The organism is Variovorax paradoxus (assembly GCF_902712855.1).
In the GTDB taxonomy this organism is placed as follows: domain Bacteria; phylum Pseudomonadota; class Gammaproteobacteria; order Burkholderiales; family Burkholderiaceae_C; genus Variovorax; species Variovorax paradoxus_Q.
Genome location: NZ_LR743507.1, coordinates 5,375,969 through 5,430,855, shown reverse-complemented (window position 1 = coordinate 5,430,855; position 54,887 = coordinate 5,375,969). Strand labels below are relative to the sequence as shown.

54 protein-coding genes and 1 pseudogene (2 of these 55 running past the window's edge) are annotated in these 54,887 nt (G+C 68.3%); 36 read left to right on the top strand and 19 right to left on the bottom strand.

Annotated features, from left to right (window positions below):
- Positions 1-20, bottom strand: the beginning of a protein-coding gene (hppD, locus tag AACL56_RS25780; protein WP_339092633.1) for a 4-hydroxyphenylpyruvate dioxygenase. It extends 1,108 nt beyond the left edge of the window; 20 of the gene's 1,128 nt are visible here — the first part of the coding sequence; the start codon lies at positions 18-20; its stop codon lies beyond the left edge, outside the window.
- Between the two features lie 152 nt (positions 21-172).
- On the opposite strand from hppD, the gene AACL56_RS25775 reads away from it, so the two are divergent.
- From AACL56_RS25775 to lnt, 4 genes are all read left to right on the top strand, one after another.
- Positions 173-646: an Lrp/AsnC family transcriptional regulator gene (locus tag AACL56_RS25775; protein ID WP_339092632.1), complete on the top strand. Its 474-nt coding sequence runs from the start codon at positions 173-175 to the stop codon at positions 644-646.
- 108 nt (positions 647-754) lie between these two features.
- Positions 755-1,483, top strand: coding sequence for a GNAT family N-acetyltransferase (locus AACL56_RS25770; protein WP_339092631.1), 729 nt, complete (start codon positions 755-757; stop codon positions 1,481-1,483).
- Positions 1,484-1,595: 112 nt separating this feature from the next.
- The gene (locus tag AACL56_RS25765) at positions 1,596-2,474 is read left to right on the top strand and encodes an HlyC/CorC family transporter (protein ID WP_339092630.1); all 879 of its coding nucleotides are present in this window, start codon (positions 1,596-1,598) and stop codon (positions 2,472-2,474) included.
- Positions 2,474-4,048 (top strand): apolipoprotein N-acyltransferase, encoded by a 1,575-nt coding sequence (gene lnt / locus AACL56_RS25760; RefSeq protein WP_339092629.1) that lies wholly within the window; start codon positions 2,474-2,476, stop codon positions 4,046-4,048. The genes AACL56_RS25765 and lnt overlap by 1 nt, the downstream gene beginning before the upstream one ends.
- A gap of 3 nt (positions 4,049-4,051) precedes the next feature.
- On the opposite strand, the gene AACL56_RS25755 is transcribed toward lnt, so the two are convergent.
- The 7 genes from AACL56_RS25755 to AACL56_RS25725 all read right to left on the bottom strand — a co-directional run bounded on the left by AACL56_RS25755 (position 4,052) and on the right by AACL56_RS25725 (position 10,968).
- The gene (locus AACL56_RS25755) at positions 4,052-5,428 is read right to left on the bottom strand and encodes an FAD-binding oxidoreductase (protein WP_339092628.1); all 1,377 of its coding nucleotides are present in this window, start codon (positions 5,426-5,428) and stop codon (positions 4,052-4,054) included.
- Between the two features lie 8 nt (positions 5,429-5,436).
- On the bottom strand, positions 5,437-6,258 hold the full coding sequence (locus tag AACL56_RS25750) for an ABC transporter permease (protein WP_339092627.1): 822 nt from the start codon (positions 6,256-6,258) through the stop codon (positions 5,437-5,439).
- Complete coding sequence (locus AACL56_RS25745; protein ID WP_339092626.1) at positions 6,255-7,091, bottom strand: ABC transporter ATP-binding protein; 837 nt, start codon at positions 7,089-7,091, stop codon at positions 6,255-6,257. The genes AACL56_RS25750 and AACL56_RS25745 overlap by 4 nt, the downstream gene beginning before the upstream one ends.
- 77 nt (positions 7,092-7,168) lie before the next feature.
- Positions 7,169-8,152, bottom strand: coding sequence for an ABC transporter substrate-binding protein (locus tag AACL56_RS25740; RefSeq protein ID WP_339092625.1), 984 nt, complete (start codon positions 8,150-8,152; stop codon positions 7,169-7,171).
- A 71-nt stretch (positions 8,153-8,223) separates the two neighbouring features.
- Entirely contained in the window at positions 8,224-9,087 is an 864-nt protein-coding gene (locus AACL56_RS25735) for a creatininase family protein (RefSeq protein ID WP_339092623.1), read from the bottom strand.
- A 19-nt stretch (positions 9,088-9,106) separates the two neighbouring features.
- Entirely contained in the window at positions 9,107-10,384 is a 1,278-nt protein-coding gene (locus AACL56_RS25730; protein WP_339092622.1) for an amidohydrolase family protein, read from the bottom strand.
- Entirely contained in the window at positions 10,381-10,968 is a 588-nt protein-coding gene (locus AACL56_RS25725) for an NAD(P)H-dependent oxidoreductase (RefSeq protein WP_339092621.1), read from the bottom strand. The genes AACL56_RS25730 and AACL56_RS25725 overlap by 4 nt, the downstream gene beginning before the upstream one ends.
- A 171-nt stretch (positions 10,969-11,139) precedes the next feature.
- Between AACL56_RS25725 and AACL56_RS25720 the strand changes: the two genes are divergently transcribed.
- Positions 11,140-11,472 (top strand): hypothetical protein, encoded by a 333-nt coding sequence (locus tag AACL56_RS25720; protein WP_339092620.1) that lies wholly within the window; start codon positions 11,140-11,142, stop codon positions 11,470-11,472.
- A gap of 153 nt (positions 11,473-11,625) precedes the next feature.
- Here the strand turns inward: AACL56_RS25720 and AACL56_RS25715 are convergent.
- Positions 11,626-12,302, bottom strand: a pseudogene (locus AACL56_RS25715) (TetR/AcrR family transcriptional regulator).
- Positions 12,303-12,471: 169 nt separating this feature from the next.
- On the opposite strand from AACL56_RS25715, the gene AACL56_RS25710 reads away from it, so the two are divergent.
- Positions 12,472-13,542: an asparaginase gene (locus AACL56_RS25710; RefSeq protein ID WP_339092619.1), complete on the top strand. Its 1,071-nt coding sequence runs from the start codon at positions 12,472-12,474 to the stop codon at positions 13,540-13,542.
- Positions 13,543-13,810: 268 nt separating this feature from the next.
- On the opposite strand, the gene AACL56_RS25705 is transcribed toward AACL56_RS25710, so the two are convergent.
- From AACL56_RS25705 to AACL56_RS25695, 3 genes are read right to left on the bottom strand one after another with little or no spacing between them, the layout of a single operon-like run.
- The gene (locus AACL56_RS25705; protein ID WP_339092618.1) at positions 13,811-14,629 is read right to left on the bottom strand and encodes a phosphatase PAP2 family protein; all 819 of its coding nucleotides are present in this window, start codon (positions 14,627-14,629) and stop codon (positions 13,811-13,813) included.
- Between the two features lie 11 nt (positions 14,630-14,640).
- A complete protein-coding gene (locus AACL56_RS25700) occupies positions 14,641-15,471 on the bottom strand; it encodes a metallophosphoesterase family protein (RefSeq protein WP_339092617.1) in 831 nt (276 codons plus the stop codon).
- 18 nt (positions 15,472-15,489) lie between these two features.
- On the bottom strand, positions 15,490-16,458 hold the full coding sequence (locus tag AACL56_RS25695; protein ID WP_339092616.1) for a diacylglycerol/lipid kinase family protein: 969 nt from the start codon (positions 16,456-16,458) through the stop codon (positions 15,490-15,492).
- A gap of 246 nt (positions 16,459-16,704) precedes the next feature.
- On the opposite strand from AACL56_RS25695, the gene glyQ reads away from it, so the two are divergent.
- From glyQ to AACL56_RS25655, 8 genes are all read left to right on the top strand, one after another.
- Entirely contained in the window at positions 16,705-17,613 is a 909-nt protein-coding gene (glyQ, locus tag AACL56_RS25690) for a glycine--tRNA ligase subunit alpha (RefSeq protein ID WP_339092615.1), read from the top strand.
- A 27-nt stretch (positions 17,614-17,640) separates the two neighbouring features.
- Positions 17,641-18,192, top strand: a complete 552-nt coding sequence (locus AACL56_RS25685) for a metal-dependent hydrolase (RefSeq protein ID WP_339092614.1) — start codon at positions 17,641-17,643, stop codon at positions 18,190-18,192.
- A 104-nt stretch (positions 18,193-18,296) separates the two neighbouring features.
- Positions 18,297-20,429, top strand: a complete 2,133-nt coding sequence (glyS, locus tag AACL56_RS25680) for a glycine--tRNA ligase subunit beta (RefSeq protein ID WP_339092613.1) — start codon at positions 18,297-18,299, stop codon at positions 20,427-20,429.
- Positions 20,430-20,463: 34 nt separating this feature from the next.
- Positions 20,464-21,042 (top strand): D-glycero-beta-D-manno-heptose 1,7-bisphosphate 7-phosphatase, encoded by a 579-nt coding sequence (gene gmhB, locus AACL56_RS25675; protein WP_339092612.1) that lies wholly within the window; start codon positions 20,464-20,466, stop codon positions 21,040-21,042.
- Positions 21,042-21,812 carry a lysophospholipid acyltransferase family protein gene (locus tag AACL56_RS25670; RefSeq protein ID WP_339092611.1) on the top strand — a complete coding sequence of 257 codons (771 nt, stop codon included), beginning with the start codon at positions 21,042-21,044 and terminating at the stop codon, positions 21,810-21,812. The genes gmhB and AACL56_RS25670 overlap by 1 nt, the downstream gene beginning before the upstream one ends.
- A gap of 14 nt (positions 21,813-21,826) precedes the next feature.
- The gene (locus AACL56_RS25665; protein ID WP_339092610.1) at positions 21,827-22,789 is read left to right on the top strand and encodes a M48 family metallopeptidase; all 963 of its coding nucleotides are present in this window, start codon (positions 21,827-21,829) and stop codon (positions 22,787-22,789) included.
- A 934-nt stretch (positions 22,790-23,723) separates the two neighbouring features.
- The gene (locus AACL56_RS25660; RefSeq protein ID WP_339092609.1) at positions 23,724-24,416 is read left to right on the top strand and encodes an HAD family hydrolase; all 693 of its coding nucleotides are present in this window, start codon (positions 23,724-23,726) and stop codon (positions 24,414-24,416) included.
- 59 nt (positions 24,417-24,475) lie between these two features.
- A complete protein-coding gene (locus AACL56_RS25655; RefSeq protein WP_339092608.1) occupies positions 24,476-24,811 on the top strand; it encodes a thioredoxin family protein in 336 nt (111 codons plus the stop codon).
- A gap of 13 nt (positions 24,812-24,824) precedes the next feature.
- Here AACL56_RS25655 and AACL56_RS25650 read toward each other — a convergent pair whose 3' ends face one another.
- Positions 24,825-25,853: an AraC family transcriptional regulator gene (locus tag AACL56_RS25650; RefSeq protein ID WP_339092607.1), complete on the bottom strand. Its 1,029-nt coding sequence runs from the start codon at positions 25,851-25,853 to the stop codon at positions 24,825-24,827.
- A 141-nt stretch (positions 25,854-25,994) separates the two neighbouring features.
- Between AACL56_RS25650 and AACL56_RS25645 the strand changes: the two genes are divergently transcribed.
- From AACL56_RS25645 to AACL56_RS25605, 9 genes are all read left to right on the top strand, one after another.
- The gene (locus tag AACL56_RS25645; protein WP_339092606.1) at positions 25,995-27,167 is read left to right on the top strand and encodes an isovaleryl-CoA dehydrogenase; all 1,173 of its coding nucleotides are present in this window, start codon (positions 25,995-25,997) and stop codon (positions 27,165-27,167) included.
- Between the two features lie 166 nt (positions 27,168-27,333).
- Entirely contained in the window at positions 27,334-29,001 is a 1,668-nt protein-coding gene (locus AACL56_RS25640; RefSeq protein WP_339092605.1) for an AMP-binding protein, read from the top strand.
- Positions 28,998-30,623: a carboxyl transferase domain-containing protein gene (locus AACL56_RS25635; protein WP_339092604.1), complete on the top strand. Its 1,626-nt coding sequence runs from the start codon at positions 28,998-29,000 to the stop codon at positions 30,621-30,623. The genes AACL56_RS25640 and AACL56_RS25635 overlap by 4 nt, the downstream gene beginning before the upstream one ends.
- 10 nt (positions 30,624-30,633) lie before the next feature.
- A complete protein-coding gene (locus tag AACL56_RS25630; protein ID WP_339092603.1) occupies positions 30,634-31,434 on the top strand; it encodes an enoyl-CoA hydratase/isomerase family protein in 801 nt (266 codons plus the stop codon).
- Positions 31,435-31,439: 5 nt separating this feature from the next.
- A complete protein-coding gene (locus AACL56_RS25625) occupies positions 31,440-31,943 on the top strand; it encodes an SMI1/KNR4 family protein (RefSeq protein ID WP_339092602.1) in 504 nt (167 codons plus the stop codon).
- Between the two features lie 10 nt (positions 31,944-31,953).
- A complete protein-coding gene (locus tag AACL56_RS25620) occupies positions 31,954-32,655 on the top strand; it encodes a DUF4126 domain-containing protein (RefSeq protein ID WP_339092601.1) in 702 nt (233 codons plus the stop codon).
- 83 nt (positions 32,656-32,738) lie between these two features.
- Positions 32,739-34,745 (top strand): acetyl-CoA carboxylase biotin carboxylase subunit, encoded by a 2,007-nt coding sequence (locus AACL56_RS25615; RefSeq protein ID WP_339092600.1) that lies wholly within the window; start codon positions 32,739-32,741, stop codon positions 34,743-34,745.
- Positions 34,746-34,814: 69 nt separating this feature from the next.
- The gene (locus tag AACL56_RS25610; RefSeq protein WP_339092598.1) at positions 34,815-35,780 is read left to right on the top strand and encodes a DUF4349 domain-containing protein; all 966 of its coding nucleotides are present in this window, start codon (positions 34,815-34,817) and stop codon (positions 35,778-35,780) included.
- Positions 35,781-35,947: 167 nt separating this feature from the next.
- Positions 35,948-36,763: a hypothetical protein gene (locus tag AACL56_RS25605; protein ID WP_339092597.1), complete on the top strand. Its 816-nt coding sequence runs from the start codon at positions 35,948-35,950 to the stop codon at positions 36,761-36,763.
- A 17-nt stretch (positions 36,764-36,780) separates the two neighbouring features.
- On the opposite strand, the gene AACL56_RS25600 is transcribed toward AACL56_RS25605, so the two are convergent.
- The gene (locus AACL56_RS25600) at positions 36,781-37,095 is read right to left on the bottom strand and encodes an EthD family reductase (RefSeq protein ID WP_042582029.1); all 315 of its coding nucleotides are present in this window, start codon (positions 37,093-37,095) and stop codon (positions 36,781-36,783) included.
- A gap of 90 nt (positions 37,096-37,185) precedes the next feature.
- Here AACL56_RS25600 and AACL56_RS25595 point away from each other — a divergent pair, with 90 nt between their 5' ends.
- The 8 genes from AACL56_RS25595 (at position 37,186) to AACL56_RS25560 (ending at position 44,633) form a co-directional block, all read left to right on the top strand.
- Entirely contained in the window at positions 37,186-38,106 is a 921-nt protein-coding gene (locus tag AACL56_RS25595; RefSeq protein WP_339092596.1) for a 2-hydroxyacid dehydrogenase, read from the top strand.
- Between the two features lie 108 nt (positions 38,107-38,214).
- Entirely contained in the window at positions 38,215-38,964 is a 750-nt protein-coding gene (locus tag AACL56_RS25590; RefSeq protein ID WP_339092595.1) for an IclR family transcriptional regulator, read from the top strand.
- A complete protein-coding gene (locus tag AACL56_RS25585) occupies positions 38,961-39,356 on the top strand; it encodes a cupin domain-containing protein (RefSeq protein ID WP_339092594.1) in 396 nt (131 codons plus the stop codon). Before AACL56_RS25590 ends, AACL56_RS25585 begins: the two co-directional genes overlap by 4 nt.
- A gap of 69 nt (positions 39,357-39,425) precedes the next feature.
- A complete protein-coding gene (locus AACL56_RS25580; RefSeq protein WP_339092593.1) occupies positions 39,426-40,442 on the top strand; it encodes a Bug family tripartite tricarboxylate transporter substrate binding protein in 1,017 nt (338 codons plus the stop codon).
- A gap of 403 nt (positions 40,443-40,845) precedes the next feature.
- The gene (locus AACL56_RS25575) at positions 40,846-42,072 is read left to right on the top strand and encodes a CaiB/BaiF CoA transferase family protein (RefSeq protein WP_339092592.1); all 1,227 of its coding nucleotides are present in this window, start codon (positions 40,846-40,848) and stop codon (positions 42,070-42,072) included.
- Positions 42,069-43,238, top strand: coding sequence for an acyl-CoA dehydrogenase family protein (locus AACL56_RS25570; protein WP_339092591.1), 1,170 nt, complete (start codon positions 42,069-42,071; stop codon positions 43,236-43,238). Before AACL56_RS25575 ends, AACL56_RS25570 begins: the two co-directional genes overlap by 4 nt.
- Before the next feature lie 16 nt (positions 43,239-43,254).
- Positions 43,255-43,551: an acylphosphatase gene (locus AACL56_RS25565; RefSeq protein WP_339092590.1), complete on the top strand. Its 297-nt coding sequence runs from the start codon at positions 43,255-43,257 to the stop codon at positions 43,549-43,551.
- Between the two features lie 161 nt (positions 43,552-43,712).
- Entirely contained in the window at positions 43,713-44,633 is a 921-nt protein-coding gene (locus AACL56_RS25560) for a hydroxymethylglutaryl-CoA lyase (RefSeq protein ID WP_339092589.1), read from the top strand.
- A gap of 22 nt (positions 44,634-44,655) precedes the next feature.
- On the opposite strand, the gene AACL56_RS25555 is transcribed toward AACL56_RS25560, so the two are convergent.
- The 4 genes from AACL56_RS25555 to nirB form a co-directional block, all read right to left on the bottom strand.
- On the bottom strand, positions 44,656-46,407 hold the full coding sequence (locus AACL56_RS25555) for a bifunctional protein-serine/threonine kinase/phosphatase (protein WP_339092588.1): 1,752 nt from the start codon (positions 46,405-46,407) through the stop codon (positions 44,656-44,658).
- 11 nt (positions 46,408-46,418) lie between these two features.
- Positions 46,419-47,231, bottom strand: coding sequence for a formate/nitrite transporter family protein (locus tag AACL56_RS25550; protein ID WP_339092587.1), 813 nt, complete (start codon positions 47,229-47,231; stop codon positions 46,419-46,421).
- Between the two features lie 73 nt (positions 47,232-47,304).
- On the bottom strand, positions 47,305-47,646 hold the full coding sequence (nirD, locus tag AACL56_RS25545) for a nitrite reductase small subunit NirD (protein WP_339092586.1): 342 nt from the start codon (positions 47,644-47,646) through the stop codon (positions 47,305-47,307).
- A gap of 31 nt (positions 47,647-47,677) precedes the next feature.
- Entirely contained in the window at positions 47,678-50,212 is a 2,535-nt protein-coding gene (nirB, locus tag AACL56_RS25540; protein WP_339092585.1) for a nitrite reductase large subunit NirB, read from the bottom strand.
- Between the two features lie 420 nt (positions 50,213-50,632).
- On the opposite strand from nirB, the gene AACL56_RS25535 reads away from it, so the two are divergent.
- The 5 genes from AACL56_RS25535 to AACL56_RS25515 all read left to right on the top strand — a co-directional run bounded on the left by AACL56_RS25535 (position 50,633) and on the right by AACL56_RS25515 (position 54,260).
- The gene (locus tag AACL56_RS25535; protein WP_339092584.1) at positions 50,633-51,121 is read left to right on the top strand and encodes a YbaK/EbsC family protein; all 489 of its coding nucleotides are present in this window, start codon (positions 50,633-50,635) and stop codon (positions 51,119-51,121) included.
- Positions 51,118-51,375, top strand: coding sequence for a DUF1289 domain-containing protein (locus tag AACL56_RS25530; RefSeq protein WP_339092583.1), 258 nt, complete (start codon positions 51,118-51,120; stop codon positions 51,373-51,375). The genes AACL56_RS25535 and AACL56_RS25530 overlap by 4 nt, the downstream gene beginning before the upstream one ends.
- A complete protein-coding gene (locus AACL56_RS25525) occupies positions 51,372-52,013 on the top strand; it encodes a 2-hydroxychromene-2-carboxylate isomerase (protein ID WP_339092582.1) in 642 nt (213 codons plus the stop codon). Before AACL56_RS25530 ends, AACL56_RS25525 begins: the two co-directional genes overlap by 4 nt.
- A gap of 208 nt (positions 52,014-52,221) precedes the next feature.
- Positions 52,222-53,916 (top strand): MFS transporter, encoded by a 1,695-nt coding sequence (locus AACL56_RS25520; RefSeq protein WP_339092581.1) that lies wholly within the window; start codon positions 52,222-52,224, stop codon positions 53,914-53,916.
- Positions 53,917-54,110: 194 nt separating this feature from the next.
- Positions 54,111-54,260 carry a hypothetical protein gene (locus AACL56_RS25515; RefSeq protein ID WP_164546835.1) on the top strand — a complete coding sequence of 50 codons (150 nt, stop codon included), beginning with the start codon at positions 54,111-54,113 and terminating at the stop codon, positions 54,258-54,260.
- Between the two features lie 184 nt (positions 54,261-54,444).
- Here AACL56_RS25515 and AACL56_RS25510 read toward each other — a convergent pair whose 3' ends face one another.
- Positions 54,445-54,887 carry the 3' portion of an ABC transporter substrate-binding protein gene (locus AACL56_RS25510; protein ID WP_339092580.1) on the bottom strand. 670 nt of this gene lie beyond the right edge of the window, so the window shows 443 of its 1,113 coding nt (coding positions 671-1,113); its start codon lies beyond the right edge, outside the window — the gene reads right to left on this strand; the stop codon is at positions 54,445-54,447.

Genomic DNA, 54,887 nt, shown 5'->3' with positions numbered 1-54,887 from the left:
GGTGCGTCGGCGTGGCTCATGTGCGGTCTCCGGAGATGGAACGTGGGTGGGGTTCAAAAAACAAGCCGCGAGAGCGGCCGGTCATGCAATGTAGGCCGGAAGGCTTTCAGTTTTTCTGCGTATTCGGGCGCTCCGAATGGTGGCGGCGCAGTAAAACTGCAAGAATGCCGACATGGAAGCACTGGACAAGATTGATAGGCTCATTCTGCGCACATTGCAAGCAGACGGCCGCGCGACCTACGACCAGATCGCGGAACAGGTCAGCCTTTCGCCCAGCGCGGTGCTGCGTCGGGTCAAGCGTCTCGAAGAGCACAAAATCATCGACCGCTACGTGGCCCTGGTGAAGCCTGAAGCCGTCGGCCTGGGCCTGACCGCCTACCTGAACGTGAGGCTCGAGAAGCACACCGAGACCCACAAGCGCAACCCGATGGATCTGTTCCGGGCGAGCGTCCAGACCTGGCCGGAGGTGGTCGAATGCGCCGCGCTCACCGGCGACATGGACTACCTGCTGCGGGTCGTGGTGGCCGACATGGCCCACTATAGCCGCTTCATCATGGACACCCTGCTCAAGCACCCCAGCGTGGAAGACTGCAAGACCAGCTTCGTGCTCGATCGCGTCAAGGCGACCACCGCCGTGCCGGTTTAGCAACATCCGGTTGCGTCCATGCCACGCAAGCTGGGCATTCAGTCACGAATGTGTCCCGGATTGCCCCTGTCGCCTTGATGATTAAGGGAAAACCCTTACATTCGAGCCATGCTCACAGCCAAGACCCTTCTCAAAGCGTCGCTCGGCCTTGGCTCTTTCCTGAAAGCGCCGATGGTTGAGGCGCAGCCGCGTGCCACCAGCGCACCCCAGCCGGTCATGGTGCCGATCCGTTCGATCGGGCCTCGCGAACGCGAGCGCATCGCGCGCCACCTGCTCGACCTGACCCCGCACGACCGCTACCTGCGCTTCGGCTATGCAGCCGGCGACGAGCAGGTCCAGCGCTACGTCGACAGCCTCGACTTCGAGCGCGACGAGCTGTTCGGCATCTACAACCGCCGCCTCGACCTGATCGCGATGTCGCACCTCGCCTTTGCGCCGGGCGACCAGCACAGCGACTGCGCAGAGTTCGGCGTGTCCGTCTCGGCGCATGCCCGCGGTCGGGGCTACGGCGCCCGCTTGTTCGAACGCGCCGTGGTCGTGGCCCGCAACGAAGGCGTGGGCATGCTGTTCATCCACGCGCTGAGCGAGAACGCCGCCATGCTGAAGATCGCCCGCAACGCCGGCGCCACCGTGGTGCGCAGCGGTGCCGAGGCCGAGGCCCATCTCCAGTTGCCCAGCGCCACGTTCGACAGCCGCATGAGCGAGATCGCGCTGGAGCACTACGCCGCGGTCGATTTCGCTCTCAAGAGCCGCGCCAAGCAGTTCTGGTCGTTCCTGGGCAGCCTGCAGGAAGTGCGCAGCGGCATGCGGGACGCGCGCAAGAAATCCGCCTCCTGATCCGTCTTCCGGCAGGGGCGGATGGCCCCATTGCGGCCTACGCCGCCCGTCGGATGGAGCCTGTCACACGCAATCCGGTATCCTTGCCCTTCCTCAACTAAGCCCTCCCGCAGTGGCCGAACCTCACCCTGAACGCGCTCCCGTCGAACGGGAAGACAAGCGCGGCTTTCTCCAGAAGCTCGCCGAATTCATCCACCCCGGTCCCGACTCGCGCGACGAGCTGATCGAAACCCTGGCGGACGCCGAGGACAACGAGGTGATCGGCGCCGAGTCGCGCGTGATGCTCGAGGGCGTGCTGCGCATGGCCGACATGACCGCCGGCGACGTCATGGTCGCCGCGCCGCGCATGGACCTGGTGAACATCGACGCCCCCTACGAGGCGCTGCTGCACCTCGTGATCGACACCGCGCACTCGCGCTTTCCGGTGTACGAGGGCGAAAAGGAAAACATCATCGGCATCCTGCTCGCGAAGGACCTGCTCAAGCTGCAGCGCGCGCCGGGGCTGAACATCCGTGCCCTGCTGCGCCCGGCCACGTTCGTGCCCGAGAGCAAGGGCCTGAACGACCTGCTGCGCGAATTCCGCGGCAACCGCAACCACCTGGCCATCGTCATCGACGAGTTCGGCCGCGTGGCCGGCCTCATCACCATCGAGGACGTGCTCGAGCAGATCGTCGGCGAGATCGAGGACGAGTTCGACATTGCCGAGGACGAGGGCGACATCTTCGGCCTGGCCGACCACACCTACCGCGTCTCGGGGGACACGCCCATCGAGCGCGTGGCCGAGGCCTTCGGCATCGTGTTCGACGAGGAACAGCTCAGCGAAGACTTCGACACCATCGGCGGACTCATCGCCCACGAGATGGGCCATGTGCCCAAGCGCGGCGAGCACCACGCCATCGGCGGCTTCGACTTCGTGGTGCTGCACACCAAGGGCGGCGCGGTGCGCTGGTTCAAGGTGTCCCCGGCGCGCGGCGGCGACGCGGCCGACTGATGCGCGGCACGCCGGCGTCCACCTCCGCCTCCCTGTTCCGTCTGCTCGGCTTCGGTGCTGCCGGGCTCGCGCAGGCGCTTTCGATGGCCTCGCCTGCAGGAGGCAAGCCGCTCTGGTGGCTGCAGCTGCTGTCACTCGGCGCATTCGTGTGGCTGCTTGACGGCCTGCGCCTGCAGGGCGCCGGCTGGCGCCGCGCCGGCCTGCATGGCTGGCTCTTCTCCACGGCCTGGCTCACCGGCAGCTTCTGGTGGCTCTTCATCTCGATGCATACCTACGGCGGGCTGCCGGCGCCGCTGGCGGCCATCGCCGTGCTGGCACTGGCCGCGGCGCTCGGGCTCTACTACGCCGTGGCCGCAGCCTGCTTCGTGGTGCGCGGCCCGACGGGGCGAGTGACCGGCGCCATCGTCTTCGCCGCACTCTGGACGCTGGCCGAACTCGTCCGCGGCAGCTGGTTCACCGGCTTCCCGTGGGGCGCCGGCGGCTACGCGCATGTCGAAGGGCCGATGGCCGCACTCGCGCCCTGGGTGGGCGTCTACGGGATCGGTGCGGCGGCGGCGCTGGCGGTGGCGCTGGTCGCGCTGCGCCGGCCCCTGCGCGCCGCCGAAGCCGCGCTGGGCGTGGTCCTGTTCGCGCTCGTGTTCATCGCGCCGAACGTCGCCGAGCCGCTGCCGGGCGCGGTGCGGGGCGACAAGGGCGCCACGGGCACGCTGCAGGTCGCGCTGCTGCAGGGCAACATCCCGCAGGACGAGAAATTCATTCCGGGTGGCGGCATCGAGACTGCGCTGCGCTGGTACGGCGAACAGCTGCGCGACGCCAAGGCCCCGCTGGTGGTGACGCCCGAAACCGCCTTGCCGCTGCTGCCCCAGCAGCTGCCGCCCGGCTACCTCGAGGCCATCCAGGCACGCTACAGCCAGGGCACGCAGGCCGCCATCGTCGGCCTGCCGATGAACGGGCGCGGCGGCCGGGGCACCTACAGCAACTCGGTGCTCGGCTTCCAGCCCGGCGCCGCGCAACCGTACAGCTACAGCAAGCACCATCTCGTGCCGTTCGGTGAATTCATTCCGATGGGCTTCCGCTGGTTCATCCAGATGATGAACATCCCGCTCGGCGACTTCGAGCGCGGCGGCCTGGCGCAGGCGCCATTCCTCTGGCAGGGCCAGCGCATCGCGCCGAACATCTGCTACGAAGACCTGTTCGGCGACGAGATCGGTGCGAACTTCAAGGACGAGGCTTCCGCCCCCACCATCCTGCTCAACGTGAGCAACATCGCGTGGTTCGGCGACTCGGTGGCCATCGACGAGCACCTGTCCATCTCGCGCATGCGCGCGCTGGAGTTCGCGCGGCCGATGGTGCGCGCCACCAACACCGGCGCCACGGTCGTCATCGACGCCACTGGCCGTGTCACGCACGAACTGCCGCGCCTCACGCGCGGTGTGCTCGAAGCCGGCGTGGAAGGCCGTCGCGGCCTCACGCCCTACGCGCGCTGGGTGGCGCCCTTCGGGCTGTGGCCGCTGTGGATTCTTGCGATGGCCGTCGTGGCCGCGGCCTTCGCTATGGGCCGCCGCCGGCGCTGAAGATCAGGCCTGCGGCGCGGCGCCGCCCTTCACCGGCCAGTCGCGCAGCTTGCCGGGGTTCAGCAGGCCCAGTGGATCGAAGCGCCTCTTCACTTCGATGACCTCCGGCGGCAACGGCCCGCCGGCCTTGCCGTCTTCCACGATGTTGACGTGTGGGTTGTTGATGTGCACCTGGTGCGCGCGGTGGATGTCCATGATCTCGGCCAGCCGCTCCTCGGTGCTGAAGCGCACCAGCTGCAGCCCGCTGCAGGTCAGCAGGCCCGCCACGTTGCGCAGGAACTCGACGTGCATCATCACCTCGCCACCCAGTAGCTTCTCCATCTCGATGATCTGCTCGACGTGCCTGCCCGGAACGAAGCCGCTCTGCAGGTAGGTGAGCGTCGGGTCGACCTTCATCGCGTGCAGCGTGGTGTGGTTCCAGGTGAACTCCATCAGCGTGCGGTTGCTCTTCTGCACCTCGGCGGCCGTCTTGCGGTAGCCCACGGTGCCGCCTTGCGCCTCCACCAGCAGCATCATGGCCGGCTCGTTCGACTCGGCCACCAGCGACAGCACCGTGTGGCAGCCCTTGGGCAGGTGCGCCGCCAGCTGCGCCAGGTGCTCGCCGATGGGCGCGGCAAAGAAGGTCACGCCGCGCTTCACGATGCCCGGCGCGTTCGCGAGCCTGTCGGCGAAGTTCAGCGCGTTCTCGAAGCTGTCGAAGGTGACCAGTGTCTCGAGCCACGGATGTGCCGGCGCCAGCGCGATCTCCAGCTCCAGCACGAGGCCGTTGGTGCCCCACAGGTGGTGCATGCGCATCGCGTCGGGTCCGCGCAGCTCGACCACCTGCGGCTCGGCCTCGATGGTCATCGCGCGGATGCCGATCACGTTGCCCGGCGCGCTCAGCGGGCCGTAGTTGATCGAGCCCACGCCGCCGAAGCCTCCGCCGAACAGGCCGCCCAGCGTGGCGCTGCGGTAGGTCGACGGCACGCAGCGCAGCTCCTGCCCGGTGGGCTTCGTCTGCTTCTCGAGCTCGCCCAGGCGGATGCCGGCTTGCGCACGCGCCACGCCGGGCTGCACCCACAGGCAGGCGTTGTAGCCCGTCATGTCGAGCACCACGCCGCCGGCCAGCGGCGTGGTCTGGCCGTAGTTGCCGGTGCCGCTGCCGCGGATGGTGATGGGCACGCCGCGGCGCGCGCAGGCCCCGACCACCGCGCGGATCTCGTCTTCGGTGCGCGGGCGCACGACCACGTCGGCGCGCTTGTCCTTCAGCTGGCGCGTGAGCACCGGGCTGAACCATGAGAAGTCCTGCGAGAGCCGCGTGACACGGCCTTCGTCGGTGATCCAGTCGAGGTCGGGGAGTTCGAGCAGCAGTTGCTCGATGACGGAAGCGGGAGCGTTCATGGTCAAGTTCAATCCTGGGAAAGTTCGCTCGCGTGCCACGAGCCCAGCGCCACCTTGGTGAGCCAGGCCATCAGCACGAAGAGCGCGACACCGGTGAGGGAAATGAGCAGCAGGGCCGCGAACATGCGCGGAATGTTCAGCTGGAAGCCGGCCTGCAGGATCTGGTAGGCCAGCCCCGCGCCCGAGCCGCCCGTGCCGGCCACGAACTCGGCCACCACCGCGCCGATCAGCGCAAGGCCGCTGGAGATGCGCAGGCCGCCGAAGAAGTACGGCAGCGCGCTCGGGATGCGGAGACGCACCAGCTGCTGCCATCGCGTGGCGCGGTTCAGCTTGAAGTAGCTCTGCAGGTCGGGGTCGAGGCTGCGCAGCCCGAGCGTGGTGTTGCTGATGATGGGAAACAGCGCCACCAGCGCCGCGCACACGGTCATGGCCGCCACCGGGTTCTTCACCCAGATGATGATCAGCGGCGCCACCGCCACGATGGGCGTGACCTGCAGCAGCACCGCGTACGGAAAGAGCGCTGTCTCGATCCGCTTGCTCTGCACGAACAGGAACGAGATGAGCACGCCCGCCACTGTGGCCAGCGCGAACGACAGCACCGTGATCTTCAGCGTGACCAGCAGCGCGCCGCCCAGCGGCGCCCAGTCGGTCACCAGCGTCTGCATCATCAGCCAGGGCGAGGGCACCAGGTAGGCCGGCAGCTCCATCGCCACCACCATCCATTGCCACAGCGCGACCAGCACCACGCCGATCAGCACCGGATAGAGCACGCGCTGCACGCGCGGCTGGCTCAGCAGGGGCGCACCCTGTTTTCTTGCTGCGGCGGTCATCGGGCGGCCTCCTCGTCGTGGCTGCTGGCGCGCAGCAGGCTGTCCTGCAGCTGCTTCGCCTGGCGCGCGAAGGCGGGCGTGACCATGAAGTCGGCGCTGCGCGGATAGGGTTCGTCGATGTGGAACTGCTCCACCACGCGGCCCGGCCGCGCGGCCATCATCACCACGCGGCTCGACAGGAATACCGCCTCATGAATGGAGTGCGTCACGAAGATCACCGTGAGCTTCTTCTTGCGCCAGAGCTCGAGCAGGTCGGCGTCGAGCTTGTGGCGCGTGATCTCGTCGAGCGCGCCGAAGGGCTCGTCCATCAGCAGCAGGTCGGGCTGCGTGACGAGCCCGCGCGCGATCGACACGCGCATCTGCATGCCGCCCGAGAGCGCGCGCGGCAGCGCGTCGGCAAATTTCTCGAGGCCCACCAGCGCGAGCGATTCGGTCACGCGCGCATCGGCTTCCTTGCGCGGCACGCCGGCCAGGTCGAGCGGCAGGCGCACGTTGGTCTGCACGCTGGCCCACGGCATGAGCGTGGGCGACTGGAACACGAAGGACATCCTGCGCGCGCTGTCGTGCAGCTGGCTCACCGGCTTGCGCCACACCAGCAGGCGGCCGTCGCTGGGTTCGAGCATGCCCGCCACCATCTTCAGCAGCGTGCTCTTGCCGCAGCCCGAGGGGCCAAGCAGGGTGACGAACTCGCCCTCGGCGATCGACAGGTCCACCGGCAGCAGCGCCTGCGTGCCGTTGGGGTAGGTCTTCTCGGCCGACAGCACCTCGACTGCTGGCACGGCGGGCGTGAGTTCCGGCGGAGGCGCCAGGGTGTGGGGTTCGATGCGATTCATGCGTGGAGCCTTTCGAGAACGGCCGCGTGGCGCGGCCGCCTGGTTTCAGGGCAATGCCCAAACGTCCGGGCAGGACCTCAGGGCAGGACCTTGGCGTCCTTGACGAACTCGGTGGTGTACGTCTTCGCGAGCTCCACCTTGGCCGGGTCGAGCAGCTTCGCGCTCACCAGGAAGTCGTAGCTCGCCTTCGCGCGCGCGTCGGTCATCACGCCGATGCCGAGCTTGGCGGCATCTCCGCCGGTGATCATTCCCATCTCCTTGAGCTTGGCCACGCTGTACGCCAGCTGCTCGTCGGTCATGTTGGGGTTGTCCTTCTTGATCAGCGCATTGGCGGGCGCCGGGTCGGCCAGATAGCTCTTCCAGCCTTCGGCCGACGCCTTCACGAACGCTGCCACTTGCTTGCTGCGGTCCTTCAGCGTCTTCTCCATGCACGACACCGTGGTCGCATAGGCCGGGAAGCCGTGGTCGCTGAACATCAGCACGGTGCTCTTCACGCCGGCCTTCTGGATGGCGAAGGGCTCGGAGGTGAGGTAGCCCTGCTGCGCGGTGTTCTTGTCGGCCACGAAGGGCTGGATGTTGAAGGTGTACGGACGCGTCTGGTCGTCGGTCAGTCCGAACCTGGCCTTCAGCCACGGCCAGTAGCCGCGGTTGGCCTGCGCGCCGATCAGCAGCGTCTTGCCCTTCAGGTCCTCGAACTTCTTCACGTCATCGTGGGCGATGAGCACCTGCGGGTCCTTCTGGAAGAAGGCCGCCACGTTCACCACCGGCACGCCGCCTTCGCGCACCTGCATCATCTGGATGTCGCTCGAACCCATGATGCAGTCGGCCTGGCCGGCGGCCATCATCTGCGTGATGTTGACCTGCGGGCCACCCATCTTGATGGTCACGTCCAGGCCGTGCTTCTTGTAGATGCCTTGCGCCACGGCCTGGTAGAAGCCGCCGTGCTCGGCCTGCGCGTACCAGTTGGTCATGTAGGTGAACTTGTCCTCGGCCTGCGCGGGCGCGGCGGCGAGGAAGGCGATGGCGGCAGCGCCGGCAATGGACAGTGCGAAGGAGCGCATGGGGAAACCTCTCGAAGGCTGTGGGAACGTTGAAAAAGGAATGCGGTGCGAGGCCGATGCAAGAAGCAGGCTCAGGCCGGAGTGAAGCTCTGCTGGACGAAGCCCTGCTGGTGGCCGCGCTCCCAGGTGGCTTCCTCGCGCACGACCCAGCGCAGCGCGTGCAGCTCGGTCAGCGCCTGCACCCAGCTGTCGGACAGCGTGTCGAGGATGGCGTCGCCCTGTTCGCGCGTGGCGGTGGTCGGGTCGCCGATGACGCCGCTCGGACCGAAGTCGCGCGCGGTCCAGGCGCAGGCCGGACGGCCGTCGGCCGACAGCAGCCTGATGGGGAAGGGCGGCGGAAAGTTGGCCACCGCGCGCTCCATGTGCACCGTTTCGGGTGCGAGCGCCAGCATCAGCGCGGTCTCGGAATGGCCGGCGTGCATCGCGAGCTTCTTCTCCTGCTCGCTCACCTGCTTGCTGGCCGCGCTCGGCAGGCGCGACACGCCGTGCGGCACCACCACGAAGTCGCCGTGGCGCAGGCGCAGTTCGCGCGCCGCCATCTCGAGTACCTGCGGCTGGCCGCCGTGGCCGTTGGCGAACAGCAGCTTGCGGAAGCCCGAGCGGTAGACCGACTCGCCGATCTCGATCACCGTCGACAGCAGCGTGGTGCCGGTGAGCGTCATGGTGCCCGGGAAGTGCAGGTGCTCTTCCGACTTGCCGTAGGTGATGGTCGGCAGCGCGAAGGCGCGCACCTCGGCGGGCAGCTTCTCGAGCGCCTTGCCCATCACGCCCGAGCAGATCACGCTGTCGACCGAGCACGGCAGGTGCGGGCCGTGCTGCTCGATGGCGCCGCAGGGCAGCACGATGACGGTGTTCTCGCGGTCGGGCAGCGCGGCGATCTCGGTCCAGCTCAGGTAGGGCAGGAAGCGGTGGGGCGGAATGTAGCCGTGGAGCATGGGTGTCCTTGTTGTGCGTTTACCGGGGAAGGAAGACAGTGGCGTCGCCGCGCACCACGCGGCCGTCGCGCAGCACGACGCGGTTGGCGGTGCGCGAGGGCCAGCCGAAGCGGTCGGCGTCGGTGAAGAGCACCAGGTCGGCGCTGCGGCCGGCCAGCGTGGGGCGCGCGGGCGAGTTCTCGCGGCGCAGCCAGTCGCCGCGGCACAGCGCCTGCGACCAGGTGTCGAAGGGTTCGTCGAGCTGCGCCACCAGCGCCGCGGTGCCCAGCGCTTCCACGGGGTCGAAGCTGCCGAGCCGGCAGAACGGGTCCTGCACGTTGTCGCTCGCGAACAGCAGCGGAATGCCGCGCTCGCGCGCTTCCTTTACCAGCGTGATGCCGCGCTGCCGTGGCGTGCGGCCGGTGACAGCGTCCTGCAGCAGCAGGTTGGTGGCGGGCAACGACACCACGGTGATGGGCGCGCGCGCCACCGCGTCGAGCGTGGCGAAGGCCTGGGCCTCCGGCTGGGCCGCGAGCGCGCAGATGTGGCCGCAGGTCACTCGGCCTTCGTAGCCAATCTCGCGCAGGATGCGCGCGGTGGTCTGCAGGCCGACGGCCGCGGGGTTGAGTTCCTCGTCGACGTGCAGGTCGATGTCGAGATCGCAGGCCTGCGCCGACACCAGCAGGTTGCGCAGCGCGTTCTCGCTCCAGTTGGTGGAGTGCACGAAGCCGCCGAGGAGCGCGTGCGGGCCGGTGGCCTTCACCTGCTTCGCCAGGCGCATCGCCTGCGCCGCGTCCTCGAACAGCGGCAGCTTGATGAGGGCCACCTGCTCGAGGCGCACCTTGCCTGCCCATTCCTGTGCCAGCTCTGCCATCACGGGCCAGGCCATCGGCAGCGATTCGGGCTCCCACCAGTCGACGTGCGTGCGCAGGTGGGTGGTGCCGCATTCCCAGGCCCACTGCAGGCCGCGCGCGGCGCGCTCTCGCACGTCGGCAGGCGTCCAGTTCACGCGGTCGGCCAGCATCGCGTCGATCGCGCCGAGCAGGCCGGGCTGCACCTGCTTCATGCGCGGCAACGTGAAGGCCTTGTCGAGGTGCGTGTGGGCATCGACGAAGCCCGGCAGCGCCAGCGTGCCCGCGAGGTCCCAGGCCATGGGGCCCGCGGCGTGCCCGGCGGCCGGCTGCACCGATTGCACGCGACCCGCGCCGATGGCGATGCAAGCCGGCACCGGCACGCCGTCGCGTTGCGGCCAATCGGTCGGCAGCAGCCAGCGCGGCAGCCGCACGTTGTCCAGCAGGGAGGGGTTCGGGGCGCTCATGCGAAGCGTGCCATTGCGCTGCCGACCTTGACCATGAAGCGCTTCAGCTGGGGCTCGGTCGCCACGTTCATGTGGTAGTGGGCGTGGTAGTCGACCTTGGCGCCATGGCCGGTCAGCCGCTTCATGTACCGCGTGACGATCTTGCGCGGCGGGTCGCCCATGTACATCGCCACCCAGCGCGGCCGGCCGTAGGTGACCACGGCGCTGATGCGCTTGATGTGCGTGAGCATCGGCTTCACGTTGGCCGGGTCGCTGATGTCGAACGCCACGCCCGGCATGAAGAGCCGGTCGAAGTAGCCCTTGAGCATCGCCGGCAGGCCGAAGCACCACGTCGGAAAGCAGAAGACGATGCCCTCGGCCCACTGCAGCCGCTCCACGTAGGGCGCCAGCGGCAGCCGGTTGGCGGGCACGTCGTGGTAGCCCAGCCGTTCCTCGCGGGACAGCACCGGGTCGAAGCCCTCGGCGTACAGGTCGCAGTCGTCCACCTCATGCCCGGCGGCGCGCAGGTTCTTCAGCACCTCCTGGTGCAGGGCCGCGTGGAAGCTGGTTTCAACCGGATGGCAGTAGACGACGAGCACGCGCATGGTGTGTTTGACCGCTTAATCAGAGCAAGTGGTCAGGTTATGCAAGCGACGTGCCAGCGCGTGTGCACCGGACTGGGGCGTGCCTTCGGCCCTTCAATTCCGCCACGGCTTGCCGATATCCGGAAGACGGGCGCGGAGGGCGCCCGCTTTCATTCCTTTCGGATCGGTGGCATGACGGGACGTTGGCTTCAATCGGGGCGCTGCGCGGGCGGCGCGGTGATTCCGCTGCTGGGCGCGCTGATGTTCGTGCCGGCGCCGTGCCGTGCGGAGTCGGCCTACGGCAGCGGCAGCGCGTCGGCCCGGCTGCACATCACCGTCGTCGTGCCGCCCGTGTTCCGCGTGCTCGATGTCACGCCGGTGGACGGCGGCTACGAGTACCGCGTGTGGACCAACATGAAGTCAGCCGTGATCGGCGGGCGCGAGTACCGCTTCGATCGCATCGGCGAGAGCACCGTGCGCGTGCCCACGGCGCCCGCCGACACCTGGATCGTGCACGGGCTGTAGCCCGGAGCTCGGTTCCGTCCGCTCGTCCGGGTGCGGTCCGGCGACACGCACAACGAACGGGCCCGTGCAGGCCGACGCGCCCCGGTCCTTCGCCTGCTGCAGCAGCGACTGAAATGCGCTCGGCTGCAGGGTGTCGTCCGTGGCGCGGGGCTTTCAGGCCCGGATGCCGCAGCCGTTCAGCACGAAGGCCACGAGTTCGCGCGCGATCGGCTCGCGGTCGATCGGGGCGTCGGGCGGCAGGCCGAGCATCACGCGCGTCTGGATCGCGTAGTCGGCATAGCTCTGCGTCATGGCCCAGATGTGCATCAGCAGGATGCGCGCGTCGAGCGGGCGCATCTGGCCGCGCGCGATCCATCCGTTGATGATGTCCACCTTCTTCTGCGTCCACGCGCGTGCGTTGGGCCAGTAGCGGTCGAGGTTGCGCCCGCCATCGAGGATCTCGCGCGTGAAGATGCGCGACATCTCCGGGCTGTCGATCGCATGGTCGAGCTTCTTGCGGATGTAGTCGCCCAGCACCGTGCCCGGGTCGCTCGCGTCCTCGAACGAGAACACCACCTTCCACGCGTGCAGCACCTGCATCAGCAGCTCCTCGTAGAGCTCTTCCTTGCCGACGATGTAGTAGTGCAGCTGGGGCTTGGTGAGGCCGGCGCGCGCCGCGATGGCCTGCGTGGACGTGCCTTTCAGGCCGTGCAGGCTGAACTCCGCGATGGCCGCCGCGCGGATGGCCGCCATGATGCGTTCGCGGCCGGGACGTGCGCGCGACAGCGGACCGTCGGGGCGGGCATTTCCTGGGCGGGCGAGACGAGGGGAGCGGCAGGATCGGCGTTCATGGTCGGGGAAGGCGGCGGTTTGCGCAGCCTCTGATGCGGCCGCGCGGCCGATGGTAATCCCTCGTGCATGGGCGCATGCGATGGCGGCATGGAGGCGCGCCGCATGCCGGCATGGTTCATGTATCTTTCCCGCCGCTTCGAAAGATTCCACCTCGACAAGGAGTTCTCCATGTACCTCTCTCCCCGATTCAGGGCCCTTGCGGCGGGCGCCGCATTGCTGGCCGCCAGCGCGCTTGCCCAGGCGCAGCAGGCATTGCCCAACGTGGTGATCCTCGCCACCGGCGGCACCATCGCCGGCGCAGGCGCCTCGGCCGTCAACAGCGCCACCTACGCGGCCGCCAAGGTAGGTGTGGAGAAGCTCATCGCCGGCCTGCCGGAACTCTCCAAGGTGGCCAACGTGCGCGGCGAACAGGTGTTCCAGGTCGCATCGGAAAGCCTCACCAACGACAACCTGCTGGTGCTCGCCAGGCGCGTCTCGGCGCTGTCGAAGCAGAGCGATGTCGACGGCATCGTGATCACGCACGGCACCGACACGCTCGAGGAAACCGCTTATTTCCTCACGCTGACCGTGCATACCGCCAAGCCGATCGTGGTGGTCGGCTCGATGCGCCCGGGCACCGCGCTATCGGCCGACGGCGCGCTGAACCTGTATGACGCGGTGAACGTCGCGGGCAGCAAGGACGCCATGGGCAAGGGCGTGCTGGTGACGATGAACGACAACATCGACAGCGGCCGCGACGTGAGCAAGAACGTCAACATCAAGACCAGCGCGTTCTCCAGCCAGTGGGGTCCCCTGGGCATGGTGGTCGAGGGCAGGAACTACTGGTTCCGCGCACCGGTGAAGCGCCACACGATGAACTCGGAGTTCGACATCGACAGCATCACCGCGCTGCCGCCGGTGGAGATCGCCATGGGCTACGAGGGCGTGTCTTCCGTGGCCATCGACGCCATCGCGAAGAGCGGCGCGAAGGCGCTGATCCATGGCGGCACGGGCAACGGCTCGGTGGCCGACCGGATCGTGCCGAACCTGCAGAAGGCGCGCGCCGACGGCGTGATCGTGATCCGCAGCTCGCGCGTGCCCGACGGCTTCGTCATCCGCAACGCCGAGCAGCCCGACGACAAGTACGACTGGGTGGTGGCCCACGACCTGCGTCCGCAGAAGGCGCGCATCCTGGCGATGGTGGCGCTCACCAAGACGAGCGACACCAAGGAGCTGCAGCGCATCTTCTGGGAGTATTGACTCGCCCCCAGGCTTCGCGCACTTCGTGTCGCTTCGCCTACCCCCTACCGGGGGCAACACCAGAGGCCCGGCAAAGCCGGTTCCTCGGTGTTTCTGGACTTGCCCCCAGGCTTCGCGGCACTTCGTGTCCGCTTCTCCTTCCCTCTGCCGGGGGCAACACCTGCGGCCCGGCGCAGCCGGTTCCGCGGTGTTCTTGACTCGTCCCCAGGCTTCGCGGCACTTCGTGTCGCTTCGCCTGTCCCCGCCGGGGGCAACACATGCGGCTGGCTCAGGCCAGCGCGCGTCGCTGTTGGCGGTGGCGTGCGTACTCGAGGCTGCTCACGCACACGAGGAGCCAGGCCAGGCCGGTCAGCAGGCCGGCTGCGACGTCGCTTGCGAAATGCACCTGCAGGAAGATGCGGCTGCACGCGATGGTGACGATGGCTGCGGCCGCGGCCATGGCGCCGGGCACGTGCCAGCGCGGGGGCAGGGTGCGCAGCAGGAGGTACAGCATCATTCCGTAGCTCACGATGGCGCCGGCGCTGTGGCCGCTGGGAAAGCTGTAGCTGGTCTCCAGCGCAAGGCCGTGGTCGTGCAGCGGACGAGCCCGCGCGAAGATCTGCTTGAGCGCGGGGTTCAGCACGACGGTGCCGCCCAAGGCCAGCACCCAACCGAGCGCCAGCCCGCGGTGCGCATGCCACCACAGCACCGCCGCCACGAGCAGGCACACCGGCGCGAGGAAGGCCGCGTCGCCCAGGTGCGTGAGCCAGCTGAAGGCCACCAACGCGGTTCGCGGCAGGTGCAGGGCGATGGCGTCGGTCAGGGCATGGTCGGCCTGGCCGAGCACGCGGCCGTCGGAGATGTTCGATGCGATCCAGGCGAACAGGCTCGACGCGAGCAGGATCAGCATGAAGCCTGATGCGAGTCCGAGCGCGATGCGCGGCTCGCTGGGCTCCTCGGTATCGAGCGTCCGGAAGTGCCGCTTCTGCAGCGTGTGGCAGGCAAGGCCGGCGCCGATCACGGCCACCGCAAGAAGGACGAGGAACCAGGGCAGCGCATGCGCGCCGAGCTGCCGTGCAGCAAGAACAAGGGGGGCTTCGGTCGACATAGCGGCGCACCCTAAGGCTGCACCGCCTCGCTGGCAAGGGAAAGGCCGAATACTTCGGCGCAGCCGAAGGCCTTGTCGCGCGCGACGTAGTCCCAGCGTTCGACGCGGCAGGCGCGCCGGCCGTCGGCGCCCCCGGCGATGTCCGCGTGCACCACGTTCACCGAATTGGGATGCCCGGCGCGCACCCGGGTCGAGGTGGCCGTGCCGGCCTGCACGGCCCAGGCAGTGGGCGCGCAGCCCGGAAAGGCGTCGTGCAGCGGCCGCACGAACGGCAGGTGGATGTGGCCGCCCAGGATCAGGTCGGCGCCGGCCGCGCACCACCGCGCCACCGCCTGCTCGCGCCCATGCAGGCGGTTGCCGAGGTCCTGCCCGCGCGTGACCATCACCGGCTGGTGCGTCACCACCACGCGCACCTGCGACGGCGAGGCCTGGGCGAGCCGCCGTGCCACCCGCTCGATCTGTTCGGCCGAGACCGCGCCGTCCTCGTGCCGGTACCAGCGCGTGGTGTTGACCGTGGCCACCAGCCACTCGCGCGACTCGAACGTCGGCTCCAGGTCGTCCCCGAAGGCGCGGCAGTAGCGGCCGTAGGGCGCGAACACGCGCGCCGCCAGCTGGAACAGCGGGATGTCGTGGTTGCCCGGAATGGCGAGCACCGGCCGGCCGAGCCGGTCGGCGAAAGCCCGCGCCGCTGCGAACTGCGCGGCGGTGGCGCGCTGCGTGATGTCGCCCGACAGCACCACCACGCCCGGCGCCAGCGCGGCCGCCAGCTGCTCGAGCGCACGCAGCACGTCGGGCTGCTCGGTGCCGAAGTGAGGGTCGGAGATCTGCAGCAGGCAACTCATCGGCTGTTCATCGGCGACTCATGCGCGTGCCGCTTCCAGCTCGGGCGCGGTCTCGGCCGGGCGCACCAGCCAGAGCGGCTCGGGCGAGACGCGAAACAGCAGCGGCATGTCGACCCAGCCGATCTCGCCGTCGGTCGCCACCTTGACGCGGCGCGCGCCCAGCGGGCGCCGGGCCTTCACCGTGAGCGATTCGAAGGGGAAGCTCAGCACCTCGTCGGCACCGCCGAGCCGGCCGAGCGCGCCGCGCACCAGCAGGCCGGGCATGGCCAGCGGCCCCACGGGCTTGAGCGCGATGGCGGCCAGCCGGCCCTGTTCGAGCATGTCGGCCTCGGCAATGCCGACCTGGTGCAGTTGCAGGGGGTTGTTGCCGACGAACAGCGTCGGCGTGCGGATGTCGCGCTCGACGCCGCGCGAGGCCATGCGCAGGTCCCAGTTCCGGTGGCCGCGCAGCACCGTCAGCAGGCCGGCACCGAAGGCGATCCAGCGGCTGCGTCCGTAGCGCGCCTTGTAGGTCTCGCGCTCTTCGAGCAGTTCGGCATACAGGCCGAGGCTGGCATTGACCAGGAACACCCGGTCGTTCACCAGGCCGACCTGCACCGGCCGTGGCTGCTCGGTCAGCAGCACCTGCAGCGCCTGCGCGGTATCGCGCGGAATGCCGTGGGTGCGGCTGAAGTAGTTGAAGGTGCCCTGCGGCAGCACGCCGAAAGCGCAGCCGCTGCCCAGCGTGGCATGGGCCACCGCGTTGATGGTGCCGTCGCCGCCCGCCGCCACCACCACCCCGCCCACCGCCCGCGCCCGCTCCACCGCCTCTCGCGCCAGCGCCTGCACCCGGCCAGGGCCGTCGATCATGAAGATCCGGTGCCGGCGGCCGGCCGCGGCGCAGCCTTCCTCGATGACCCGGCGGGCCTCGGTCGCGTCCTCGCTGCCGGAGCCGGCGTTGAGCACGATGAAGAGAGGGGCGTCGGGTCCGGTTTCGGGCACTGGCATGGAGGGAAGGCGATGGAGAAAGGGTGGGCTTACAAGGAAAGGACCAGCGGCAAAGCGGGCGCGGCTGGCGCCCGGTCGGTCCCGCCGCATGCGGCGGGTTCGGTGTTGTCCCATCCCCTGTCCGGCCGTGCCAGCAGGCGACTTCCCGACCCGCTGTGGGAGAGTTGCCCTCCGAACGTAAAATCGCCCGCTTTCGCGGCGTGTCGCCGCGCTACCGTCCAATGTCCGGCGACGCCGGCCAGCTTCATGTTGACCTTCCAGCAAATCATTCTCAAACTGCAGTCGTACTGGGCCGACAAGGGCTGCGCGCTGCTGCAACCGTACGACATGGAGGTGGGCGCGGGCACCTCGCACACCGCCACCTTCCTGCGGGCCCTCGGCCCCGAGCCCTGGAAGGCCGCCTACGTGCAGCCCAGCCGCCGCCCCAAGGACGGCCGCTACGGCGAGAACCCCAACCGCCTGCAGCACTACTACCAGTACCAGGTCGTGCTCAAGCCCGCGCCCAGCAACATCCTGGAGCTGTATCTCGGCAGCCTCGAGGCCCTGGGCTTCGACCTGAAGAAGAACGACATCCGTTTCGTCGAGGACGACTGGGAAAATCCCACGCTCGGCGCCTGGGGCCTGGGCTGGGAAGTCTGGCTCAACGGCATGGAAGTGACGCAGTTCACCTACTTCCAGCAGGTCGGCGGCATCGATTGCAAGCCGATCACCGGCGAGATCACCTACGGGCTGGAGCGCCTGGCCATGTACCTGCAGGGCGTGGACAACGTCTACAACCTGACCTGGACCGACGGCCTGAGCTACGGCGACGTCTACAAGCAGAACGAGGTCGAGCAGTCGACCTACAACTTCGAGCACAGCGACGCCGAGTTCCTCTTCACCGCCTTCAACGCGCACGAAAAACAGGCCAAGCACCTCATGACCGAACAGCTCGCGCTGCCTGCCTACGAGCAGGTGCTCAAGGCCGCGCACAGCTTCAACCTGCTCGACGCGCGCGGTGCGATCAGCGTGACCGAGCGCGCGGCCTACATCGGCCGCATCCGCAACCTCGCGCGCAGCGTGGCGCAGAGCTACTACGACAGCCGCGAGCGCCTGGGCTTCCCGATGGCGCCGCGCGACTGGGTCGCGCAGATCCCGCCGAAGAAGGCCGCCTGAGCGGGCCCCGAGCCATCGAGCCATTGCATGCCCACCGTCTTCACCCACGTCGCCGTTCCCGTCTGCGCAGCCATCGCGCTGGGCACGCGGCGCGTGCCGGCGACGGCGCTGCTGGCCGGCATGCTCGCGTCCATCGTGCCCGACTTCGACGGCCTCGCCTTCAAGCTCGGCATTGCCTACGGCGGCATGACGGGGCACCGCGGCTTCACGCACACGCTGGTGTTCGCGCTGCTGCTGGGGCTTGCGGGCTGGTGGCTCGCGCCGCGCTGGGGCATGCGCCGGGCCGCCGGCTGGGCGTGGATCTCGCTGTGCACCGTGTCGCATCCGCTGCTGGACATGCTGACCAATGGCGGCATCGGCATCGCCCTCTTCTGGCCATTCAGCGACGTTCGCTACTTCAGCCCGTGGCGCCCCATCGAGGTGTCGCCCATCGCGCTGAAGAAGTTCTTCTCGCCGCGTGGCGCGGCGGTGCTGTTCAACGAGATGGTCACCGTGTGGGCGCCGCTGCTGGTGGCCGCGGTGCTCGTGCTCGTCGCGCGCCGCAACGTGGAGCGGCGCCATGGCGCCGTGGCCGCATGAACCCGATTCGTCCTTTTTCTTCTTCTTTCCCTTCCACGGTGCCGCATCGCTGCGCGCCCGTGGCCGGTGCCGCCCGCGGCCCATTTTCAAAAGCCCTCTGAGCCATGTCGTCTGCCAGCCTTCTTGTCGAACTGTTTGTCGAGGAATTGCCGCCCAAGGCGCTGAAGAAGCTCGGTGATGCCTTTGCCGGCGTGCTGCGCGACCAACTCGCGGCGCAGGGGCTCGCCGAGCCCGGCGCCGTGCTGACCGCCTACGCCTCGCCGCGCCGCCTGGCCGTGCATCTCACGCACGTGGCCGGGCGCGCCGCCGACAAGGCGGTGTCGCAAAAGCTCATGCCCGTCGCCGTCGGTCTCGACGCCTCGGGCCAGCCCACGCCCGCGCTGCTCAAGCGCCTGGGTGCGCTGGGCGCCGACGCTTCCGCCGTGCCCGGCCTCAAGCGCGCGATGGACGGCAAGGCCGAAGCCCTTTTCTACGAAAGCACCGCCAAGGGCGCCACGCTGGCCGAAGGCCTGCAGAAGGCGCTGGCCGAGGCCATCGCCAAGCTGCCGATTCCCAAGGTCATGACCTACCAGCTCGAGGAAGGCAGCGAGCTGCCCGGCTGGACCAGCGTGAGCTTCGTGCGTCCTGCACACGGCCTGGTGGCGCTGCACGGCAACGCCGTGGTGCCGATCGAGGCGCTGGGCCTGAAGGCCGGCCGCGACACGCACGGCCATCGCTTCGAGGCGGCCATCGACCCGGTCGTGCTGCGCGACGCCGACAGCTACGCGCTGCAGCTGCAGGAAGAAGGCGCCGTCATTGCGAGCTTCGAGGCGCGCCGCGCCGAGATCGCGCGCCAGCTTGCGGCGGCCGCCGTGACGGTCGGCGGCGGCTCGGTGCCCATCCATGACGATGCGCTGCTCGACGAAGTCACCGCGCTGGTCGAACGCCCCAACGTGCTGGTCTGCAGCTTCGAGCGCGAGTTCCTCGAAGTGCCGCAGGAATGCCTGATCCTCACGATGAAGGCCAACCAGAAGTACTTTCCGCTGCTCGACGCGTCGAACAGGCTCACCAACAGGTTCCTGGTCGTCAGCAACATCAGCCCCGACGACGCGAGCGCCGTCACCGGCGGCAACGAGCGCGTGGTGCGGCCACGCCTGGCCGACGCCAAGTTCTTCTTCGACCAGGACCGCAAGAAGTCGCTGGCCTCGCGCGTCGAGTCGCTGGGCAAGGTGGTCTATCACAACAAGCTGGGCACGCAGGGCGAGCGCGTCGAACGCGTGATGCGCATCGCACGCGGCATTGCCGAAAAGATCGGCGACACCGCTCTGGCCGCCCACGCCACGCAGGCCGCACAGCTGGCCAAGGCCGACCTCGTGACCGACATGGTCGGCGAGTTCCCGGAACTGCAGGGCACCATGGGCCGCTACTACGCGCTGCACGACGGACTCGACGCCGCGGTGGCCGACGCCATCGAGGACCACTACAAGCCGCGCTTCGCGGGCGACGAACTGCCCCGCAACAACGTCGGCCTGGTCGTCGCGCTGGCCGACAAGCTCGAGACGCTGGTCGGCATGTTCGGCATCGGCAACCTGCCCACCGGCGATCGCGATCCGTTCGCGCTGCGCCGCCATGCACTGGGCGTGATCCGCATGCTCATCGAGAAGGACCTCGCGCTCGACCTGAACACGCTGCTGCAGGACGCCGCCACGCAGTTTGGCGGCATTGCCGGCTTCGACAGCGGCAAGGCCACCGTCGAGCTGCAGGACTTCATCCTCGACCGCCTCGCCGGCAGCCTGCGCGAGCAGGGCGCCAGCGCGCAGGAAGTCGATGCCGTGCTCGCCCCGCGCCCGCAACGCCTGGCCGAAGTGCCCAAGCTGCTGGCTGCGGTGCGCGCCTTTGCCGCCCTGCCCGCCGCCGCCGCGCTGGCCGCCGCGAACAAGCGCATCGGCAACATCCTGAAGAAGGCTCCCGAGGCCGACGCGCACGTCAGCGAGCTGCTGCTGCAGGAGCCCGCAGAGAAGGCGCTGCACGGCGCCATGGCACAGGTCGTGCCCGCAGCCAACGCCCAGTTCGAAGCCGGCGACTACACCGCCTCGCTGCAGACGCTGGCCGCGCTGCGCGAGCCGGTCGATGCCTTCTTCGACGGTGTGATGGTCAACGCCGAGCAGGCCGACCTGCGGTTGAACCGCCTGGGCCTGCTGATGTCGCTGCACGTCGCGATGAACCGCGTGGCGCAGCTCGAGCGGCTGGCTGTCTGAGCATCCCTTCGACGACCTCACCGGTGGCATTGCCATGAAACTCGTCATCCTCGACCGCAACGGCACGATCAACGTGCACCGCGAAGACTTCGTCAAGAGCGACATCGAGTGGACGCCGCTGCCCGGTGCGCTCGAGGCCGTGGCGCGGCTCAACCATGCGGGGTGGCACGTGGTGATCGCGTCGAACCAGTCGGGCCTGGGCCGCGGGCTGTTCGACATGGCCTCGCTCAATGCCATGCACGCCAAGATGCACAAGATGCTCTCTGCCGTGGGCGGCAGGGTCGATGCGGTGTTCTATTGCCCGCACAGCCCCGACGAGAACTGCGACTGCCGCAAGCCCAAGCCGGGCCTGTTCCTGCAGATCGGCGACCGCTACGGCATCGACCTCAAGGGCATCCCGACCTGCGGCGACAGCCTGCGCGACCTCCAGGCCGGTGCCGCTGCCGGCTGCGAGCCGCACCTGCTGCTCACGGGCATGGGCGCCGCGTGCCGCGGCGTCGATCCGCTGCCCTCCGAATACCCGGCGAACACGTTGGTCCACGACGATCTCGCCGCCTTTGTCGACTTTCTGCTCGCGCGCGAAGCGCGGGATGCACTGCAGGTGGCTGTCTGATGGCGTTGTTCCGTTCCGTTCTCCATGCACTCTGGATGCTCGTCACCGTGGTGCCATGGGGCATCATCATGTGCGTCAGCTCGCTCTGGAAGCGCGGCATCCCGCTGTACTGGATGGCAGTGCGCTGGCTGGGCTGGGCCATCGGCGGCGCGCGCGTGCTGCTGGGCATCAGGACCCGCGTGAGCGGCATGGAGAACCTGCCGACCGACAAGCTCGCCGGTGCGATCCTGCTGGTGAAGCACCAGTCCACGCTCGAGACCTTCCTGATGCCCACACTGATGCCGCATCCGCTGGCCTACGTGTTCAAGAAGGAACTGATCTACATCCCCTTCTTCGGCTGGGCGATGGCGCGCCTGGACATGATCCACATCGACCGCAGCCAGCGCGCGCAGGCCTTCAACAAGGTGGTGAACCAGGGTCGCAAACTGCTCGCGCAGGGCATCTGGATCATCATGTTCCCCGAAGGCACGCGCATTCCCCGCGGCCAGAAGGGCACCTACAAGAGCGGCGGCACGCGCCTGGCCTGCGAGACCGGCGTGCCGGTGATTCCCATCGCCGTGACCTCGGCCAAGGTGTGGCCGCGCAAGGCCTTCATCAAGCGCCCCGGCGTGGTCGACGTCTCCATCGGCCCGGCGATCTCGAGCGTGGGCCGCAAGCCCGACGAACTGATGCGCGAGGTCGAGGAATGGATCGAGGCCGAGATGCGGCGCCTCGACCCCGAGGCCTACGCCGGCAGCCCGGTGCATCCCACGCGGGAAGCGGTGAACTGAAGAGAAGGCCGGCGATGGGCGGACTGCTCCAGTTCACGATGGATCTTTTCGAGGGGCTGGGCAGCGAATTCGCCCCGCCCGCTCCGGCACCCGCGCGGCCGCGTCGGGCGAGAAAGCCGAAGCTGGCGGCGCCGCCAGCCGCGGTGCCCGATGCACCTGCCGTCCCACTCGACCCGAACGCACCGCCTGCGGTGCCGCTGGCCGACACGCTGGCGCTGGCGGACTTCACGCATCCGCAGGCATCGCGCGCCATCGTGCTGGGGTCGGCGCGCGTGGCCTACGAGTTCAAGCGCGGCAAGCGCAAGACGATCGGCTTCCTGGTCGGTGCCGAAGGGCTGTCCGTGCGCGCGCCGCGCTGGGTGGCCTTGCGCGACGTCGACGCGGCGATCCACGAGAAGTCGGACTGGATCCTGCGCAAGCTGACCGAGACGCAGCAGCGGCATGCGCGGGTCGAGGCGACGCGGATCGACTGGCGCGACGGTGCAGTGTTTCCGTTCATGGGCGAGACCGTCGTGATCAGGCTGGATCCGAAGCACGGGTTCGCGAGCGTGGGCGGAACGCTCGATGCGGCCGAAGGCGACCAGCCCCGGGTGCTGCGGCTGGCCGTGGCGCAGAACGCCGAGCCGTCGCAGATCCGCGATGCGGCCCAAGCCTGGTTGATGCGGCAGGCACGCAAGTTGTTCATCGAGCGGCTGGACCACTTTGCGCCGCTGCTGGGGGTGCGGTGGGCGAAGCTGTCGTTGTCGAATGCGGCGACCCGGTGGGGGAGTGCGAGTGCGGATGGGTCGATTCGGCTGAACTGGCGGTTGATTCACTTCCGGTTGCCTGTGATCGACTACGTGGTTGCGCATGAGCTGGCGCACCTGCGGGTGATGGACCACTCGCACCGGTTCTGGGAGACGGTCGAGAGTGTCTTGCCTGATTACGACTTGCTGCGGCGGCAGTTGAAGGATGAGGCTGTTCCTCGTTGGAACTGATTTTTTCGGGGCGCGGGGTTGATTCCTTCGGCGGGATCGAGTCATTTTTGTTGTTTGCTTTCCGGGGCCGGGTCTCGGCCCGGCGGCCGACCTACTTTTCTTTGCTTCGCCAAAGAAAAGTAGGCAAAAGAAAGGCGACCCCACTGTCTGCGACCCCTGCGCTTCGCTACGGGGCAACCTGCGGTGCTCGCGTTTCGCGGGGTCCGCAGAACTCGCTTCGCTCAGACAGCTGCGGCCCTGATCCGCGAAACACTGCGCTCCTCGGCGCAGCCAGAGGGGAGGGAGCGGGAACCACACGGGCCTTTGCTTCGCTCGGCCTCAGGCCATTGCAGGCGCTGTGCGCCTGCAGTGTTGAAGCTGCGCTGAAGTCTTTGTTGGTATGAGTGCCGATTCGATTCGATGCGGTGCGATGCCAGCGTTGGGACCGAGCTGAAACTGGATCAAGAGCAAAAGCAAGGTAGAAGCACCCGCACCCGCACCGGCACCGGCACCGGCACCGGCACCGGCACAGGCACAGGCACAGGCACAGGCACAGGCACAGGCACAGGCACAGGCACAGGCACGAGCACGAGCACGAACGAAGTTCGAGCCGTCAGTTCCCAAGCCGAGCGAAGCGATGGCGTGTCGGTCCCCAAAACCCTTCTGGCTGCGCCGAGGAGCGCAGACGTAGGAGGGATCAGGGCCGCAGCTGTCTGAGCGCAACGCAGTGGAGCGAGTTCTGCGGACCCCCTCCTACGTCGAGCACCGCAGGTTGCCCGCAGCGAAGCGGAGGGACGCAGACAGCAGGGTCGCCTTTTCTTTGCTTACGTTCTTTTGGCGAAGCAAAAGAAAGTAAGTCGGCCGCCGGGCCGAGACCCGGCCCCGGAACCAAATCCCAAAGCGATTGCTACCATCGCCAACCGAACAAAGCAAAGCCAGGCAAGGCCAAAAAGCAATGACCCCCTTCCCCTTCTCGGCAGTCCTCTTCGACTGCGACGGCGTCCTCGTAGATTCGGAACCCATCACCAACCGGGTCCTCGCAGAAATGCTCGGCGAACTCGGCTGGCACCTCACAACCGAGGAATCGATGAACACCTTCACAGGCAAGGCCGTGAAGGACGAAACCGCGCTCATCGAATCGAAGACCGGCGTCAGGATCACGGACGAATGGCTGAGAACCTTCCGTGCCCGCCGCAACGAAGCGCTCGAGCGCGACCTCGTCGCCATCCCGAACGCGCCCGCCGCGATCCGCGAGATCCACGCCAGGCTCAAGGGCCGCATCGCCTGCGCATCGGGCGCAGACCGCCACAAGGTCGAGCTGCAGCTCGCCAAGGTCGGGTTGCTCGACTGCTTCCAGGGCCGCATCTTCAGCGGCCACGAGATGCCGCGCTCCAAGCCGCACCCCGACGTGTACCTCGCCGCGGCCGAGGCGCTCGGCGTCGACCCGCGCCGCTGCGCCATCGTCGAGGACACCGTCACCGGCGCGATGGCCGGCGTGGCCGCGGGGGCGACGGTGTTCGGCTACAGCACGGGCGAATCGGGCCACAGCGGCCCGGGCCCGCTGTTGAGCGTGGGCGTGGTGCGCGTGTTCAGCGACATGGCCGAACTGCCCGCGCTGCTTTCAGGCTACGGCCTGCAGGCCGCCTGACTTTCTGATGGAATGAGGGGCATCACCGAACGGCGGACAGCCCCTCAAGGAAAGGCCCCATGACCTCCGAATACAGAACCGAGCAGCCCGATCGCACCGAGATCGACGCGCTCACCGGCCCGGCCGTGGTCGAGTTCGGCACCAACTGGTGCGGCATCTGCAAGGCCGCGCAGCCGAACATCGCCGAGGCCTTCGCCAAGTACCCGAACGTGCGCCGCATCAAGGTGGAAGACGGCAGCGGCCGGCCACTGGGCCGCTCGTTCAACGTGCGGTTGTGGCCCACGCTGGTGTTCATGCGCGACGGCCGGCAGGTCGCCAAGCTGGTGCGCCCGGAAGACAGCCAGTCGATCGCCGATGCGCTCGCGCTGATCGACGCACCTGCAGCGGCGTCCTGAGTGCCGCAGGTCGCTAGAGGCCCTGCTGCCTGAAATCGCGCGGCGCGTGTCCGGTCCATTGCAGGAACGCGCGCGAAAAGCTCTTCTCGTTGCGAAAGCCCACGGCCAGCGCCACCTGCTTGATGGGCCGCGTGGTGCGCCGCAGCAGCTCCACGGCCATCTCGTGGCGCACCTCGTTCTTCAGCACCTGCAGCGACGTGCCTTCCTCGTTCAGCTGCCGGTGCAGCGTGCGGCTCGACACGTTGAGCATCACCGCCAGCGCCTCGGCGGTGGTGGCCTCCGCAGCGCGCGAGCGCAGCAGTTCGCGAACGCGCTGGCCCAGCAGCCGGTCGCGCCGGTATTGCAGGATGGTCAGTGGCAGCGCGCGCTTGAGCATGGTGCGCAGCGCGCGCTCGTCGCGCTGCAGCGGCAGGGCAAGGTAGCGCTCGTCGAAACTGATGCCGGCCTGCGCTTCGCCGAATCGCACCTCGGGCGTGAACATCGGGGCGTAGGCATCGGCGTGTGGCGGTGCGTCGAACGGAAAGGTGGCCTCGCGCAGCGAGATGCGCGAATCGATGGCCCAGCACATGTAGCCGTGCATGAAGCGCAGGCTCGTGACCAGGCAGAACTCGCGGAAGGCGTCGCCGAGCGGCCGGTTCTCGGTGATGCGCAGCGTGGCCATGCCGCCGGCCACTTCGAGCGCAAGGCCGATGTCTTCCGTCAGCAGCCGGTGATGCCGGCACCAGCGCTTGATGGCCACGCCCAGGTCGGGTGAGGTGAGCGAGGCGCGGCACAGCATGCCGTAGCTGCCCCACGGCAGGCGCCGCGAGAACCAGCCGAGGGCCTCGTCGTCGAGCTCCTGCATGGCGTGCTCCGACAGCGCCTCGAACTGCGCGGCGGTCACGCGTGCGCCCGGCCGTACGAGTTCGCGCGGCGTGATCTGTGCCGCCTTCAGGGCCTGCGCCGGGTCGATGCCATGTCGCTCGTAGCCCTGCACGATGGCTCTCACGAAGGCCATCGGCGTGACGGCGCGGGCGGGTCTGAGAAACGAGGGGGACGACATGGCGGCGGCGGATCGGTCGTGGCGCAATTTGCAACCATTGTGGCGCCAATTGCGGCGCATCGAGGCGTAAGCTGCGATCTTTCAAGCGCCATCCAGCGCGGGTAGCACTGCGCGCCGACCCCTTCAGAGGAGACAAACCCCATGCACGATCCCGGCCTGAACTTCGACCTGGGCGAGACCATCGATTCGCTGCGCAGCGCCATCCAGGATTTCGCTGCCAACGAGATCGCGCCGCGCGCCGCCGACATCGACCGCGACAACCTGTTCCCGCACGACCTGTGGAAGAAGCTCGGCGACCTCGGCTTGCATGGCATGACGGTCAAGGAGGAATACGGCGGCACCGAGTTGGGCTACCTTGCCCACATCGTGGCAATGGAAGAGGTCTCGCGCGCGTCGGCGTCGGTCGGCCTGTCGTACGGCGCGCATTCCAACCTGTGCGTGAACCAGATCCACCGCAACGGCAGCGAGGCGCAGAAGAAGAAGTACCTGCCGAAGCTCGTGAGCGGCGAGCATGTGGGCGCGCTGGCCATGAGCGAGCCCAATGCCGGCTCCGACGTGGTGAGCATGAAGCTGAAGGCCGAGAAGAAGAACGGCTACTACGTGCTCAACGGCGGCAAGATGTGGATCACCAACGGCGGCGACGCCGACACGCTCGTCATCTACGCCAAGACCGAACCCGAGATGGGCGCACGCGGCATGACTGCCTTCATCGTCGAAAAGAGTTTCAAGGGCTTCTCCGCCGGCAACAAGCTCGACAAGCTCGGCATGCGCGGCTCCAACACCTTCCCGCTGTTCTTCGACAACTGCGAAGTGCCGGAAGAGAACGTGCTGGGCGGCGAAGGCATGGGTGCGAAGGTGCTGATGAGCGGCCTCGACTACGAACGCGCGGTGCTCTCGGGTGGCCCGCTCGGCATCATGGCGGCGTGCATGGACGCGGTGCTGCCCTTCGTTCACGATCGCAAGCAGTTCGGCCAGAGCATCGGCGAGTTCCAGCTGATGCAGGGCAAGCTGGCCGACATGTATTCGACCTGGCAGGCCACGCGCGCCTACGTGTACGCCGTGGGCAAGGCCTGCGACCGTAACGACCATGCGCGCACCTTCCGCAAGGACGCGGCCGGCGCCATTCTCTATTCCGCCGAGAAGGCGACGTGGATGGCCGGCGAGGCGATCCAGACGCTGGGCGGCGTGGGCTACACGAAGGAGTTTCCGGTCGAGCGGCTGTGGCGCGACGCCAAGCTGTACGAGATCGGCGCAGGCACGAGCGAGATCCGCCGCATGCTGATCGGTCGCGAGCTCTTCGCCGAAACGGCGTAGGGTTCCAGGATGAAGCGCTGCCCCCTCCTGCTCCCTCTCCCCTCGGGGAGAAGGCCGGGGTGAGGGCAGCAGCGATCGAGCCGAGCGCCGCGCTTCATCAAGGGCCGGCACCCTCACCCCAACCCTCTCCCCAAGGGGAGAGGGGGCAAGACAAGGAGACAAGACGATGCCACTGACACAAAGCATGGCCCAAGGCGCCACCGACGTCCCCCTCATCGAACAACCCATCGGCGATTTCTTCGACGACATGGTCGCCAGGCAGCCCGACCGCGAGGCGCTCGTGAGCCGCCACGAGGACCGGCGCTACACCTATCGCGAGCTGCAGACCGAATCGAACCGGCTCGCCAGCGCGCTGCTGAACCTCGGCCTGCAGTCCGGCGACCGCGTGGGCATCTGGTCGCACAACAACGTGCCGTGGGTGCTGATGCAGGTCGCCACCGCCAAGGTCGGCCTGATCCTCGTCAACATCAATCCCGCCTACCGCACCTCGGAGCTCGAGTACGCGCTCAACAAGGTCGGCTGCAAGGCGCTGGTGACGATGGCGCAGTTCAAGACCAGCGACTACCTCGGCATGCTGCGCGAGCTGGGCCCGGCGAAGCTGCCCCACCTGCTGCACACCTTCTGGATCGACAAGCCCGGCGAAGGCACCGAGCAGGCCGGCATGCAGCGCTTCTCGCAGCTGCTCGCGAGCGGCGACGCTTCGGACGCGCGCATCGCGCAGATCCAGAAGACGCTGAAGGCCACCGACCCCATCAACATCCAGTTCACCAGCGGCACCACGGGCTTTCCGAAGGGCGCGACGCTCACGCACCGCAACATCCTGAACAACGGCTTCTTCATCGGCGAGTGCATGAAGCTCTCGCCGAATGACCGGCTGTGCATTCCGGTGCCGCTGTACCACTGCTTCGGCATGGTGCTGGGCAACCTGGCCTGCCTCACGCACGGCTCGACCATCGTCTACCCGAACGACGGCTTCGACCCGCTCACGGTGCTCGAAACCGTGCAGGCCGAGAAGTGCACCGGACTGCATGGCGTGCCCACGATGTTCATCGCCGAGCTCGACCATCCGCGCTTCAAGGAGTTCGACCTGTCGACGCTGCGCACCGGCATCATGGCCGGCTCGCCGTGCCCCATCGAGGTGATGAAGCGCGTGGTCAGCGAGATGCACCTGGGCGAGATCACCATCGCCTACGGCATGACCGAGACCAGCCCCGTGAGCTGCCAGAGCAGCACCGACACGCCGCTCGATCGCCGCGTGTCGACCGTGGGCACGGTGCAGCCGCACCTGGAAGTGAAGATCATCGACCCCGAGACGGGCGCCATCATGCCGCCGGGCCAGTCGGGCGAGCTGTGCACGCGCGGCTATTCCGTGATGCACGGCTACTGGGACGACGAGCCGCGCACGCGCGAGGCCATCGATGCCGGGCACTGGATGCACACCGGCGACCTCGCCACGATGGACGCCGAGGGCTACGTCAACATCGTCGGCCGCATCAAGGACCTGGTGATCCGCGGCGGCGAGAACATCTACCCGCGCGAGATCGAGGAGTTCCTGTACCGCCACCCCAAGGTGCAGGATGTGCAGGTGGTCGGCCTGCCCGACAGGAAGTACGGCGAGGAGCTCTGCGCCTGGATCATCGTCAAGCCCGGCCAGAGCGCCACCGACGAGGAGATCCGCAGCTTCTGCAAAGGCCAGATCGCGCACTACAAGGTGCCGAAATACATCCAGTTCGTCACCGAGTTCCCGATGACGGTGACCGGCAAGATCCAGAAATTCAAGATTCGCGATGCCATGACCGAGCAACTCGGTCTCAGCCAAGAAAAGACAGCATGAGCCAGATAGAAACCAAACTGAACGCGCGGTCGGCCGACTTCCAGGCCAATGCGGCAGCCATGCGCGCGCTGGTCGACGACCTGCACAAGCAGTTCGCGAAAGTGGAGCAGGGCGGCGGCGAAGCCGCGCGCGCCAAGCACACCGCGCGCGGCAAGCTGCTGCCGCGCGACCGCGTGGCGGAACTGCTCGACCCCGGCACGCCGTTCCTGGAGATCGCGCCATTGGCCGCGCATGCGATGTACCTCGATGCCAAAGGCGCCGAATCGGCGCCCGGCGCCGGCATCATCACCGGCATCGGCCGCGTGAACGGCGTCGATTGCATGATCGTCTGCAACGACGCGACGGTGAAAGGCGGCACCTACTACCCGATGACCGTCAAGAAGCATCTGCGCGCGCAGGAAGTCGCCGAGCAGAACCGCCTTCCGTGCATCTACCTGGTCGATTCGGGCGGCGCCAACCTGCCCAACCAGGACGATGTGTTTCCCGACCGCGACCACTTCGGCCGCATCTTCTACAACCAGGCCAACATGAGCGCCCAGGGCATCCCGCAGATCGCGGTGGTCATGGGCTCGTGCACGGCCGGCGGCGCCTACGTGCCGGCGATGAGCGACGAATCGATCATCGTGAAGAACCAGGGCACCATCTTCCTGGGCGGCCCGCCGCTCGTGAAGGCGGCCACGGGCGAAGTGGTGACGGCCGAGGACCTGGGCGGCGGCGACGTGCACACGCGCCTGTCGGGGGTGGCCGACCACCTGGCGCAGAACGACCTGCATGCGCTGGCGCTCGCGCGCTCGGCGGTGGCCAATCTCAATGCGAAGGCCGCCAAGGACGGCGGCGCCAGGGCCGCGGTGCGCGAGCCCGCGTTCCCGCGCGAAGAGCTCTACGGCGTGATCCCCACCGACACGCGCAAGCCCTTCGACGTGCGCGAGATCATCGCGCGCATCGTCGACGGCAGCGAGTTCCACGAGTTCAAGGCCCGCTTCGGCGCGACGCTGGTCTGCGGCTTCGCCGAGATCGAGGGCATGCCCGTGGGCATCGTCGCCAACAACGGCATCCTGTTCAGCGAGTCGGCGCAGAAGGGCGCGCACTTCATCGAGCTGTGCTGCCACCGGCAGATCCCTCTGGTGTTCCTGCAGAACATCACCGGCTTCATGGTGGGACGCAAGTACGAGAACGAAGGCATTGCGCGCCACGGCGCCAAGATGGTGACGGCCGTGGCGACCGCCAACGTGCCCAAGTTCACCATCATCATCGGCGGCAGCTTCGGCGCCGGCAACTACGGCATGTGCGGGCGCGCCTACAGTCCGCGCTTTCTCTGGATGTGGCCCAACGCGCGCATCAGCGTCATGGGCGGCGAGCAGGCCGCGAGCGTGCTCGCCACGGTCAAGCGCGACGGCATCGAGCAGAAGGGCGGCAGCTGGAGCAAGGACGAGGAGGAAGCCTTCAAGGCGCCCATCCGCCAGCAGTACGAAGACCAGGGCCACCCCTACTACGCCACCGCACGGCTGTGGGACGACGGCATCATCGACCCCGCCGACACGCGCCGCGTGCTCGCGCTGGGTCTGGCGGCCGCGCGCAACGCGCCGGTGCCGGAGCCGAAGTTCGGCATCTTCCGCATGTGAGGGCACCGGCATGAGCAGCTACACCAAACTCAAGCTGGGCATCGACGGCGCCATCGCGCGCATCTGGCTCGACCAGCCCGACGCCCGCAATGCCTTCGACGACATCGTCATTGCCGAACTCACGAAGGCCTTCGCCGAGGCCGGCGCCGCCGCACACGTGAAGGCCATCGTGCTCGGCGCGAACGGGCCGGCCTTCTGCGCGGGTGCCAATCTCAACTGGATGCGCCGCATGGCCGACTACACGCGCGACGAGAACGTCGCCGACGCGGGCAAGCTGGCGGCCATGCTGCGCACCATCGCCGAGTGCCCCAAGCCCACCATCGCGCGCGTGCAGGGCGATGTGTATGCCGGCGGCATGGGGCTGGTCGCGGCCTGCGACATGGCCGTGAGCTTGGACACCGCCTGGTACTGCCTGAGCGAAGTGAAGATCGGCCTCGTGCCCGCGACCATCAGCCCGTACGTGCTGCGCGCCATGGGCACGCGCGCCTCGCAGCGCTACTTCCTCACGGCCGAGCGGTTCAGCGCCGCCGAGGCGCACCGCATCGGCTTCGTGCACGAGGTGGTCGTGGCCGACGCGCTCGATGCCAGGGTGGACGAACTGCTGAAGGCGCTCACCGGCGCCAGCCCGGCCGCGGTGCGCGCCTGCAAGCAGCTGATCGACGACGTGGCCGGCCGCGAGATCGACGACGCGCTGATCGCAAAGACCGTCGAAGGCATTGCCGACATCCGTGCCAGCGACGAAGGCCGGGAGGGTGTGCAGGCCTTCCTGCAGAAGCGCAAGCCGTCCTGGCTGGAAGCGAAGAAGGCGTGAGCGGCATGTCGCACGCCGCTCTCATCGAACGCATGGACGCGTGGCTGGCCGCGCACCGCGCGGACTACCATGCGTCGCTCCAGCCCGGCGTGGCGGATGCCGCGCTCGATGCCTTCGAAGCCCGCTTCTCGCTGAAGCTGCCCGACGCATTCCGTGCGCTCTACCGCTGGCGCGACGGCCAGCCGAACAGCAGCTTCGACAGCCTGCAGGACAACCGCATGTTCGTCGCGCTCGAGGACATCGCCGACACCAAGGAGATGCTCGACGACATGATCGGCACCGACTTCGAAGACCCCGCCACCTGGCGGCGCGGCTGGGTGCCCTTCCTTTCGAATGGCGGCGGAAGCTACCTGTGCGTGGACATCGATGCCGAGGGCGGCGGCCAGCCGGGTCAGCTCGTGGCGTTCTGGAAGGCCGACGAGGACCGCCCCGTGGAGCATGCGTCGATGGAGGCATGGCTCGCGGACCTCGTGGCTTCCATGGAAGCCGGCACGATCGAATTCGACTGAAAGGCCGTTCATGGACACCGCCCTCGACATGCCCCAGTTGCTCGCGCTGGCCGCCGCCATCGGCTGGGCGAGCGGCGTGCGGCTGTACCTGGTGGTGCTGCTGACGGGCGTGGTGGGCTACTTCGGCTGGGTGCCGCTGCCCGGCGGGCTTCAGCTGCTGGCGCACCCGGTGGTCATTGCGGCCAGCGGCTTCATGGTGTTCATCGAGTTCTTCGCGGACAAGATCCCCGGCCTCGACTCGCTGTGGGACGTGGTGCACACCGCCATCCGCATTCCGGCCGGCGCGGCGCTCGCGGCCAGCGTGTTCGGTGCCGACCATGGCGTGATGGCCATCGCGGCAGCCCTGCTGGGCGGCGGCTTCGCGGCCACCGCGCATGCAGCCAAGGCCACCACGCGCGCGGCCATCAACACCTCGCCCGAGCCGTTCTCCAACGTGGGCGCGTCGCTGGTCGAGGACACGATGGTGCCCGCCGGCCTGTGGCTCGCGGTGGCGCACCCCTTCGTCTTTCTCGTGCTGTTCGTGCTGTTGCTCGTGCTGAGCGTGTGGCTCATCCGCAAGAGCTGGCGTTTCCTCAAGGCGCTGTTCGCCCGCGTGGCCCGCATCTTCAGCGGCCGGCCCGATCCGGGCGTGGTGCCCGCGTTTCAACTGAAAAAGAATCCTCCGGGAGACACTCCGAATGTTCAAGAAGATCCTGATCGTCAATCGCGGTGACCAGCCGGAAAGCGGCGCAGCGGCGAAGCCAGATCGCATGGCACGCGCAGCGTACTCAGGCGATTTCACCGCGAAAGTCCACCATGTTTAAAAAAATTCTTATCGCCAATCGCGGTGAAATCGCCTGTCGCGTTGCCGCGACCGCCCGCCGCATGGCCATCCGCACCGTCGCCGTGTACTCCGATGCCGACGCGCATGCCAACCACGTGCGCGCCTGCGACGAGTCGGTGCACCTCGGCGGCAGCGCGCCAAAGGACAGCTACCTGCGCTGGGAAAAAATCCTCGAGGCCGCCAAGGCCACGGGCGCCGAAGCCGTGCACCCCGGCTACGGCTTCCTCTCCGAGAACGAGGAGTTCGCGCAGGCCTGCGCCGACGCCGGCCTGGTCTTCATCGGCCCGCCGCCTTCGGCCATCAAGGCGATGGGCCTGAAGGCCGAGTCGAAGCAGCTGATGGAAAAAGCCGGCGTGCCGCTGGTGCCCGGCTACCATGGCCACGACCAGGACCCGCAGCTGCTGCAGCGCGAGGCCGACCGCATCGGCTATCCGGTGCTCATCAAGGCCAGCGCGGGCGGTGGTGGCAAGGGCATGCGCGCGGTTGACAGGGCCGAGGATTTCGCCGCCGCGCTCGCCTCGTGCCAGCGCGAAGCCATCAACAGCTTCGGCGACGACGCGGTGCTGATCGAGAAGTACGTGCAACGCCCGCGCCACATCGAGATCCAGGTGTTCGGCGACACGCACGGCAACTATGTCTACCTGTTCGAGCGCGACTGCTCGGTACAGCGGCGTCACCAGAAGGTGCTGGAAGAAGCGCCCGCGCCCGGCATGACCGAGGCGATGCGCAAGCAGATGGGTGAGGCCGCTGTCGCTGCTGCGCGCGCAGTCAACTACGTCGGCGCGGGCACGGTCGAGTTCATCGTCGAGCAGCGCGAAGGCGGCGAGATGAACTTTTTCTTCATGGAGATGAACACGCGGCTGCAGGTGGAGCATCCGGTGACCGAAGCGATCACCGGCCTCGACCTCGTCGAATGGCAACTGCGCGTGGCCTCGGGCGAGGCGCTGCCGGCGAAGCAGGCCGACCTGCAGATCCACGGCCACGCCATCGAGGCGCGCATCTGCGCGGAGAACCCCGACAACAACTTCCTGCCCGCCACCGGCACGCTGCGCGTGTACCGCAAGCCGCAGGCCACCGCCTTCCAGCGCAGCCGCGTGCGCATCGACGACGGCGTGCGCGAGGGCGGCGAGATTTCGCCGTTCTACGACTCGATGATCGCCAAGCTGATCGTGCACGGCAGCACGCGCGCCGAGGCGCTGGCCCGCCTCGACGCGGCGCTCGCCCAGGTGCAGATCGTGGGCGTGGCGACCAACGTGCAGTTCCTGCGCGGCATCCTGGCGACCGAATCGTTCTCGAAGGCGAACCTGGACACCGCACTGATCGAGCGCGAGCGCGCCGTGCTGTTCGACCGCGAGGCGCTGGGCCTGCCGCTGGCCGCCGCCGCCGCGATCACGCGCACGCTGGTCACCGAGTGGCCCGCGAAGATGCCCGACCCCTTTGCCCGCCGCGACGGCTGGCGCGCGCTGGGCGAGTACCGGCGTCACTTCGACTTCGAGTTCCGCGGCGCCGAGCAGACGGCCGTGCTGACCTACAAGCGCGACGGCGGCCTCTGGCTCGAAGCCGGCGGCACTGCGGGGCCGCTGGTCATCGGGCAGTTCCCCACGGGCGAGTTCGAGGTCGAGTTCGCCGGTTCGCGCCAGACGCTCGACGTGCATCTCGACGGCGCCGTCGCGCATGTGTTCGCATCGAAGGGCGCGACGAAGATCACCGCCATCGACCGCCTTGCCCACGCCGGCGACACCCAGGCCGAGGGCGGCCGGCTCACGGCGCCGATGCCGGGCAAGGTCGTGTCCTTTGCCGTGAAGGCCGGCGACAAGGTCAGCCGCGGCCAGCCGCTGGCCGTGATGGAAGCCATGAAGATGGAGCACACCATCGCAGCACCCGCCGACGGCACGGTCGACGAACTGATGTTCGCGCCGGGCGAGCAGGTGGCCGAGGGCGACGAATTGCTGAGAATGAGTGCCGCCGCCGCAGCCTGAGAAAAAATTTAACCCCGTTGCGGGCGCTCGCCCGTATCAGCTGCGGTCGTCATCACTCAAGAGACTTTCATGACCTCTCGCACGCTCTCGGGCCCGTCTCGTTTCCTGTCCGCCCGCCGCCATGGCGTGGGCGCCGCGCTGCTGGCCCTGGCGGCCGCGCTGTCGCTGGCCGGCTGCGGCCGCACCGGCGACCAGGCCGCCCCGCTCGCCGAACCGGCCCCGCCGCCCGCGCCGATGTCGTCGCCAGCCAGCCTCGCCGGCGGCATGGCCATGAAGGAACAGCGGATGCGCTCCGCCGAACCGTCGGCATCCGACCAGGCGCAGGGCGGTCAGGACGCGCCGCTGCAACGCTTCCTTGCCGTGCGCCAGGACCTGAACGTCGAGGTGCCGGCCGAGCAGCTGGCCGATGCCTGGGGCAAGGTGCGCGACCTGTGCGGCACGCTGAAGTGCGAACTGCTGTCGTCGTCGCTGCTGCGCGAGACGCCGCAGCAGCCGGGCAATGCCACGCTCGAGGTGCGCGTGGAGCCGGCCGACGTCGACAAGCTGCTCGGCGGCCTGGCCGGCGTGGCCAACGTGGTCTCGCACACCACCACCAGCGAGGACAAGACCGCCGAAGTGATCGATGTCGAGGCCCGCATCAGGAACCGCACCGAGTTCCGCGACAGCCTGCGCACGATGCTGCGCGACACCGTCACCAAGCGCACCATGGCCGACCTGCTGGCCATCCAGCGCACCCTGTCGGACACCCAGGCCGAGCTCGACGCCATCGCCACGCAGCGCAAGATGCTGGCGCAGCAGACGAGCAAGCAGCACATCCAGATCCAGTTCACGCCCAAGCGTGCGCTCGTGAGCAGCGGCGACGGCTACAGCCCGATGCGCAACGCGCTGCGCAATGCCGGCTCGGTGCTGGCCGAAAGCGTGGGTGCGCTGATCACCTTCATTGCGGCGGTGCTGCCGTGGCTGCTGCTGGTGGTGCTGCCGCTGGGCTGGCTGGTGCGGGTGCTGTGGCGCCGGCGCCGGGCGAAAGCGGCGTGAGAGACTGCGCCAAGAACGCTGCTTGCAACGAGGGGTGAATGAGACGACTCGGAAAATTTCTTGCGGTCCTCGGCCTGGGCCGATCCACTCATGAGCCGTCCCGGCCCCCGGAGGCCGAGCCTCGATCAACTCCGCCGCCCAGTGCTGTCGAACTTCCCGCCGATCCAATGCCGCAGCTCGATGCGACGCCGGATTTGCCCGAAGGCTTTGGCTACAAGGTCAAGTGGTTCGCGGTCAGGACGCCCGACCCCGCTGTTGTGCTCGACGCACTCGGCCTTGTTCCCGAAGCGGCGGCCAACTGGTCCACAGGATTGGCTGCGTCATACCGGCGGTCGGCATCCGACGACGTCGCGAAATGGGTGTTCGCATCGCCTGCGATCGGTGGGTGGGTCTTTCTCGTGGGCACGGCCTTGCCGTATCCGATCAATACCGAAGACGGGGACCATGGCGGGATCGGACGGGCGTTCGACCAAGTCTTCGAGCGTTTGAAGAGCCGATTCGAAGAAGTGCAGTTCTTCGGAAGCTACCGCGTTGTCGGATTCGTGGCATGGGCGCGCGCGATCCGGGGTGAGCCAGACCGGGTCTTTGCGTTCGGGGATGGCAGTGTCTACGCCAATGCGGGCCAGCAAGCTCCGGAAGAGGCGGCGCTGGGGTTCCCTCGGCTCGACGGATTGTCGGTGTCCGACGCCACTGATCGGATCTTTGCGCTTGCCGAAGAGCAGGACGCGCAGCAGGCCGCACTCAAGGCATCGGGTGTGCCGGCGCGCGAGGCCTTTGCGCTGGTCAGGCAAGGAAAGGCCGGCGCCATTCCGGACGAAGGCGACGTGGTGGCACTTGCAGGTCTGTGGAGCGTGAACCCGACGCAACTGGATGACGGCGGTCAGTCACAGGAGCCTGGCACGGGGCTCGTTGCGCGTCTTCCCAAGCACATGATGCGAGCGCCGATGGACTCCGACGATGGGCACATCGAAGCATCGGCCTGAGATGGCGGGAGGCGCGACTACCCCACCACCACTTCGCTGATCTGCATCACCGGCGCGATGTCGGTGTAGTTCCTGACGTCGCCCAGGATCTCCTTGGCATGCGGCCCGAACGCGGCCTGGAAGGACTCGACCGATTCGCAGAACACGTGGCACATGCCGACGTAGGTGGGCGGCGATCCGGGGGCGCCGCCGGCCAGGCCCTTGTCGACGGTGTACGAGAGGCAGGCGTCGCCCATGCGGGCCTTCAAGAGGGGCATGTGCTTGTCGCGGTAGTAGGCATGGTCGAAGCGGGCATCGGCCGTGTACGGGTACATCACGCTGACTTTGATCATGGGGGTCTCCTGGTGGGATGAGGTGCGAGGTGGCGTTCGAGCATAGCCATCCGTGCGCGCCGCGTCATCGGCGTCACTAAGATTCGTCCCATGCGAATCACCGTCCACCTCACCGACAACCGCCCAGAACCCTGGATCCAAGGCCTTCAGGCCGAACTCCCCGACGCCGTCATCGAAGCCTGGAAGCCCGGCGCGCCGCAGGCCGACCATGCCGTGGTGTGGGCGCCGCCCCAGGAATTCATCGACCAGCAGCCGGATCTTCGCGGCATCTTCAACATCGGCGCGGGCGTGGATGCGCTGCTCAAGCTGAAGGTGCCGGCGCACACGCGCATCGTGCGGCTCGACGACGCAGGCATGTCGGTGCAGATGGCCGAGTACGTGTGCCACACGCTCATTCGCCACTTCCGCGAGTTCGATGTCTACGAGGCCGATGCGAAGCAGGGCAGGTGGAGCTACCGCAAGCCGAAGCTGCGCCGCGACTTTCCGGTCGGTATCATGGGCCTGGGCGTGCTCGGCGAGCGCGTGGCCAAGGCCGTGGCGCAGTTCGAGTTTCCGGTGCTGGGCTGGAGCCGCTCGCCGAAGGAGATCGACGGCGTGCGCGTGTTCAGCGGCGAAGCGCAGTTCGACGAATTCCTGTCGTCCACGCGCGTGCTGGTGAACCTGCTGCCGCTGACCGACGCGACGCGCGGCATCCTGAACCGCGAGACGCTCGGCAAGCTCAAGCCCGAGGGCTACCTGATCAGCATCGCGCGCGGCGGCCACCTCGTGGAAGACGACCTGATCCCGCTGCTCGACGCCGGCCGGCTTGCGGGCGCGACGCTCGACGTGTTCCAGGTCGAGCCGCTGCCGGCCGACCACGCGTTCTGGCGCCATCCCAAGATCACGGTGACGCCGCACGGCTCGGCGCGCACCTTGCGCGAGGAGTCGATCAGCCAGATCGCCGGGAAGATCCGCGCGATGGAGCAGGGGCTGCCGGTGGCCGGAGTGGTCGATCCGGCGCGCGGCTATTGATGTGAACCGCGCCGCCATCGTGCGGCGCGAAGCGAAGCGAAACGCCGAGGCGGCTCAGGGAGGGGAAACCCCGAGGCGATAGTTTTTCACAAGTATGAAAATATTTTCATGACTGTGAAAACTGCGTTTCGCGTGATCGAGATCGTCGAGCTCTTCGCTCGCGAGAAGCAGCCGCTGGCGCTGTCCGAGATGGCGCGCATGCTCGACATGCCGGTGTCGAGCTGCCTCGGCCTGATCCGCACGCTCGAGGAGCAGGGCTACATGTACGAGACCGGCCGCCGCCAGGGCTATTACCCGACCGGACGGCTGCTCGCGATGGCCCAGGTCATCGCCGCCCACGACCCGGTGCTCGACCGGGTGAAGGCCACGCTCGAGGAACTGCGCGACGCCGCGCGCGAGACCGTGGTGTTCGGCAAGTTCCGCGAAGCAGGGCAGGTGGTGTACCTGGAGGTGCTGAGCGCGCCGCAGGCCATCCGCTATTCCGCCGAGTCGGGCGAGACGCGCCCGGCGTATGCCAACTCGCTGGGCCGCGCGCTGCTGTCCACGATGGCGCCCGACGCGCGCCGCGAACTGCTTGGCGGCATGACGCTCGCGCCCCTCACCGACGCCACGCTCACCTCCGCCGAGGCCATCGAGGCCGAGCTGCAGCTCGCCGCGACGCGCGGCTGGTACGGCAACCTGGGCGAAAGCATTCCCGACCTGATCGGCCTGGCCTGGCCGCTGCGCATCGGCGGCGAGGCCTATGCCATCTCGGTCGCCGGCCCGCGCTACCGCATGGAACCCCGCATCGAGGAGGTCGCAGCGATGCTGCGCTCGGCCTGCCTCGCCATCGAACCCAAGACAGAAAGCCCCCGATGACCACGACCGCCACTGCAGCCCGCTACTTCGTCCGCGAGGACGAGATCACCGGCTACCACCCCGCCAACCACACCGGCACGCTGAACAAGCGGCTCATCGGCCCCGAGACGGTGGGCGCGAAGCAGCTCGAGGTGTTGGTGGGCCACATCCAGAAGGGCAAGGGCGCGCTGCCGCATGCGCACCCGGGCATCGAGCAGGTCTGCTACATGCTCGAAGGCCGCGCGGTCGCAGAGGTGCACGGCCAGCGGCAGGAGCTGCACCCCGGCGACAGCTGTTTTTTCCCGGCCGACGCGATGCACACCTTCACGGTGGTCAGCGACGAGCCGGTCCGCGTGCTGGTCATCTACAGCCCGCCGTACGAGGAACTGCCGGAACGCGTGATCCGGCCCTGACCCGAAGCGCCGCGGGCTCACGCGCGCAGCGCCGCTTTGCACCGACAACAACCCCGGAGACAAGCAAGCATGAAGACGACGAAGAACGCGGCGGGCCAATCCGCCGCGGTGGCGAACCGCCGCCGTTTCATTTCCATCGGCGCCGCCACGGGCCTCGCGAGTGCCGTGCCCTGGGCCTTTGCGCAGGACGCCTATCCGAAGCTGCCGATCAAGCTCGTCGTGCCGTTCGCGGCCGGCAGCGGCACCGACGCGGTCGCGCGCATCACGGGCCAGATGCTCGGCGAGGCGCTCAAGGCCTCGGTCATCGTGGACAACCGCGCAGGCGCCAACGGCGTGATCGCCGCCGAGCTGGTGGCCAAGGCGCCGCCCGACGGCTACACGCTGTTCATGACGACCAACACCACGCACTCGGCCAACCCGAGCCTGATGAAGTCGCTGCTCTACGACCCGGTGAAGGACTTCGCGCCGGTCAGCCGCATGGGCAACCTGCCGTTCATGCTCGTGGTGAACAACGAGCTGCCGGTGAAGAACGTGGCCGAGCTGCTGGCCTGGGGCCGCGCGCATCCGGGCAAGCTGACCTACGCGAGCGGCAACAGCACCGGCATCGTGAGCGGCGCGACGCTGTCGCGCATGAGCGGCGTGCCGATGCTGCACGTGCCGTACAAGAGCACGCCGCCCGCCATCGCCGACCTGATCGGCGGACAGGTGTCGATGATGGTGGTCGACCTCGCTGCGGGGCTGGCCACGGTGAAGGCCGGCAAGATGCGCGCGATCGCGGTGACCACGCAGGAGCGCACCAAGCTCTTTCCCGAACTGCCGCCACTGGCCGACACGCCCGAGCTCAAGGGCTTCGACATCACCTCGTGGAACGGCGTGTTCGCACCGGCCGGTACGCCGAAGGACATCGTGCGCAAGCTCAACAAGGCGCTGTCGGACATGGCCAACGGCACGGTGTTCCGAGAGCGCGTGAGCAAGCTCGGCTTCGATGCATTCGGCAGCACGCCGGAGGAGCTTGGCGCGTTCACGGTGTCGGAACTGGCGAAGTGGAAGAAGCTGATCCAGGCTGCGGGAATCCAGCCGGAATGAGCGAACCGACTTTCTTTCTTCGCCTCTGGCGGAGGGCAGGGGTAGTGGCACGCGGCGCCTTTATCGAACGCCCTGCCTGCCCCCATCCCAACCTTCCCCCAGCGGGGGAAGGAGCGATTCAGATGCGTCGCTCGTGCGTGTGCCCGCTGTCTTTCTCCCTCCCCCTTTGGGGGAGGGCAGGGGTGGGGGCAAGCGGCGTGTCCATCGGGCGCTCTGCCTGCCCCCATCCCAACCTTCCCCCAGCGGGGGAAGGAGCAATGCAGATGCGCCGCTCGTGTGTGGTCCCGTTGTCTTGCTCCCTCCCCCTTTTGGGGAGGGCAGGAGTGGGGGCACGCGGCGTCTCCGTCGGGCGCCCTGCCTGCCCCCATCCCAACCTTCCGCCAGCGGGGGAAGGAGCGAAGACATGAACGCCTCCGGACCTCTCCAGGGCATCCGCATCCTCGACCTCACCGCTGTGGTGATGGGCCCCTATGCCACGCAAACCCTCGGCGACCTCGGTGCCGACGTCATCAAGGTCGAGCCGCCGGCCGGCGACAACCTGCGGGCGGTCGGACCGATGCGCAACGCCGGCATGGGGGCGATGGCGATGCACCTCAACCGCAACAAGCGGTCGATCGTGCTCGACCTCAAGCAGCCCGAAGGCCGCGAGGCCTGCCTGAAGCTTGCTGCCGGCTGCGATGCGCTGATCTACAACACGCGGCCCCAGGCGATGGCGCGGCTGGGGCTGGGCTACGACGCGGTGTCCGCGGCGAACCCGAAGATCGTCTATCTCGGCGCCTTCGGCTACGGCGAGCAGGGCCCCTACGCCGGCAAGCCCGCGTACGACGACCTCATCCAGGGCGCGGCGGGCGTGGCCTCGCTGTTCGCGCAGCAAAGCGGCGGCGATCCGCGCTACGCGCCGGTCACGCTCGCCGACCGCGCCGTGGGCCTGCAGGCGGCCATCGCGCTGCTCGCGGCCGTGCTGCACGCGCAGCGCACCGGTCGGGGCCAGGCGGTGGAGGTGCCGATGTTCGAGGCGCTCTCGCAGTTCGTGATGGGCGACCATCTCGGCGGCCACAGCTTCGAGCCGCCCATCGGCCCCACCGGCTACGCGCGCCTGCTCGCGCCGCACCGCAAGCCCTATGCGACATCCGACGGCCACCTCAGCGTGCTGATCTACAACGACAAGCACTGGCAGGCCTTCTTCGACGTGATCGGCCGGCCCGATCTGCGCGGATCGCCGATGTTCGGCACGCACACCGCGCGCGCCGCGAACATCGGCGCGGTGTACGCCTTCGTCGCCGAGGTGATGGCCACGCGCACGAGCGACGAATGGTTCGCCGCGCTCGATGCCGCCGACATTCCCGTCGCGCGCCTGCACAGCACCGAGAGCCTGCTCGACGACCCGCACCTGCGCGCCGTCGATTTCTATCCCGAGTTCGAGCATCCGAGCGAAGGCCGCATCCGCACCCTGGCGCCGGTCGGTCGCTACAGCGCCACGCCCACGGCCATCCGCCGGCCCACGCCGCGCATCGGCGAGCAGAGCGTGGAACTGCTGCGCGAAGCCGGCTACGCCGACGAAGCCATCGAACGGATGCTCGCGCGCGGCGTCACGCTGCAACCCGATCCAACGAAAGACCGCGCCCCATGAATTTCTCCCTGAACGAAGACCAGCGCTCGCTGGTCGCTGCCATCGAACGGCTGTGCGAGGACTTCCCCGCCGAGTACTGGCGCGACCACGACGACCGTGCCGTGTTCCCGCACGCGTTCCATCGCGCCGTGGCCGAGAGCGGCTGGCTCGGCATCGCCATGCCCGAAGCGCAGGGCGGCGCGGGGCTCGGCATCACCGAGGCGGCGCTGATGATGCGTGCCATCAGCGCGTCGGGCGCGGGCATGTCGGGCGCGTCGTCGGTGCACATGAACATCTTCGGGCTCAACCCGGTGGTGGTGTTCGGCAGCGAGGAACAGCGCCAGCGCTTCCTGCCGCCGCTCATCGCGGGCACCGAGAAGGCCTGCTTCGCGGTGACCGAGCCAGACGCGGGGCTGGACACCACGAGCCTCAAGACCCAGGCGGTGCGCCAGCCGAACGGCAGCTACATGCTGCACGGCCGCAAGATATGGATCTCGACCGCGCAGGTGGCCGACCGCATGCTGATCCTCACGCGCACCACGCCGCTCGAGCAGGCGAAGAAGCCCACGCAGGGCCTCACCCTGTTCTACACGCCGCTGGACCGCAGCCGCGTCGAGGTGCGCGAGATCCACAAGCTCGGGCGTGCGGCGGTCGACTCCAACATGCTCTTCATCGACGGTCTCGAGGTGCCGGAGGAAGACCGCATCGGCGAGGAAGGGCGCGGCTTCGAGTACATCCTGCACGGGCTGAACCCCGAGCGCATATTGATCGCGGCGGAAGCGATCGGCATCGGCCGCGCGGCGTTGCGCATCGCATCGCAATACGCCCAGGAGCGCGTGGTGTTCGGCCGGCCGATCGGACAGAACCAGGGCGTGGCGCACCCGCTCGCGCGCGCCTGGGCCAACCTCGAGGCCGCTGACCTGATGATGCTCAAGGCCGCCACGCTGTACGACGCGGGCGAGCCTTGCGGCACCGAGGCCAACGCCGCCAAGTACCTCGCGGCCGAGGCCGCGCACGACGCCTGCCAGAACGCGGTGCTCACGCTGGGTGGCATGGGCTACGCGAAGGAATACCATGTGGAGCGGCTGCTGCGCGAGAGCTACATTCCGCGCATCGCACCCGTCAGCCCGCAGATGATCCTGAACTTCATCGCCGAGAAAGCGCTCGGGCTGCCCAAGTCGTACTGATGACTCCTGCCGAGGCATGAACACCGTCGTCCGCCATCTCGCCATCCGCGGCCTCGTGCAGGGCGTGGGCTATCGCTGGTCGATGGTGCAGGCCGCGAAGCGGCTCGGCCTGCGCGGCTGGGTGCGGAACCGGCGTGACGGCAGCGTGGAAGCGCTGGTGGCCGGCGAGGCACTCGCGGTGGACGAACTGGTCCGCTGGGCGCGCCGCGGACCGGAGGGCGCGCGCGTGGACACGGTCGATGCCGGCGAGCCGGCCGGCGCCATCGCGGCGCAGGCGCTGCCCGATGGCTTCGAGCAGCGCGACACAGCCTAGCGGCCCCGGCCTGCTGCCGGCCCGAACCTGGAGGCTGGCGCCATTTGCAACCTCGCAGGCGCGCATTGCTACCTTCCCCGGCTTCTGTACCAGGCAAGGGATTGCCATGTGGCCGACAATCCGGAGCAGTCTTCATCCCCCAGCGATACAAGAGACATCCCATGAAACTCCCCACCCAAGTCAGACTCATCGACGTCGGTCCGCGCGACGGCCTGCAGAACGAAAAGCAGCCCGTGTCCGCCGAAGTGAAGATCGGCCTCGTGCACCGCCTGCAGGACGCGGGCCTGAAGGAAATCGAGGTCACCAGCTTCGTGTCGCCCAAGTGGGTGCCGCAGATGGCCGACAACGCCGAGGTGATGCACGGCATCCGGCGCAAGGCCGGCGTCCTTTATTCGGTGCTCACGCCCAACATGAAGGGCTTCGAGGCCGCCATCGCCGCACCGCGCGAGGAGTGGCCCGACGAGATCGTGGTGTTCGGCGCCGCGAGCGAGGCCTTCAGCCAGAAGAACATCAACTGCTCCATTGCCGAGAGCATCGAGCGCTTCGCGCCCGTGGTGGCCGCGGCGCTCGACAAGGGCATCGCCGTGCGCGGCGCGATGTCGTGCACGGTCGGCTGCCCCTACGAAGGCGAGATCGCGCCGGAGAAGGTCGGCTACCTTGCGCAACTGATGAAGGGCATTGGCGTGCAGCGCGTGGACGTGGCCGACACGATCGGCGTGGGCACGCCGCGCAAGGTGCAGGCCGCCATGGAAGCCACGCTGGCGCACTTCGGCATCGACGCCATTTCCGGCCACTTCCACGACACGTACGGGCAGGCGCTGGTCAATACGCTGGCGGCGCTCGAGCTGGGTGTGTGGAACTTCCAGTCGTCCTCGGCCGGCCTCGGCGGCTGCCCCTACGCCAAGGGCGCGACGGGCAATGTCGCGACCGAGGACGTGGTCTACATGCTGCACGGCATGGGCATCGAAACCGGCATCGACCTCGACAGGCTGATCGACGCAGGCGCGTACATCAGCGAGGCGCTGGGCCGCGAGCCGAACTCGCGTGCGTCGAAGGCCATCCGCACCAAACGGGCCGGCTGAAGCCACGCACGGGGCGGCGTCTTCAGCGACCGAAGGCGCGCAGCCCCAGCAGCACCACCACGGCCGCGGCCAGCAGCACGGTGGTGCATTGCCAGAACAGCACCGGCCGGCGCTCGATCAGCGCGGGTGGCCTTGCGCGAAGAAATTCCGGGCCCGGCGCCTTGAGGTCGTGCACGAACTCCGACACCGCCTCCTGCCGCTTCGCGGCCTGCGGATGCAGCGCCTTCTGCAGCACCGCATCGACCCAGGACGGCAGGTCGGGGCGGAAGTGGCGCACCGGCACGTAGCGCAGCCGGCCGGCGTCCGCAGCGGAACGGATGCGCGATGCCTGCAGGCCATAGGGCAACTGCCCGGCCAGCATCCGGTAGGCGATCACCGCGAGCGAGAAGAGGTCCGAGCGCGCCGTGCCGCCCTGGCCCGTGAAGTACTCCGGCGCGGTGTACTGCAGCGTGCCCTCGATGGCCAGCGCCCGGCGCTCGCCGGTGCCGTCGGAAAGCCCCGCCACATGCGCGGCCGCCAGGTCGATGAGCTTCACCGTGCCCGCGCGGTCGATCATCACGTTCTCGGGCCGAAGGTCCTGGTGCAGCATCTCCTTGCCGTGCATCGCCTGCAGCCCGCGCGCCAGCTGCGCGACGATGGCCCGCACGCTGTCGAGTGCCGGGCGCGGGTTGTCGACCATCCACTGCGCCAGCGTGTGGCCTTCCACGTACTCCATCGCCACGTAGAGGTGGCCGCGCGCACGCTCGATGGGCGCGGCCTTCAGCACGTGCGGGCTGTCGATGCGCCGCGCCACCCATTCCTCGAGCACGAAGCGGTCGAGGTAGTCGGCGTCGTCGCGCAGGTCGACCGACGGCAGCTTCAGCACCACCGGCCGGCCGGTGGCATCGTCGGTGGCCAGGTACACATGGCTGCGCGCGCTCATGTGGATGTCGCGCACCAGGGTGAAGCCCTCGAACCGGGCGCGCGGCGCGAGCTGCGGCGGCATCGCGAGGCCTTCCCGCTGCAGCTGCGCGTGCGGCGCATCGGGCTCGGGCAGTTCATCGATGCGCAACAGCTGGACGGTGCTGTCGTCGTCGCTGCCCCTGGCCTGTGCGCCTTCCGCCAGCATGCGCGCTGCGGCGTCGAGATCGTCGCCGCAGCGCGCCAGCGCTTCGTTCACCGCGGCGACGTCGAGCTGCGCATGGGCACCGTCGGTGGCCAGCAGGTAGACGTCGCCCACCTCGGCTGGCCAGCAGCGGTAGTCGATCTCCACGTGCGCGCCCGCGCCCAGCGCCCGGCCGAGGTACGACTCGGCCGGCGACACGTGCACGCGGTGGTCTTCGGTGAGCTGTTCGAGCGCATGGGCGTGCAGGCGGTAGATGCGCGCGTCGCCGACGTGCAGGAGGTGGGCGTCGCGGCCCTTCACGATCAGCGCGCTGAAGGTGCAGACGTAGCCGCTGTCCTTGTCGAAGCGCGCGTCGCTGCGCATCGTCTGCGCATGCAGCCAGGAGTTGGTGGCGTCGAGCACGCGCTGCGCGGAGCGCCGTACCGACCATGCATCGGAGGTTGCGCAGTAGTCGTCGAGAAAGCCGCGCACCGCCGCCGCGCTTGCGACCTGGCTCACGCGGCTGGAGCCGATACCGTCGGCGATGGCCAGCACGATGCCCTTCGATGCGCGCAGCGCACCCTCGGGCAGCATCGCGCCGTGGAAGTCCTGGTTGACCTGCGATCCGGCGCCGGCCAGCGAATGCTGGCCGAGCGTGACGCGCAGCGCCTTCCGGGGCGAGGCGGGCATGCGCGCGCGGATCAGCCGAGGACGCGCTTGGGCGCCGTCTTGTAGTGCGTCGAGTAGAGCGTGAGGCCCACGAAGGTCAGCCCGCCCACCAGGTTGCCCAGCACCGTGGGGAGTTCGTTCCAGATCAGGTAGTCCATCAGCGTGAACTTGCCGCCGAGCATCAGGCCGGTGGGAAACAGGAACATGTTGACGATCGAGTGTTCGAAGCCCATGTAGAAGAAGATCATCACTGGCATCCACATGCCGATGGCCTTGCCCGACACGGTGGTCGACATCATGGCGGCCACCACGCCGGTCGACACCATCCAGTTGCACATCACGCCGCGGATGAACAGCGTGAGCATGCCCGCCGCGCCGTGCGCCGAGTAGCCCAGCGTGCGGCCTTCGCCGATGTGGCCGAGCCGCTCGCCGATGGCGTTGGGCGCCTCGCTGAAGCCGAAGGTGAAGATGACGGCCATGAACACCGCCACCGTCAGCGCGCCGGCGAAGTTGCCGACGAACACCAGGCCCCAGTTGCGCATGACACCGCCCCAGGTGGCGCCGGGACGCTTGTCGAACACGGCCAGCGGTGCCAGCGTGAACACGCCGGTCAGCAGGTCGAAGCCCAGCAGGTACAGCATGATGAAGCCGACCGGGAACAGCATCGCGCCCACCAGCGCATTGCCGGTGTTCACGGTGATGCTCACCGCGAAGGCGGCGGCCAGCGCGAGGATGGCGCCCGCCATGTACGAGCGGATGAGCGTGTCGCGGGTGGACATGAGCAGCTTGGATTCGCCGGCATCGACCATCTTGGTGACGAACTCGGCGGGGGCTAGATAGGCCATGGGGATCCTTGAGAGAAGCGAAAAAAAAGCGGAGAAGAGCGCGGAGGACGAGAAGAGTGGCGAAGGCCGCGGTTCAGGCCAGCGCGACGAGCACGCGGCCTTCCTGGACGCGCACCGCATGCGCGCGCACCGAGTGCTCGGGCGCCTCGATGCATTCGCCGTTGCGCAGGTCGAAGTGGTTCTTGTAGAGCGGCGACGCAACCACGATGCGGTCGCCGAGGCTGCCGACCAGTCCGCGCGAGAGCACGCTGGCCTTGGCCTTCGGATCGACGTTGTCGATGGCGAACAGCGCCTGTTCCTGGCCGACGCTGAAGATCGCCACGTGCACGCCGTCGACCAGCGCGCACACGCCGGTGTCGGGGAGGATGTCGGTGGCGGCGCACACTGGGGTCCATCGGAGATTGGCTTGGGTCATGGAGGCTTTCCTCGGGGTGTGGTTGCGGGATTCAGGCCATCGACACGTCGGCCGCTTCGCCGCGTTCGCGCTCTTCTGCGCGCGCCGGCCGGATCTGCCCGCGTTCCTGCACGAACACGATGTGCTCGTCGGGCTTCTCGCTGTTGACGAAGGAGCGGAAGCGCTGGCGTGTGGCAGGGTCGTTCACCGCGGTCTTCCATTCGCACTGGTAGGTGTCGACCACGCGCTGCATCTGGGTCTCGAGCTCGCCGCCCAGGCCCAGCGTGTCCTGCAGCAGCACGCCCTTGAGGTAGTCGAGGCCGCCCTCGAGGTTCTCGCGCCAGGTGCTGGTGCGCTGCAGCCGGTCGGCGGTGCGCACGTAGAACATCAGGAAGCGGTCGATCAGGCGAATCAGCTCGGCCTTGGTGAGGTCGCTGGCCAGCAGCTCGGCATGGCGCGGCTTCATGCCGCCGTTGCCGCACACGTACAGGTTCCAGCCCTTGTCGGTGGCGATGATGCCGACGTCCTTGCCCTGTGCCTCGGCGCATTCGCGGGTGCAGCCCGAGACGCCGAACTTGATCTTGTGCGGCGCGCGCAGGCCCTTGTAGCGGTTCTCCAGCTCCACGGCCAGGCCCACGCTGTCGTCCACGCCGTAGCGGCACCAGGTCGAGCCGACGCAGCTCTTCACGGTGCGCAGCGACTTGCCGTAGGCGTGGCCCGACTCGAAGCCCGCCGCGATCAGCTCTTCCCAGATGGCGGGGAGCTGTTCGACGCGCGCACCGAACATGTCCACGCGCGCACCGCCGGTGATCTTGGTGTACAGGCCGTACTTCTTCGCCACCTGGCCCACCGCGATCAGCCCGTCGGGCGTGACCTCGCCGCCCGGCATGCGCGGCACCACCGAATAGGTGCCGTCCTTCTGGATGTTGCCGAGGAAGTAGTCGTTGCTGTCCTGCAGCGCGGCCAGGTCCTTCTTGAGCACGAACTCGTTCCAGCACGACGCGAAGATGCTCGCGGCGGTCGGCTTGCAGATGTCGCAGCCCAGGCCCTTGCCGTGCTTCGCCAGCAGGTCGGCGAAGCTGCGGATCTCGCCCACGCGCACCAGGTGGTACAGCTCCTGGCGCGAGTAGGGGAAGTGCTCGCACAGGTGGTTGTCGACGGCCATGCCGCGCCGGGCCATCTCCATCTTCATCACCTGCGTGACGAGCGGCACGCAGCCGCCGCACGTGGCGCCGGCCTTGGTGCAGGCCTTCATTTCGGCGCTGGTGCACACGCCCTGGCCCACGGCCTCGCAGATCCAGCCCTTGGTGACGTTGTTGCACGAGCAGATCTGCGCGGTGTCGGGCAACGCGTCGACGCCCAGGCCGGGCCTGGCCTTGCCGTCGCTCGACGGCAGGATCAGGAACTCGGGGTCGGCCGGCAGCGCGATGCCGTTGAGCGCCATCTGCAGCAGCGTGCCGTATTCGGAGGCGTCGCCCACGAGCACCGCGCCCAGCAGCTGCTTGCCGTCCTCGCTGACGACGATCTTCTTGTAGATCTGCTTGCGCTCGTCGATGTACTGGTAGGCGCGCGACTTCGGCGTCCTGCCGTGCGCGTCGCCGATGCTGGCCACGTCCACGCCCATCAGCTTGAGCTTGGTGCTCATGTCGGCGCCGGTGAAAGCCGCGTCGGCCTCGCCCGCGATGTGTCTCGCAGCCACGCGGGCCATGTCGTAGCCGGGTGCGACGAGGCCGAAGGTCTGCTCGTTCCACGAGGCGCATTCGCCGATCGCGTAGATGTCGCGGTCGCTGGTGCGGCAGTGGCTGTCCACCGCCACGCCGCCGCGCGGGCCGACCGCCAGCACGCTCTGGCGCGCCAGTTCGTCGCGCGGGCGGATGCCGGCGGAGAACACGATCATGTCGGTCTCGAGGTGCGTGCCGTCGGCGAACACCATGCGGTGGCGCGCGGTGGCGCCGTCGGTGATCTCCACCGTGTTGCGGCCGGTGTGCACGTGCAGGCCCAGGTCCTCGATGCTGTTGCGCAGGGCACGGCCGCCGCCTTCGTCGACCTGCACCGCCATCAGGCGCGGCGCGAACTCCACGACGTGGGTTTCCAGGCCCATGTCGCGCAGCGCCTTGGCGCATTCCAGTCCCAGCAGGCCGCCGCCCACGACGACGCCGCTGCGCGATCTCGCGCCGCAGGCCTTCATGGCCTCGAGGTCCTCGATGGTGCGGTAGACGAAGCAGTTCGGCCGGTCGCGGCCGGGCACCGCGGGCACGAAGGGGAAGGAGCCGGTGGCCAGCACCAGCTTGTCGTACGCGATCACCTCGCCGTCGGCGGTGGTCACGGTGTTGTTGCGGCGTTCGATCGCGGCCGCGCGCGCGGCCAGCCGCAGCGTGAAGCCGCTGCGCTCGAAGAAGCCGGGCTCGACGAGCGACAGGTCCTCGGCCGTCTTGCCAGCGAAGAATTCGGACAGGTGCACCCGGTCGTACGCCGGACGTGGCTCTTCGCACAGCACGGTGACCTGCGCGTCGGCGATGCCGAGCTCGTGGAGCTGCTCGAGGAATTTGTGGCCGACCATGCCGTGGCCGATGACTGCGATCTTCATTGCGGGTCCTGCACGCAACCGCCCCGGGAAGCTGCGGCCCGCCTGCGGCCGCCCGGTGGATGGACGGCTGCAGTGGGACCCCCGCGAAGGAACGGATGCGAAGTTGGGTTGGAGCAGACGAGCCGCTGGCTGGTGGGCCCTCGGCTCGCTCGAACCCCGCCGTCGTTAGCGGAGGCACTGTGGACGCGCCATCAGGTCAGCGTGCCCACGCCTTGGGTGCAGCAATATCCGTGCCGCAATCTGAATTCCGGGAATCCGGGGCCTGCGACCGGTTCCGCACCGCGCAGGTACCGGCGTCATGGGCCGGCGCACGGGTCTCGTGCGCCGGCCGGTCGCCGGATTCGCCGAATTGGTGCGCTGCCGCAAGGGTGGCGGCAGCATCCGGCAGCGGTAGACGAAGCCTTTTCGTATGCTCGGGGCATGTGCGGTTCCGAACTCCATTCCCTTCCCGACGGCGTCCAGCGCGTTTCCCGCGTGCTCCAGGATGCCGGCCATCCCCACTCGCCGCGCATGCTCGATGACGCATGCCGCACCGCGCAGCAGGCCGCCGATGCACTCGGCATCTCCGTGGGGCAGATCGCCAAGAGCATCATCTTCAGGCGCAAGAGCGACGAGGCGGCGGTGCTGGTCATCACCTCGGGCGACAAGCGCGTCGACGAGAAGAAGGTCGATGCACTGGTCGGCAAGACCGGCCGCGCCGACGCCGACTTCGTGAAGTCGCGCACCGGCTTCACCATCGGCGGCGTGTCGCCGGTGGGGCATGTGACCAAGCCGGTGGTCCTGATCGACCGCGAGCTGTTCCGCTTCGAGGAGATCTGGGCAGCTGCGGGCCATCCGCATGCGGTGTTCCAGCTGCGTCCGCACGATCTCGAGAAGCTCACCGGCGCGCCGGTGGCCGACGTGGTGTGAACTTCGACGCGGCTGAAACGCTGGCCGGGCGCGCCGTGGCCGTGCAGGCCGGGGCCGACGCGGTGCCGTCGCCGTGTTCCTCGGTCTGCCGCATGGACCGCCTGAGCGGCTTCTGCGAAGGCTGCCTGCGCACCATCCCCGAGATCGCCGGCTGGAGCAGGATGGAAGACGAGACGCGGCGCCACGTGTGGCGCGCGATAGAGTTGCGCGCGCGGGCCGGCATCTGGCGCGCGCCAGGAGACAACGCCCCATGAAGCACATCGACTTCTATCTCGACTTCATCTCGCCCTACGCGCACCTCGCGTTCGAGCACCTGCCCGAGGCGCTCGAAGGCCTGAGCTTCAGCGTGGCCTACAAGCCGGTGCTGCTGGGCGCTCTGCTCAAGCAGCACGGCCAGCTCGGCCCGGCGGAGATCCCGTCGAAGCGCAGCTGGACCTACCGGCACGTGCTGTGGCTGGGCCACGCGCACGGCATCCGCATCGAGATGCCGGCCTCGCATCCCTACAACCCGCTGGCGCACCTGCGCCTGGCGCTGTCGACGAGCGACGACGGCAGCATCAGCCGGCTCGTGGCCGAGACCGTCTTCCGCCATGTATGGAACGGCGGCGAGGAAGCTGGCGATCCCGCGCGCCTCGCGGCGCTCGCCGCGCAGCTCAAGCCGAAGCGCGACGCCGGCAGCGACGAGAGCAAGGCCCTGCTCAAGCGCAACACCGACGAGGCGCTGCAGCTCGGCGTGTTCGGCACGCCGGCGTACGTGGTCGATGGCCGCCTCTTCTGGGGCTTCGACGGCCTCGCGATGCTGCGTGCGTACCTGCTGGGCGACGCCTGGTTCGACGGTCCGCAATGGACCGAAGCCGACCAGCGCCCGTCGTTGCTGCGCAGCAAGTCCTGAGCGCTTTGCTGCACGGCAGCAGGGCCTGAGGACAAACCCGAGCAGGGCTGCGATTTCCTACAGGCTGAAACGCGCCACGCGGGTTTCACCCTAATTCGTAAGCGTCGGTTCAGTTTCGCGAAAGTCTCGGGTCAGTCGCGCCTCCAAGAATGCCGCACGGTCCCGGTTATCGGGTGCCGGATGAACGCATACACACAGGAGACGATCCATGGCAGCCACACTAGATTCACGGGGAGTGCCGCATCCGGCCCCCCGGCCCATGTCAGCGGAGGAGAAGAAGGTCATCTTCGCTTCCTCGCTCGGCACCGTGTTCGAGTGGTACGACTTCTACCTCTACGGCTCGCTCGCCGCGATCATCGCGAAGCAGTTCTTCAGCGGCCTGGATGCGGGCGCGGCCTTCATCTTCGCGCTGCTGGCGTTCGCCGCCGGCTTCCTGGTGCGCCCGTTCGGCGCCATCGTGTTCGGCCGCCTGGGCGACATGATCGGGCGCAAGTACACCTTCCTGGTGACGATCCTGATCATGGGCCTGTCGACCTTCATCGTCGGCCTGCTGCCCAGCTACGCGACCATCGGCGTCGCCGCGCCGGTGATCCTGATCGCGCTGCGCATGCTGCAGGGCCTGGCGCTCGGCGGCGAGTACGGCGGTGCCGCCACCTACGTGGCCGAGCACTCGCCGCACGGCAAGCGCGGTGCCTACACCTCGTGGATCCAGACCACCGCCACGCTCGGCCTGTTCCTGAGCCTGCTGGTGATCCTGGGCGTGCGCGAAGGCCTGGGTGAAGCGGTGTTCAACGACTGGGGCTGGCGCGTGCCGTTCCTGGTGTCGATCCTGCTGCTGGGCATCTCGGTGTGGATCCGCCTGACGCTGTCGGAATCGCCCGCCTTCCAGAAGATGAAGGCCGAGGGCAAGACCTCGAAGGCGCCGCTCGCCGAGTCCTTCGGCCAGTGGAAGAACCTGAAGATCGTCATCCTGGCGCTGGTCGGCCTCACGGCCGGCCAGGCGGTGGTGTGGTACTCGGGCCAGTTCTACGCGCTCTTCTTCCTCACGGCGCAGCTGAAGGTCGATGCGACCACGGCCAACCTGATGATCGCGGCCGCGCTGCTGCTGGGCACGCCCTTCTTCGTGATCTTCGGCACGCTGTCGGACAAGATCGGCCGCAAGCCGATCATCATGGCCGGCTGCCTGCTGGCCGTGGTCACGTACTTCCCGGTCTTCAAGATGCTGACCGAAGCCGCCAACCCCGACCTGGCCCGTGCGCAGGCCACGGCCGGCGTGACCGTCACCGCCGACCCCGCCACCTGCTCGTTCCAGGGCAACCCGGTGGCCCGCGAGATCGACTTCAAGAGCTCGTGCGACATCGCCAAGCGCTACCTCGTGCAGAACTCGGTGAGCTACGAGAACGTGGCCGGCGCGCCGGGTTCGAAGGCCGTCGTGAAGATCGGCGACAAGACGGTGGAAGCACCGATCGGCAACGTCGTGAACCTCAAGTTCGACGAAAGCTCCGCCAAGGAAATCGCCGCCTTCAAAAAGGGCGTGGCCGAGGACCTGAAGATCGCCGGCTACCCGAGCAAGGCCGACCCCGCGAAGATGAACAAGGTCATGACCGTGGTGCTGCTGTTCTGGCTGGTGCTGCTGGTGACCATGGTCTACGGCCCGATCGCCGCGATGCTGGTCGAGATGTTCCCCACGCGCATCCGCTACACCTCGATGAGCCTGCCGTACCACATCGGCAACGGCTGGTTCGGCGGCCTGCTGCCCACCACCGCCTTCGCCATCGTGGCCTCGACCGGCAACATGTACAACGGCCTCTGGTACCCGATCATCATCGCGGCCGTCACCCTGGTGATCGGCACGCTGTTCATCCGCGAAACGAAGGACGTGGACATCTACGCGAATGATTGACTGACCCCGGGCTTCGCGCACTTCGTGTGCTTCGCCAACCCCCTCTCCGAGGGGGCAACACCTGCGGCCCGGCAAAGCCGGTTCCGCGGTGTTCCCCGCGAAACGCCGGGGCATTCTGATCCGTCAGTTCAACAAAGAGGCTTCATGCCGACCGCATGAGGCCTTTTTCTTGAACCATCCAGGAGACAGCACCCATGTGGAAAATCGTCGTCGGCTTCGTCATCTTCGCCGCCATTGCCCTGTACGTGATCTCGAAGGCCGGTGACAAGGTCGACATGTCCGGCGAGAAGCATGGTGGCGACACCACCACGCACGAGCCGGCACCCGCCGCAGCGCCGAAGTAACCCGGGCTTCATGCCGGGCCTCCGGTGTTGCCCCCGGCAGGGGGAGGAGGAGCGGACACGAAGTGCCGCGCAGCCTTAGGGTCGAGTCCAGGAACACCAAGGAACCGGCTTCGCCGGGCCTTGGGTGTTGCCCCCGGTAGGGGGAAGGAGCAGCGACACGAAGTGCGCGAAGCCTGGGGGCGAGCTACCTCCTGAAGCGCCCGTCGCTCACGATCGACAGGTCGACGTAGTCGATGCCGGTGTGGTCGGTGGGCGAGTAGCTCACGTCGATGCCGCCGCCCATGTCGTACTGGAAGCTGTTGAGCGTGGCGATCAGCCTGGCGCGCGTGGGCTTGGGCCCGGTGCGGCGCAGCGCCTCGACCAGCACCTTGGTGGCGACGAAGCCTTCGAGCAGCGCGGGCGACAGCTCGTTCTGGCCCTTGGCCTTCGCCAGCGTCATCGCCTCCTTGATGAGCGGGTGCGCCGCCGCGCGTTCATACGGCAGCACCTGCGTGATGATCACGCCCGCGCTCGCCGAGCCCAGTTCCTTGATGAAGCCCGAGGCCGCGTTGTTCGACAGCGTGATGATCTGCGCCGCCGAGCCCGCGGCGCGCAGCGCCTTGATGCCGTCGGTGACGGCCGTGCCCG

What these genes read in the sequence shown, in the direction of transcription:
- AACL56_RS25775 (WP_339092632.1), top strand. Translation starts at nt 173, where the DNA reads ATGGAAGCACTGGACAAGATTGATAGGCTCATTCTGCGCACATTGCAA.
- AACL56_RS25770 (WP_339092631.1), top strand. Translation starts at nt 755, where the DNA reads ATGCTCACAGCCAAGACCCTTCTCAAAGCGTCGCTCGGCCTTGGCTCT.
- lnt (WP_339092629.1), top strand. Translation starts at nt 2,474, where the DNA reads ATGCGCGGCACGCCGGCGTCCACCTCCGCCTCCCTGTTCCGTCTGCTC.
- AACL56_RS25755 (WP_339092628.1), bottom strand. Translation starts at nt 5,428, where the DNA reads ATGAACGCTCCCGCTTCCGTCATCGAGCAACTGCTGCTCGAACTCCCC.
- AACL56_RS25750 (WP_339092627.1), bottom strand. Translation starts at nt 6,258, where the DNA reads ATGACCGCCGCAGCAAGAAAACAGGGTGCGCCCCTGCTGAGCCAGCCG.
- AACL56_RS25745 (WP_339092626.1), bottom strand. Translation starts at nt 7,091, where the DNA reads ATGAATCGCATCGAACCCCACACCCTGGCGCCTCCGCCGGAACTCACG.
- AACL56_RS25740 (WP_339092625.1), bottom strand. Translation starts at nt 8,152, where the DNA reads ATGCGCTCCTTCGCACTGTCCATTGCCGGCGCTGCCGCCATCGCCTTC.
- AACL56_RS25735 (WP_339092623.1), bottom strand. Translation starts at nt 9,087, where the DNA reads ATGCTCCACGGCTACATTCCGCCCCACCGCTTCCTGCCCTACCTGAGC.
- AACL56_RS25730 (WP_339092622.1), bottom strand. Translation starts at nt 10,384, where the DNA reads ATGAGCGCCCCGAACCCCTCCCTGCTGGACAACGTGCGGCTGCCGCGC.
- AACL56_RS25725 (WP_339092621.1), bottom strand. Translation starts at nt 10,968, where the DNA reads ATGCGCGTGCTCGTCGTCTACTGCCATCCGGTTGAAACCAGCTTCCAC.
- AACL56_RS25720 (WP_339092620.1), top strand. Translation starts at nt 11,140, where the DNA reads ATGACGGGACGTTGGCTTCAATCGGGGCGCTGCGCGGGCGGCGCGGTG.
- AACL56_RS25710 (WP_339092619.1), top strand. Translation starts at nt 12,472, where the DNA reads ATGTACCTCTCTCCCCGATTCAGGGCCCTTGCGGCGGGCGCCGCATTG.
- AACL56_RS25705 (WP_339092618.1), bottom strand. Translation starts at nt 14,629, where the DNA reads ATGTCGACCGAAGCCCCCCTTGTTCTTGCTGCACGGCAGCTCGGCGCG.
- AACL56_RS25700 (WP_339092617.1), bottom strand. Translation starts at nt 15,471, where the DNA reads ATGAGTTGCCTGCTGCAGATCTCCGACCCTCACTTCGGCACCGAGCAG.
- AACL56_RS25695 (WP_339092616.1), bottom strand. Translation starts at nt 16,458, where the DNA reads ATGCCAGTGCCCGAAACCGGACCCGACGCCCCTCTCTTCATCGTGCTC.
- glyQ (WP_339092615.1), top strand. Translation starts at nt 16,705, where the DNA reads ATGTTGACCTTCCAGCAAATCATTCTCAAACTGCAGTCGTACTGGGCC.
- AACL56_RS25685 (WP_339092614.1), top strand. Translation starts at nt 17,641, where the DNA reads ATGCCCACCGTCTTCACCCACGTCGCCGTTCCCGTCTGCGCAGCCATC.
- glyS (WP_339092613.1), top strand. Translation starts at nt 18,297, where the DNA reads ATGTCGTCTGCCAGCCTTCTTGTCGAACTGTTTGTCGAGGAATTGCCG.
- gmhB (WP_339092612.1), top strand. Translation starts at nt 20,464, where the DNA reads ATGAAACTCGTCATCCTCGACCGCAACGGCACGATCAACGTGCACCGC.
- AACL56_RS25670 (WP_339092611.1), top strand. Translation starts at nt 21,042, where the DNA reads ATGGCGTTGTTCCGTTCCGTTCTCCATGCACTCTGGATGCTCGTCACC.
- AACL56_RS25665 (WP_339092610.1), top strand. Translation starts at nt 21,827, where the DNA reads ATGGGCGGACTGCTCCAGTTCACGATGGATCTTTTCGAGGGGCTGGGC.
- AACL56_RS25660 (WP_339092609.1), top strand. Translation starts at nt 23,724, where the DNA reads ATGACCCCCTTCCCCTTCTCGGCAGTCCTCTTCGACTGCGACGGCGTC.
- AACL56_RS25655 (WP_339092608.1), top strand. Translation starts at nt 24,476, where the DNA reads ATGACCTCCGAATACAGAACCGAGCAGCCCGATCGCACCGAGATCGAC.
- AACL56_RS25650 (WP_339092607.1), bottom strand. Translation starts at nt 25,853, where the DNA reads ATGTCGTCCCCCTCGTTTCTCAGACCCGCCCGCGCCGTCACGCCGATG.
- AACL56_RS25645 (WP_339092606.1), top strand. Translation starts at nt 25,995, where the DNA reads ATGCACGATCCCGGCCTGAACTTCGACCTGGGCGAGACCATCGATTCG.
- AACL56_RS25640 (WP_339092605.1), top strand. Translation starts at nt 27,334, where the DNA reads ATGCCACTGACACAAAGCATGGCCCAAGGCGCCACCGACGTCCCCCTC.
- AACL56_RS25635 (WP_339092604.1), top strand. Translation starts at nt 28,998, where the DNA reads ATGAGCCAGATAGAAACCAAACTGAACGCGCGGTCGGCCGACTTCCAG.
- AACL56_RS25630 (WP_339092603.1), top strand. Translation starts at nt 30,634, where the DNA reads ATGAGCAGCTACACCAAACTCAAGCTGGGCATCGACGGCGCCATCGCG.
- AACL56_RS25625 (WP_339092602.1), top strand. Translation starts at nt 31,440, where the DNA reads ATGTCGCACGCCGCTCTCATCGAACGCATGGACGCGTGGCTGGCCGCG.
- AACL56_RS25620 (WP_339092601.1), top strand. Translation starts at nt 31,954, where the DNA reads ATGGACACCGCCCTCGACATGCCCCAGTTGCTCGCGCTGGCCGCCGCC.
- AACL56_RS25615 (WP_339092600.1), top strand. Translation starts at nt 32,739, where the DNA reads ATGTTTAAAAAAATTCTTATCGCCAATCGCGGTGAAATCGCCTGTCGC.
- AACL56_RS25610 (WP_339092598.1), top strand. Translation starts at nt 34,815, where the DNA reads ATGACCTCTCGCACGCTCTCGGGCCCGTCTCGTTTCCTGTCCGCCCGC.
- AACL56_RS25605 (WP_339092597.1), top strand. Translation starts at nt 35,948, where the DNA reads ATGCCGCAGCTCGATGCGACGCCGGATTTGCCCGAAGGCTTTGGCTAC.
- AACL56_RS25600 (WP_042582029.1), bottom strand. Translation starts at nt 37,095, where the DNA reads ATGATCAAAGTCAGCGTGATGTACCCGTACACGGCCGATGCCCGCTTC.
- AACL56_RS25595 (WP_339092596.1), top strand. Translation starts at nt 37,186, where the DNA reads ATGCGAATCACCGTCCACCTCACCGACAACCGCCCAGAACCCTGGATC.
- AACL56_RS25590 (WP_339092595.1), top strand. Translation starts at nt 38,215, where the DNA reads ATGACTGTGAAAACTGCGTTTCGCGTGATCGAGATCGTCGAGCTCTTC.
- AACL56_RS25585 (WP_339092594.1), top strand. Translation starts at nt 38,961, where the DNA reads ATGACCACGACCGCCACTGCAGCCCGCTACTTCGTCCGCGAGGACGAG.
- AACL56_RS25580 (WP_339092593.1), top strand. Translation starts at nt 39,426, where the DNA reads ATGAAGACGACGAAGAACGCGGCGGGCCAATCCGCCGCGGTGGCGAAC.
- AACL56_RS25575 (WP_339092592.1), top strand. Translation starts at nt 40,846, where the DNA reads ATGAACGCCTCCGGACCTCTCCAGGGCATCCGCATCCTCGACCTCACC.
- AACL56_RS25570 (WP_339092591.1), top strand. Translation starts at nt 42,069, where the DNA reads ATGAATTTCTCCCTGAACGAAGACCAGCGCTCGCTGGTCGCTGCCATC.
- AACL56_RS25565 (WP_339092590.1), top strand. Translation starts at nt 43,255, where the DNA reads ATGAACACCGTCGTCCGCCATCTCGCCATCCGCGGCCTCGTGCAGGGC.
- AACL56_RS25560 (WP_339092589.1), top strand. Translation starts at nt 43,713, where the DNA reads ATGAAACTCCCCACCCAAGTCAGACTCATCGACGTCGGTCCGCGCGAC.
- AACL56_RS25555 (WP_339092588.1), bottom strand. Translation starts at nt 46,407, where the DNA reads ATGCCCGCCTCGCCCCGGAAGGCGCTGCGCGTCACGCTCGGCCAGCAT.
- AACL56_RS25550 (WP_339092587.1), bottom strand. Translation starts at nt 47,231, where the DNA reads ATGGCCTATCTAGCCCCCGCCGAGTTCGTCACCAAGATGGTCGATGCC.
- nirD (WP_339092586.1), bottom strand. Translation starts at nt 47,646, where the DNA reads ATGACCCAAGCCAATCTCCGATGGACCCCAGTGTGCGCCGCCACCGAC.
- nirB (WP_339092585.1), bottom strand. Translation starts at nt 50,212, where the DNA reads ATGAAGATCGCAGTCATCGGCCACGGCATGGTCGGCCACAAATTCCTC.
- AACL56_RS25535 (WP_339092584.1), top strand. Translation starts at nt 50,633, where the DNA reads ATGTGCGGTTCCGAACTCCATTCCCTTCCCGACGGCGTCCAGCGCGTT.
- AACL56_RS25525 (WP_339092582.1), top strand. Translation starts at nt 51,372, where the DNA reads ATGAAGCACATCGACTTCTATCTCGACTTCATCTCGCCCTACGCGCAC.
- AACL56_RS25520 (WP_339092581.1), top strand. Translation starts at nt 52,222, where the DNA reads ATGGCAGCCACACTAGATTCACGGGGAGTGCCGCATCCGGCCCCCCGG.
- AACL56_RS25515 (WP_164546835.1), top strand. Translation starts at nt 54,111, where the DNA reads ATGTGGAAAATCGTCGTCGGCTTCGTCATCTTCGCCGCCATTGCCCTG.